General features: G+C 59.8%; 54 protein-coding genes (2 of these 54 only partly in view). 53 read left to right on the top strand and 1 reads right to left on the bottom strand.

The genetic code is table 11. The features are described 5' to 3' along the window. The 50 genes from VGL38_05615 to VGL38_05370 form a co-directional block, all read left to right on the top strand. Positions 1-494, top strand: the final stretch of a protein-coding gene (locus tag VGL38_05615; protein HEY3294894.1) for a carboxyl transferase domain-containing protein. It extends 1117 nt beyond the left edge of the window; the window shows 494 of its 1611 coding nt (coding positions 1118-1611); the start codon falls outside the window, past its left edge; the stop codon is at positions 492-494. 2 nt (positions 495-496) lie between these two features. Continuing rightward, on the top strand, positions 497-982 hold the full coding sequence (locus tag VGL38_05610) for a hypothetical protein (protein ID HEY3294893.1): 486 nt from the start codon (positions 497-499) through the stop codon (positions 980-982). Continuing rightward, a complete protein-coding gene (locus VGL38_05605; protein ID HEY3294892.1) occupies positions 979-1767 on the top strand; it encodes an enoyl-CoA hydratase-related protein in 789 nt (262 codons plus the stop codon). The genes VGL38_05610 and VGL38_05605 overlap by 4 nt, the downstream gene beginning before the upstream one ends. Beyond that, positions 1760-3265 (top strand): acetyl-CoA carboxylase biotin carboxylase subunit, encoded by a 1506-nt coding sequence (locus VGL38_05600; protein HEY3294891.1) that lies wholly within the window; start codon positions 1760-1762, stop codon positions 3263-3265. The genes VGL38_05605 and VGL38_05600 overlap by 8 nt, the downstream gene beginning before the upstream one ends. Then, on the top strand, positions 3262-3762 hold the full coding sequence (locus VGL38_05595; protein ID HEY3294890.1) for a biotin/lipoyl-containing protein: 501 nt from the start codon (positions 3262-3264) through the stop codon (positions 3760-3762). The genes VGL38_05600 and VGL38_05595 overlap by 4 nt, the downstream gene beginning before the upstream one ends. 6 nt (positions 3763-3768) lie before the next feature. Beyond that, positions 3769-4566, top strand: a complete 798-nt coding sequence (locus VGL38_05590; protein ID HEY3294889.1) for a sugar phosphate isomerase/epimerase family protein — start codon at positions 3769-3771, stop codon at positions 4564-4566. After that, the gene (locus VGL38_05585) at positions 4563-4769 is read left to right on the top strand and encodes a hypothetical protein (protein ID HEY3294888.1); all 207 of its coding nucleotides are present in this window, start codon (positions 4563-4565) and stop codon (positions 4767-4769) included. The genes VGL38_05590 and VGL38_05585 overlap by 4 nt, the downstream gene beginning before the upstream one ends. Before the next feature lie 40 nt (positions 4770-4809). Further along, on the top strand, positions 4810-5955 hold the full coding sequence (locus tag VGL38_05580; protein HEY3294887.1) for an acyl-CoA dehydrogenase: 1146 nt from the start codon (positions 4810-4812) through the stop codon (positions 5953-5955). A 9-nt stretch (positions 5956-5964) separates the two neighbouring features. Further along, positions 5965-6816, top strand: a complete 852-nt coding sequence (locus VGL38_05575; GenBank protein HEY3294886.1) for an MBL fold metallo-hydrolase — start codon at positions 5965-5967, stop codon at positions 6814-6816. Between the two features lie 53 nt (positions 6817-6869). Next, positions 6870-8051: a thiolase family protein gene (locus tag VGL38_05570; GenBank protein ID HEY3294885.1), complete on the top strand. Its 1182-nt coding sequence runs from the start codon at positions 6870-6872 to the stop codon at positions 8049-8051. 17 nt (positions 8052-8068) lie between these two features. Beyond that, a complete protein-coding gene (locus VGL38_05565) occupies positions 8069-9151 on the top strand; it encodes a hypothetical protein (protein ID HEY3294884.1) in 1083 nt (360 codons plus the stop codon). A 14-nt stretch (positions 9152-9165) separates the two neighbouring features. Then, complete coding sequence (locus VGL38_05560) at positions 9166-10020, top strand: 3-hydroxybutyryl-CoA dehydrogenase (GenBank protein HEY3294883.1); 855 nt, start codon at positions 9166-9168, stop codon at positions 10018-10020. A 35-nt stretch (positions 10021-10055) separates the two neighbouring features. Next, on the top strand, positions 10056-11198 hold the full coding sequence (locus VGL38_05555) for an acyl-CoA dehydrogenase family protein (GenBank protein ID HEY3294882.1): 1143 nt from the start codon (positions 10056-10058) through the stop codon (positions 11196-11198). Between the two features lie 43 nt (positions 11199-11241). Beyond that, complete coding sequence (locus VGL38_05550) at positions 11242-12171, top strand: branched-chain amino acid transaminase (protein ID HEY3294881.1); 930 nt, start codon at positions 11242-11244, stop codon at positions 12169-12171. A gap of 9 nt (positions 12172-12180) precedes the next feature. Next, complete coding sequence (gene nusB, locus VGL38_05545) at positions 12181-12633, top strand: transcription antitermination factor NusB (GenBank protein HEY3294880.1); 453 nt, start codon at positions 12181-12183, stop codon at positions 12631-12633. Next, entirely contained in the window at positions 12630-13313 is a 684-nt protein-coding gene (locus VGL38_05540; GenBank protein HEY3294879.1) for a metallophosphoesterase family protein, read from the top strand. The genes nusB and VGL38_05540 overlap by 4 nt, the downstream gene beginning before the upstream one ends. Before the next feature lie 59 nt (positions 13314-13372). Next, positions 13373-16393 (top strand): preprotein translocase subunit SecA, encoded by a 3021-nt coding sequence (secA, locus tag VGL38_05535; protein ID HEY3294878.1) that lies wholly within the window; start codon positions 13373-13375, stop codon positions 16391-16393. 152 nt (positions 16394-16545) lie between these two features. Then, the gene (locus VGL38_05530; GenBank protein ID HEY3294877.1) at positions 16546-17022 is read left to right on the top strand and encodes a DUF494 family protein; all 477 of its coding nucleotides are present in this window, start codon (positions 16546-16548) and stop codon (positions 17020-17022) included. A gap of 149 nt (positions 17023-17171) precedes the next feature. Beyond that, positions 17172-19661: a type I DNA topoisomerase gene (gene topA / locus VGL38_05525; protein HEY3294876.1), complete on the top strand. Its 2490-nt coding sequence runs from the start codon at positions 17172-17174 to the stop codon at positions 19659-19661. Further along, on the top strand, positions 19658-20578 hold the full coding sequence (locus VGL38_05520) for a tyrosine recombinase XerC (protein ID HEY3294875.1): 921 nt from the start codon (positions 19658-19660) through the stop codon (positions 20576-20578). Before topA ends, VGL38_05520 begins: the two co-directional genes overlap by 4 nt. A 97-nt stretch (positions 20579-20675) precedes the next feature. After that, positions 20676-21014, top strand: coding sequence for a ribosome-associated translation inhibitor RaiA (gene raiA, locus VGL38_05515; protein HEY3294874.1), 339 nt, complete (start codon positions 20676-20678; stop codon positions 21012-21014). 32 nt (positions 21015-21046) lie between these two features. Next, complete coding sequence (gene hprK, locus VGL38_05510; GenBank protein HEY3294873.1) at positions 21047-22015, top strand: HPr(Ser) kinase/phosphatase; 969 nt, start codon at positions 21047-21049, stop codon at positions 22013-22015. Between the two features lie 11 nt (positions 22016-22026). Further along, on the top strand, positions 22027-22401 hold the full coding sequence (locus VGL38_05505; GenBank protein HEY3294872.1) for a hypothetical protein: 375 nt from the start codon (positions 22027-22029) through the stop codon (positions 22399-22401). Continuing rightward, the gene (locus VGL38_05500) at positions 22398-22898 is read left to right on the top strand and encodes a PTS sugar transporter subunit IIB (protein ID HEY3294871.1); all 501 of its coding nucleotides are present in this window, start codon (positions 22398-22400) and stop codon (positions 22896-22898) included. The genes VGL38_05505 and VGL38_05500 overlap by 4 nt, the downstream gene beginning before the upstream one ends. 3 nt (positions 22899-22901) lie before the next feature. After that, positions 22902-23795: an MlaD family protein gene (locus VGL38_05495; GenBank protein HEY3294870.1), complete on the top strand. Its 894-nt coding sequence runs from the start codon at positions 22902-22904 to the stop codon at positions 23793-23795. A gap of 3 nt (positions 23796-23798) precedes the next feature. Continuing rightward, positions 23799-25517 (top strand): adenine deaminase, encoded by a 1719-nt coding sequence (gene ade, locus VGL38_05490; protein HEY3294869.1) that lies wholly within the window; start codon positions 23799-23801, stop codon positions 25515-25517. Between the two features lie 229 nt (positions 25518-25746). Then, the gene (gene hisS, locus VGL38_05485) at positions 25747-27096 is read left to right on the top strand and encodes a histidine--tRNA ligase (GenBank protein HEY3294868.1); all 1350 of its coding nucleotides are present in this window, start codon (positions 25747-25749) and stop codon (positions 27094-27096) included. Then, positions 27083-27775, top strand: a complete 693-nt coding sequence (gene sfsA / locus VGL38_05480; protein HEY3294867.1) for a DNA/RNA nuclease SfsA — start codon at positions 27083-27085, stop codon at positions 27773-27775. The genes hisS and sfsA overlap by 14 nt, the downstream gene beginning before the upstream one ends. Before the next feature lie 97 nt (positions 27776-27872). Further along, on the top strand, positions 27873-29273 hold the full coding sequence (miaB, locus tag VGL38_05475) for a tRNA (N6-isopentenyl adenosine(37)-C2)-methylthiotransferase MiaB (protein ID HEY3294866.1): 1401 nt from the start codon (positions 27873-27875) through the stop codon (positions 29271-29273). Between the two features lie 58 nt (positions 29274-29331). Beyond that, complete coding sequence (locus VGL38_05470) at positions 29332-29676, top strand: LapA family protein (GenBank protein HEY3294865.1); 345 nt, start codon at positions 29332-29334, stop codon at positions 29674-29676. Then, complete coding sequence (locus VGL38_05465; GenBank protein HEY3294864.1) at positions 29673-30809, top strand: tetratricopeptide repeat protein; 1137 nt, start codon at positions 29673-29675, stop codon at positions 30807-30809. The genes VGL38_05470 and VGL38_05465 overlap by 4 nt, the downstream gene beginning before the upstream one ends. Next, positions 30802-31734: an SPOR domain-containing protein gene (locus VGL38_05460; protein HEY3294863.1), complete on the top strand. Its 933-nt coding sequence runs from the start codon at positions 30802-30804 to the stop codon at positions 31732-31734. Before VGL38_05465 ends, VGL38_05460 begins: the two co-directional genes overlap by 8 nt. Positions 31735-31910: 176 nt before the next feature. Beyond that, on the top strand, positions 31911-34526 hold the full coding sequence (mutS, locus tag VGL38_05455; protein ID HEY3294862.1) for a DNA mismatch repair protein MutS: 2616 nt from the start codon (positions 31911-31913) through the stop codon (positions 34524-34526). A gap of 234 nt (positions 34527-34760) precedes the next feature. Next, positions 34761-35744: a PorV/PorQ family protein gene (locus VGL38_05450; GenBank protein ID HEY3294861.1), complete on the top strand. Its 984-nt coding sequence runs from the start codon at positions 34761-34763 to the stop codon at positions 35742-35744. A gap of 50 nt (positions 35745-35794) precedes the next feature. Continuing rightward, positions 35795-36664 (top strand): YicC/YloC family endoribonuclease, encoded by an 870-nt coding sequence (locus VGL38_05445; protein ID HEY3294860.1) that lies wholly within the window; start codon positions 35795-35797, stop codon positions 36662-36664. Next, positions 36657-37244, top strand: coding sequence for a guanylate kinase (gene gmk, locus VGL38_05440; GenBank protein HEY3294859.1), 588 nt, complete (start codon positions 36657-36659; stop codon positions 37242-37244). The genes VGL38_05445 and gmk overlap by 8 nt, the downstream gene beginning before the upstream one ends. A 22-nt stretch (positions 37245-37266) precedes the next feature. Beyond that, entirely contained in the window at positions 37267-37578 is a 312-nt protein-coding gene (locus VGL38_05435) for a hypothetical protein (protein ID HEY3294858.1), read from the top strand. Next, the gene (gene coaBC, locus VGL38_05430; protein HEY3294857.1) at positions 37556-39967 is read left to right on the top strand and encodes a bifunctional phosphopantothenoylcysteine decarboxylase/phosphopantothenate--cysteine ligase CoaBC; all 2412 of its coding nucleotides are present in this window, start codon (positions 37556-37558) and stop codon (positions 39965-39967) included. The genes VGL38_05435 and coaBC overlap by 23 nt, the downstream gene beginning before the upstream one ends. A 7-nt stretch (positions 39968-39974) precedes the next feature. Continuing rightward, a complete protein-coding gene (locus tag VGL38_05425; GenBank protein ID HEY3294856.1) occupies positions 39975-40694 on the top strand; it encodes a uracil-DNA glycosylase in 720 nt (239 codons plus the stop codon). 75 nt (positions 40695-40769) lie between these two features. Continuing rightward, positions 40770-42194, top strand: a complete 1425-nt coding sequence (dnaB, locus tag VGL38_05420) for a replicative DNA helicase (GenBank protein ID HEY3294855.1) — start codon at positions 40770-40772, stop codon at positions 42192-42194. Positions 42195-42281: 87 nt separating this feature from the next. Further along, the gene (locus VGL38_05415) at positions 42282-44525 is read left to right on the top strand and encodes a bifunctional (p)ppGpp synthetase/guanosine-3',5'-bis(diphosphate) 3'-pyrophosphohydrolase (GenBank protein ID HEY3294854.1); all 2244 of its coding nucleotides are present in this window, start codon (positions 42282-42284) and stop codon (positions 44523-44525) included. A gap of 52 nt (positions 44526-44577) precedes the next feature. Continuing rightward, positions 44578-44889 (top strand): HU family DNA-binding protein, encoded by a 312-nt coding sequence (locus tag VGL38_05410; GenBank protein HEY3294853.1) that lies wholly within the window; start codon positions 44578-44580, stop codon positions 44887-44889. 7 nt (positions 44890-44896) lie between these two features. Continuing rightward, positions 44897-45325, top strand: a complete 429-nt coding sequence (gene ruvX, locus VGL38_05405) for a Holliday junction resolvase RuvX (GenBank protein HEY3294852.1) — start codon at positions 44897-44899, stop codon at positions 45323-45325. Continuing rightward, a complete protein-coding gene (locus tag VGL38_05400) occupies positions 45315-46340 on the top strand; it encodes a Gfo/Idh/MocA family oxidoreductase (GenBank protein ID HEY3294851.1) in 1026 nt (341 codons plus the stop codon). The genes ruvX and VGL38_05400 overlap by 11 nt, the downstream gene beginning before the upstream one ends. A gap of 5 nt (positions 46341-46345) precedes the next feature. After that, positions 46346-47860 (top strand): apolipoprotein N-acyltransferase, encoded by a 1515-nt coding sequence (gene lnt, locus VGL38_05395; GenBank protein ID HEY3294850.1) that lies wholly within the window; start codon positions 46346-46348, stop codon positions 47858-47860. Beyond that, positions 47857-48876: a hypothetical protein gene (locus VGL38_05390; GenBank protein HEY3294849.1), complete on the top strand. Its 1020-nt coding sequence runs from the start codon at positions 47857-47859 to the stop codon at positions 48874-48876. The genes lnt and VGL38_05390 overlap by 4 nt, the downstream gene beginning before the upstream one ends. Then, positions 48876-49136, top strand: a complete 261-nt coding sequence (locus tag VGL38_05385; protein HEY3294848.1) for a hypothetical protein — start codon at positions 48876-48878, stop codon at positions 49134-49136. The genes VGL38_05390 and VGL38_05385 overlap by 1 nt, the downstream gene beginning before the upstream one ends. A 58-nt stretch (positions 49137-49194) precedes the next feature. After that, positions 49195-50001: an outer membrane protein assembly factor BamD gene (gene bamD, locus VGL38_05380; protein HEY3294847.1), complete on the top strand. Its 807-nt coding sequence runs from the start codon at positions 49195-49197 to the stop codon at positions 49999-50001. Continuing rightward, the gene (gene nadD, locus VGL38_05375; protein HEY3294846.1) at positions 49998-50588 is read left to right on the top strand and encodes a nicotinate (nicotinamide) nucleotide adenylyltransferase; all 591 of its coding nucleotides are present in this window, start codon (positions 49998-50000) and stop codon (positions 50586-50588) included. Before bamD ends, nadD begins: the two co-directional genes overlap by 4 nt. 244 nt (positions 50589-50832) lie before the next feature. Beyond that, on the top strand, positions 50833-52887 hold the full coding sequence (locus VGL38_05370) for a T9SS type A sorting domain-containing protein (protein HEY3294845.1): 2055 nt from the start codon (positions 50833-50835) through the stop codon (positions 52885-52887). Positions 52888-53152: 265 nt separating this feature from the next. Here VGL38_05370 and VGL38_05365 read toward each other — a convergent pair whose 3' ends face one another. After that, complete coding sequence (locus tag VGL38_05365) at positions 53153-54925, bottom strand: M14 family metallopeptidase (protein HEY3294844.1); 1773 nt, start codon at positions 54923-54925, stop codon at positions 53153-53155. Between the two features lie 205 nt (positions 54926-55130). Between VGL38_05365 and VGL38_05360 the strand changes: the two genes are divergently transcribed. The 3 genes from VGL38_05360 to metH all read left to right on the top strand — a co-directional run. Beyond that, positions 55131-55586, top strand: a complete 456-nt coding sequence (locus tag VGL38_05360) for a MarR family transcriptional regulator (protein HEY3294843.1) — start codon at positions 55131-55133, stop codon at positions 55584-55586. Between the two features lie 54 nt (positions 55587-55640). Next, entirely contained in the window at positions 55641-56207 is a 567-nt protein-coding gene (locus tag VGL38_05355; GenBank protein ID HEY3294842.1) for a YceI family protein, read from the top strand. A 235-nt stretch (positions 56208-56442) separates the two neighbouring features. Continuing rightward, positions 56443-57671, top strand: the beginning of a protein-coding gene (gene metH / locus VGL38_05350) for a methionine synthase (protein HEY3294841.1). 2233 nt of this gene lie beyond the right edge of the window; the window shows 1229 of its 3462 coding nt (coding positions 1-1229); the start codon lies at positions 56443-56445; the stop codon falls past the right edge of the window.

Here is a 57671-nt window from a genome sequence, read left to right as displayed (position 1 = left end):
TCCTGCAGAACATCACCGGCTTTATGGTGGGCAAGCAGTATGAGCATGGGGCCATTGCCTCGGACGGCGCGAAGATGGTGCATGCCGTGGCCTGCGCCGACGTGCCGAAGTACACGGTGATGGTGGGCGGATCGTACGGCGCGGGAAATTATGCCATGTGCGGGCGCGGGTATCTGCCCCGGCTGTTGTGGATGTGGCCCAACGCGCGGATCAGCGTGATGGGCGGCGAGCAGGCAGCAGGCGTCTTAGTGCAGGTGAAAGAGGAGCAACTGCGCGCCAAGGGCAAGGAATTAACGGCCACAGAGGCGGAGGCGATTCGCCGTCCCGTTCTGGAGAAATACGAATTCGAAGGCAACCCCTATTATTCCACGGCGCGGCTGTGGGATGACGGGATTCTGGATCCGGTGGATACGCGACAAGCCCTCGCCCTGGGAATTGCGATGGCGTCCAACAAGCCCGTGCCCGATTACCGGCCGGGCGTCTACAGGATGTAACTATGGAAACCACACTTCCCGGCACGACGGTTTATGAAGAGCATCAGTCCTTCTGGCTGCTCAATGTCATTGCGTTGGTAGTGGCGGTGGGGCTGGTGGCAACGGCGTTGCTGTCCGGAGTCGACCCCTCGAAAAGCAGGCCCGAAGACCTTGCAAGCATCGCGGCCGCTTTGGTACTCGCGATAGGAGCGATGTGGGGATTTTCGCGGCTGAACATTGCAGTGACGACGACGGACTTCCGGTTTGGCTTTCTGATCTGGCACCGGAGAGTTCCGGCGGACAGAGTGCAGGTCGGCGAGATCGCGCACATTCCCATGTGGTACGGCATCGGGCTGCACTTCGTGGGGGGACAGTGGGTGTATAACGCCAAACTGGGGCGGGGTGTGCAGGTAGTGATCAACGGACGCCGCTATCTGATCGGCAGCGATAACCCTGAGCGGTTGCAGGCTGCGCTGCTGCAGGTGGCCCCGCGCCGGAGCAAGGCGTGAGTTTCAATCTGGTGAAGATCGACGGCACGGCGGCGGCGCGACGGCTGACGCTGGCGCGGCCGGAAATCCGCAATGCCTTCAATGCGGAACTGATTGCCGAGATTACCCGCGCGCTGCAAGAGTTGGCGGCGGAGACGGAAATCCGCACGTTGATTGTTGCGGCGGAAGGGCAGACGTTTTGCGCGGGAGCCGATTTTCACTGGATGGGTGGATTGAAGGACGCGGGGCTGGAAGCCAATCTCGAAGACTCACGGCGGCTGTTTGACATGTTTCATGCGCTGTATGCGTTTCCCTGTCCGACCATTGTGCGGGTGCAGGGAGGGGCATTCGGCGGTGGGGCGGGACTTGTAGCCTGCGGGGATTTTGTGGTGATGGCGGATGATGCGGTGCTGTCCTTCAGCGAAGTGCGGATCGGCCTGGTACCGGCGACGATTTCGCCGTTTGTGATTCGCAAGATCGGCGAAGGGCGCGCGCGGGAAGTGTTCCTCACCGGAATGCAGGTGACCGCGCCGCGAGCGCTGGAGATTGGGCTGGCGAATCGGGTGGTTGAGGTGGCGGCTTTAGATGAGGCGGTGAGCGAATACACGGAGCAGTTTGGACGCTGCGGCTCGCAGGCGCTGCGCGTCACCAAAGAGCTGCTGCATGCGGTGCCGGGAATGCCGCTGGATTTGGCTAAAGAGTTTACGGCGAGGCGGATTGCCACGCAGCGGATGTCGGAGGAGGGGCAGGAAGGCATGGCGGCGTTCCTCGAGAAGCGGAAACCAACCTGGGTAACGCATGTTTAAGAAGGTCCTCATAGCGAACCGTGGCGAGATCGCCGTGCGCGTCATCCGCACCTGCCGCGAGATGGGCATTCGCACCGTGGCGGTGTATAGTGACGTGGACAGTCGCGCGCGCCACGTGGAGCTGGCCGACGAAGCCGTACTGATCGGCGCACCGCCGCCCGGTGAAAGCTATCTGAATAGCGAACGCATTATCGCGGCGGCGAAACAGACGGGTGCCGAGGCGATTCATCCCGGGTACGGTTTCCTTTCCGAAAATCCCAAGTTTTCCGAGGCCGTCACGAAGGCGGGACTGGTGTTTATCGGTCCTCCGGCACAGGCGATGGCGCTGCTGGGAAACAAGATCGAATCGCGCGTGCTGGCGGTGCAGCACAAGGTGCCGGTGACTCCGGGGGCGACGTTTGATACTCCCGAGCCGAAAATTGTTTTGCAGAAGGCGGAGGAGATCGGCTATCCGGTGCTGATCAAAGCGGCGGCGGGCGGCGGCGGCAAAGGTATGCGCGTGGTGCACAACCCAGCGGACTTGCCGATGGCGCTGGAAGCGGCGCAGCGTGAGGCGGGCTCGGCCTTCGGCGACAGCACGGTGTATCTTGAAAAATACATTGCGCGCCCGCGCCACATCGAGTTTCAGATCTTCTGCGACACGCACGGCAACGCGGTGCACCTTGGAGAGCGCGAATGCTCGGTGCAGCGGCGGCATCAGAAGATCATCGAAGAGTCGCCATCGCCGATCCTGACTCCCGAATTGCGGCAACGCATGGGCGACGCGGCTGTGAAGGTGGTGAAGGCCGCGGGATATGTTAATGCCGGGACGGTGGAGTTCTTGTTTGACCGCGGCAACTTTTACTTTCTGGAAGTGAACGCCCGCTTGCAGGTGGAGCATCCGGTAACGGAAATGGTAACGGGCGAGGATCTGGTGGAGTGGCAATTGCGCGTGGCGGCAGGCGAGCCGCTGCCTAAGACGCAGCAGCAGATTCAGGCGCGCGGCCATGCGGTGGAATGCCGTATCTACGCCGAAGACCCGGCGCGCAATTTTCTGCCGTCTTCGGGGACGATTCTGGCGCTGGAGGAACCGCATATTCCCGGCGTGCGCATAGACTCGGGCATTCGTGAAGGCGCGGAAGTATCGGTGTACTACGATCCGATTCTGTCGAAGGTGATTTCCTACAGCGACACGCGCGACGTGGCGATCCGCAAGATGTGCGAGGCGCTGAACCAGTATGCGCTGTTGGGTGTGGCCACGGCGATGGAATTGCTGCGCGACGTGCTGAAGCATCAGGAATTTGCCGTGGGGAATTTGAGTACGCATTTTCTGGACGAGTATTTTCCCAACTGGAAGCCTTCGCCGCCGAGCGCATCGGAACTGGCGGGCGCACTGCTCGCTGCGACCAGAATAACGTCCCGGCGGGTGGCAGCCGCAGAAGAAGGTAAGCAGGGAATCCCCTCTCCCTGGGCCAGTCTGGGACCGTGGCAGATTGCAAGCGGAAGGGCCGGCGCATGACCCGAGAATTGCTGTTCAACGGCGACGCCGTGTCGTTCAAAGTAGAGAATTCCGCCGCAGGTGCGTCGATTTCCCTTGACGGATCCGAGCACGAGTTTACGGTTGAAGAATTGTCGCCGGGGCGTCTGCTGCTGAGAAATTCACGCGGCCAGCAGGTGGTGCGGGGAGCGCGCGCGAAAGACCGGATCTGGATTTGGATGGCGGGCAAGACCTTCGAATTCACGGTTCCTTCCGATGAACGCGCCGCCGGAGCCCACGGTGGCGCGGCATCCCATGACGTGCGGGCGCCCATGCCCGGAACACTGGTGAAACTGCTGGTGGCCAAGGGCGATGCGGTGGAAGAGGGGCAGATTATTGCGGTAGTGGAGGCTATGAAGATGGAGCATCCGCTGCGTGCGCCGCGGGCGGGAGTCGTCGAGGCGACGTCCGGCACACCGGGCGCGATTGTGGATGCCGATGCGGTAATCATATCCTTAGTGCGGGAAGAACAAGGCTGACCTTTTATGTTTGGACAGCGTTACGTTTATTGTGAACATTCACAGGTCGCCGCGCAACTGCCCCGGATCGCCGATCTCGGGCTGGGTGTGGAGATTCTGTTTGAGACCACCGAGGATCTCTGGCCGCAGGTGCGGTGGGAGAACCTGCTGGATCTGGCGGATGCCGTGGCGGATGCGGGGGTGGAAGCGTCCGTGCATGGTCCGTTCCACAACCTAAGTTTAGGTTCCCGCGACGCGCACATCCGCAATTACACGCTGGACGTGTTGACTGTGGCGATGGAGACGGCGCGGGCGGTGCACTCCCCGCACGTGGTGTTTCACACGGGTTTTCTGCCGCAGTACACGGCCAAATCGCGCGCCCGCTGGCTGGAGACGTTCTCCGCCGGGCTGGAGCAGCTCATCATTCGCGCGACGGACCTCGAAGTGCGGCTGGCGATGGAAAACACCTATGAGCCGGACACATCGCTGTTCGAGGAGATTTTCGAACGTTTTCCGACTCCGGCGCTGGGCATGTGCCTGGACACGGCGCATGCCACGTGTTTCGGGCAGGTGGATCCGGCGCAATGGTCGCGCCGCTTCTGCGACCGCATCGTGCACGTGCACTGCTCGGATAATGACGGCCACAGCGATCTGCATATGGCGCTGGGCACGGGTGCGGTGAATTTCCGTACGCTGCTGGATCCGCTGGCGCGCATCGGCCGCCAGGCGAGCATCACCTTCGAAGTGAGTCCCGACGACGCCGAAACGAGTCGCGACTATTTTGATTCTTTGGCAAAAACGTTGTCATGGCAGGAGATCGCATGACTGACACAGACCCCACATCCCCCAAGCCGGTCCGTAAACTGTCTCCCAAATTGCAGAAGGTCCGCAACAACCTCGACCGCGTGCTGTCCGATTACGATCTGTCGCAGCAGGAGTACAGCTCCCTGATGGACGACATGAAGAAGCGGCGTAAGCGGATTGAAGGCGCCGGGGACAACATGCTCGATACTATCAGCGACGACTAACTGCGCACGCGCGCCATAACCTCTTAACAGCCCCAAACCGATGCAGCTCACCGAAGAACAGAAAATGCTCCGTGACATGGTCCGGGATTTTGCCCAGAACCGGATCAAGCCCATCGCGGCCGAGATTGATGAGCACGAACGCTTTCCTGAAGAGATCATCGCCGAGATGGCCGAACTCGGATTGATGGGCATTCCGTACCCGGAAAATTACGGCGGGGCTGGCATGGACTATGTGTCCTATGCGTTGGCCGTGGAAGAGGTGGCGAAGGTTTGCGGCAGCACGGCGCTGACGTTGGCCGCGCACATCTCGCTGGGGTGCGGGCCGATCTACACGTTCGGCAATGAAGATCAGAAGATGAAATACCTGCCCGATCTGTGCAGCGGCGCGGCGCTGGGCGCGTTCGGCCTTACCGAACCGCAAGCGGGCAGCGACGCCGGCGCGACGCAGACGACGGCGGTGGATGCGGGCGACTATTTTCTGATCAACGGTTCGAAGCAATTTTGTACCAACGGCACCTATGCCAAAACCTTCACCATCAGCGCGGTGACCGACCGTTCCAAGGGGACCAAGGGCATCAGCAGCTTCCTGCTGGAGAAGGGCATGGAAGGCTTCAGCGTCGGCAAGAAGGAGCGCAAGCTGGGCGTGCGCGGTTCAGACACCGTGTTTCTGCACTTCACCGATCTGAAGGTGCCGAAGGAGAATCTGTTGGGCAAGCCGGGCGACGGTTTCAAGCAGATGCTCACCACGCTGGACGCGGGCCGCATTTCCATCGCCTCCATGTCCCTTGGGCTCGCCGAAGGCGCGTATGAGGCGACGCTGAGCTATGTGAAGGAGCGCAAAGCGTTCGGGCAGTACGTGGCGGACTTCCAGGCGACTCAATTCAAGATCGCCGACATGTACACACAGATCGAAGCGGCGCGGCATCTGATTTTCGAAGCGGCGCAGCGCAAGGACGCGGGGCAGCCCTACATGCGCGAAGCGGCAATGGCCAAGCTGTTCGCCAGTGAAATGGCGCAGCGCGTGACGTCGCAGGCGATTCAGCTTCACGGCGGCTACGGCTACGTGCGGGAGTATCCGGTCGAGCGCATGTTCCGCGACAACAAGCTGTGTGAGATCGGCGAAGGCACGTCGGAGATCCAGCGGCTGGTGATTGCCCGCACGCTGCTGTCCGAGTCCAACCACTAAGCGGAAACCATGATCGAGCTTGGCCCGTTCCGCCTCGATCTGATCAGCGACGGCTACTTCGAAGACGAAGCGGACACGTTTGTGCGCCGTTGTGCGGAAATTCACAGCGCGCCTCGGCTCAACGTCCGCAGCAAATCACGGGTCCGTGTGGGGTTCAATTCGCTGCTGATTCGCGGCAATGGCCGCACGGTGGTAGTGGATCCCGGAACCGGCGACAAGCCGCGACCGGACAAGGTCAGCGCCTACACGTTGCAGTGGCCGCGGCAGTTCTTTCCGGCTCTGGCGAGCCTGAAGGTGCGGCCCGAGGACGTGGACCTGGTGATCCTGACGCATTTGCACTGGGATCATGCCGGGGCCTGCACACGGCTGGATGCTCACGCCGACATTGTGCCGTCCTTTCCGAACGCACGGTACGTGGTGCAGGAGCGCGAGGTGACGGCGGCACGGCAGGACATTGCGGCGGGAGATCTCGGCAGCTACATGCCGGATGATTTCGAGCCGCTGCTGGGCATGGGACGGCTTGAACTGCTGAACGGCGACGCCCATTTGCTGCCGGGGATTTCCGTCCGCTGGGTAAACGGGCATTGCGCTGGGTTGCAGACGGTGCAGATCGCTGAAGCGGGATCCGCGGGGGCGATTTACCTGAGTGATCTGATTCCCACGTCGGCGCAAATTCCGCTGGATTGCTACCTTTCCTATGATCATGACATCGCGCACCTGACCGCCGAAAAGGAGCGCGCCCTGGCTGAGGCTGCCCGCCGCCGTGATCTGCTGCTGTTTGTGCATGCGCCGCGGCTGCGCGCCGGGTATTTGCTTCCCCGTGCGGATGGCAGCTATGGGCTGGATTCCGTAACGATCTGATTGTTCTTTCCATTATCGCCGGCTGAACGCAAACGAAAAGGACGACAAACGCAATGAACCCCACGACTCCCGTGATCACTTCCGGAGTGCGCACACCCATCGGCTCATTCAACGGCTCGCTCGCCCAACTCTCCGCTCCGCTGCTCGCGGCCATGACCATCAAGGAAAACCTCAAGCGTTCCAAACTGGAACCGGGCGAGGTGGATGAAGTGATTCTCGGGGAGGTTCTGCAGGCGGGCGTCGGCCAGGCTCCGGCGCGTCAAGCGGCGATTTTCGCGGGCATTCCCGCCAGTGTTTCGGCGTGGACGGTGAACAAGGTCTGTTCCTCGGGGTTGCGGGCGGTGATGTCGGCGGCGCAGACTATTCAGCTCGGCGACGCCAAGGTGATGATCGCCGGCGGCATGGAGAGCATGTCACAGGCTCCCTATTACCTCGAAAGCGCCCGCAACGGCTACCGTCTCGGCAACGGCACGGTGGTAGACGGGCTGGTGAAGGACGGCTTGTGGGATCCGTATAAGAATCAGCATATGGGAAGCTGCGGCGAACTGTGCGCCCGCGAGCATAAGATTACGCGCGAGCAGCAGGATGAGTTCACGGCGGAATCGTACACCCGCGCGCTGGCCGCTCAAAAGGCGGGCAAGTTCGCCCATGAAATCGTGCCGGTGCTGATCAAGAGCAAGAAGGGAGAGAGCACGGTGGACACGGATGAAGAGCCGGGCAAGGGCGACATCCAGAAACTGTCCGCGCTGCGGCCCGCGTTTGAGAAGGAAGGGACGATCACCGCGGCTAACGCGTCGAAACTCGATGACGGCGCGTCCACGATGACCATCATGTCGTATGAAGAAGCGGCGCGGCGCGGCGTCAAGCCCCTCGCGCGCATTGTCGGCTATACCACGTACAGTCAGGAGCCGGAATGGTTTACCACGGCTCCCGCAGGCGCGATCGAAAAGCTCCTGCGCCGGATCGGCTGGAAGAAGACGGATGTGGATCTGTTCGAACTGAATGAAGCGTTTGCCGTGGTCGGGATTGTCAATACCCAGCTCCTCGGTGTGGATCCGAAAAAGGTCAATATTTACGGCGGTGCGGTTGCCCTCGGGCATCCCATCGGCATGTCCGGCTGCCGTATTGTGGTGACGCTGCTCAGCGCCCTGAAGGATACGGGCGGCAAGCGCGGCATCGTCGGCATCTGCAACGGCGGCGGTGAGGCGACGGCTATGGCGGTGGAGGTGCTCTGATCCGGTCACTTGTTCGGGTGGCGTTTTTTCTTATCGCGGCTTCGCCGCTGCTCGCTGAAACGCCGTTCCGAATCTGCATCTACGGGGATAATCGCGGGGCCAACCGTGTGCACCGCACGATCCTCAAACAGGCGAAGAAACTGCATCCGCGCCTGTTCGTGATTGACGGCGACGTCGTCAAATATGATTATGGCCGCGCCGGGACTCCGGAGGCCGTGCTGAATGATTACCGCAGCGTGTTTGCGGCGCCCGACCATCCCCTGGACTTCTGGCCCAATGCTCCGGGCCCGGCGGTGTTCACCACCCCCGGCGGGGATGATGAACAATATTTCCTCGACCCGGAAACCGCTCACCGCGCGGACCAGGTTCCGGGCAAGCGCTGCGCCTACGAAGGCACCAATGAACTTGGCGTGCAGCTCTACGAAATGTTCGACCTCGATGCGATGCGGATCCGTGTGCAACCGCTCACGGAAATCGACAAGCCGCTGCCGATGTCGGACTACGGCGACTATCTGCTGATTGTGGGCTCGGGCTCACGGCGGGACTGCGCGCTGCTGATGCTGTACCGCAGCGACCGCTGGGCGTTTCGCGAAGATCAGATTAGGTGGGTGGATTCCACGCTGACGGCCTTGCGCAAAGCATCGCCGGCGCTGCCGCTGATTGCCGTGGCTCACGACTGGACGTGGTTCTTTCCGGACACGCTGGACAACGGCCATATCGATGGCGCGGAGAACGGCGTACGCGGCGGTTCCGCCGAGGAAGATCAGAAGCAGAGGCGGCGGCTGGCCGAGGCCCTGCACACGTTCCGGGTGGATGTGGCGGTCAGTTCCGACCGTCATGCGTATTGGGCGGGGAAGGACGGTTCCCTGCTGCGGATCAACTGTGCGGCGGCGATCTGCGCTGATCCGCGTGGAGAGCGCGTGGCGGTGGACAATCTCTGGCTGGAATATTCCCAGACGCCGTCGACGATCAAAGTCGTTGTCCATCCGGTGGATCCGCCGGGAGGCTGCGGCATCACTTCCGCCTCGTCGTCCGCGTACGGCCTGGCCTTCGAAAAAGACCGCGCCGCAGGATCCGCGTGGCGCTCCACCCAACCCTGAGGGACGAGGTAAACATGACCATTCAGAAAGTTGCTGTGATCGGCGGCGGCACGATGGGGAACGGCATTGCCCACGTGTGCGCGCAAAGTGGCTATGACGTTTACCTGATCGAGGTGTCCGATCCGCTGCTGCAGCGGGCGGTCTCCACTATCGAGAAGAACCTCGCCCGGCAGGTGGAAAAGGGCCGGTTGCAGGAAGCCGACAAGCAGGCGACGATGGGCCGGCTGCATGGCACGCTCTCGCTGAATGACGCCGCCAAGGCGGACATCGTGATTGAGGCGGTGATCGAGAACCTCGACGCCAAGGTCAAAATTTTCTCCGAACTCGACAGGATTTGCAAGCCGGAAACGATTCTGGCGTCCAACACCTCAACGATTTCCATCACGCAGATTGCCGCGGCCACCAAGCGTCCGGGCAACGTGATCGGCATGCACTTCATGAACCCCGTGCCGATGATGGCGCTGGTGGAGATGATTCGCGGCCTGGCCACCAGCGACGCGACGCACGCCGACGTGGTGGAATTCGCCAAGGCGCTGGGCAAGACGCCGATCACGGTCAACGATTTTCCGGGGTTCATCTCCAACCGCGTGCTGATGCCGATGATCAACGAAGCGGTGTACTGCCTGATGGAAGGCGTGGCCGACAAGGAGGCGATTGACGGCGTGATGAAGCTGGGCATGGCCCATCCGATGGGACCGCTCACGCTGGCGGATCTGATCGGCCTCGACGTCTGCCTGGCGATCATGGAGGTTCTGCACCGTGATCTCGGCGATTCCAAGTACCGTCCCTGTCCGCTGCTGCGCAAGTATGTCGCGGCGGGCTATCTTGGCCGCAAATCGGGGCGCGGCTTTTACGACTACGCGAAGTAAGCGAATCCGGACCGACACACTCACGGAGTTCATTCATGGATCACCTGCTCACAGAGCAGCAGCTCGAAGTCAAGCAAGCCATCCGCGAGTTCGCGGAGCACGAGATCAGACCATCGGTCGCGGCCCGCGATGAGTCCGGCGAATTTCCCAAGGCGATTTGCGACAAGCTCGGCGAACTGGGCTTTATGGGAGTGAACACCCCCGAGCGTTTCGGCGGCGCGGGGATGGATGCGGTTACCTATGCGATGGTGATCGAGGAGCTGTCCCGCGTGGATCCCTCCGTGGGCGTGGTGGTCTCGGTCAACAATTCGCTGGTCTGCTATCCGCTGGAGAAGTTCGGCAACGCCGCACAGCAGGAAAAGTGGCTGCGGCCGCTGGCTGAAGGCAAACTGCTGGGCGCGTTCTGCCTGACAGAGCCGGCCTCCGGTTCGGACGCCGCTGCGCTGGAGGCCACTGCCGAGCGCAAGGGTGACGAGTATATTCTGAACGGCACCAAGGCCTTCATTACCAACGGCAAGAGCGCGCAGGTGCACATTATCTTCGCGCGCACCGACAAGAACGTGGAGAAGTCGCGCGGCATTTCGGCCTTTATCGTGCCCGCCGATTCCAAGGGATTGCATCTTGGCCCCAACGAGAAGAAGATGGGCATTCGCTCCTCCGATTGCGTGCCGGTGATCATGGAAGACCTGCACATCCCCGCCGCCAATTTGCTGGGCAAAGAGAACGAAGGCTTCAAGATTGCGATGAGCGCGCTGGATTCGGGCCGCATCGGCATCGCGTCGCAGGCGGTGGGACTGGCGCAGGGCGCGCTGGAAGAGGCGGTGAAGTATGCCAAGCAGCGCGTGCAGTTCGGGCATCCGATTGCCGATTTCGAGGCGATTCAGTTTAAGCTGGCCGACATGGAGATGTCCACCATGGCGGCCCGCATGTTGATTTACAGCGCGGCGCGCAAGAAAGACGCGGGGCTGCGCTACACGACCGAGGCCGCGGCGGCGAAGCTGTACGCGTCCGATATGGTTATGAAAGTTACCAATGACGCGCTGCAGATTCACGGGGGGAATGGCTACACCATGGACTACCCCGTGGAGCGCATGCTGCGCGACGCGAAAGTTACCGAGATCTATGAGGGAACCTCGGAGATCCAGCGTTTCATCCTTGCACGAAGTTTGCTTTCCTGATAGGTTTTCCTATTCCTCTTCATTCACAATTTGGTACACAACCGTGGCCGCTTCAAAATTTGACGAAACTCTGAAAATCTGGATGAACGGCAAGATGGTGAACTGGAACGACGCCACCGTTCACATCGCTGTTCATGCACTGCATTACGGATCCTCGGTGTTCGAGGGCATCCGGTGCTACAAGACTCCCGACGGCTCGATTATTTTCGGGCTTAAGCAGCATATCCGCCGCCTGTTCGATTCCGCGAAGATCTATCGCATGGAACCGACGTGGACGCGCGAAGATATCGAGAAGGCCTGCATTCAGGTCTGCCGGGACAACAATCTCGACGCCTGCTATCTGCGTCCGCTGCTGTATCGCGGGTACTATTCTCTCGGCGTCTTCCCCGATGCCTGCCCGATTGACGCGGTGGTCATGCCGCTGCGCTGGGGCAAGTATCTGGGCGCGGAAGCTCTGGAAAAGGGGATTGAAGTCTGTGTCTCTTCGTGGACGCGCATTGCGCCCAACACGCTGCCCGCGCTGGCCAAGGCGGGCGCCAATTACATGAATTCCCAGCTCATCAAAATCGACGCCATGGCGCTGGGATTCGACGAGGGCATCGCCCTGGACAAGAACGGTTTTGTCTCCGAAGGCTCGGGCGAGAACATCTTCCTGGTGCGGGACGGCATTCTCTGGACGCCGCCGCTGTGCGGGTCGATCCTGCCGGGCATCACCCGCCAGGCGCTGCTGACGCTGGCCCGCGAGTTGAATATCCCCACGATCATCGAAGTGATTCCGCGCGAGATGCTGTACATCGCCGATGAAGTTTTCTTCACGGGAACGGCGGCGGAATTGACTCCGATCCGGTCGGTGGACAAGGTCACCGTCGGCAGCGGCAAACCGGGACCGATTACGTTGCGTCTGCAGGAAGCTCTCTTCGATCTGATCGAAGGCCGCCGTCCCGATCCGCACGGACTGCGCGTTCACGTTTAACAGGACACCATGAGATCTCGCCGTGCCGCCCGTGAGTGGGCGCTTCGTATTCTGTATGCGCATCAATTGTCCGGCAATCCGGTCGAGCAGGTTTTCAAGGAAGTGCTCGATTCGGTTGCGGACGACTCCAATGTCCGTTTCTGCCGCGAATTATGCCGCCGTGTGACCGAACAGGGCGGGTCGATTGATACCCTGATCGAACAGTCCGTTCAGAAATGGGATCTCAACCGCATCGCGGTGCTCGACCACATCATTCTCCGGGCCGCTATCGCGGAGTTTCTCTACTTCGACGATATCCCGTTCAAGGTGACGATCAACGAGGCGATTGAACTGGCCAAACGCTATTCCACGGCGCAGAGTGGCCGCTTCGTTAACGGGATCCTGGACGCGATCAGCACGGAGCTGAAGAAGAAGATGTCCAAGCCCGAAGAGGACATCTCGGAAGGAGTTTCCACCCCGTGAAGATTGGCATCATTTCCGACATTCATTCCAACCTCGAGGCGCTCGAGGTGGTGCTCCGCAAGCTCGAGAGCGAAAAGGTGGAGCGTATTTACTGCCTTGGCGATATCGTCGGCTATGGGGCGAACCCCAATGAATGCGTGGAAAAGGTGCGATCCCTCTGTCATGCCTGTGTGATCGGTAATCACGATGATGCGCTTACCGGTCGCACAGGCATCCAGTATTTCAACAGCTATGCCCGCGCCGCGATCGAGTGGACGGGCCGGATTCTGACGGAAGAAAATCTCGCCTATTTGCAGGCGCTTCCCCTCACGCACGAGGACGAGCATCTGCTGATGGTGCATGCCACGCCGATTGAACCGGGCGCATGGAACTACATCCTGCGCCCGGAAGACGCGGCGGCGGATTTCGAAGCCATGCGCGACGACACCACGGCTTTTATCGGCCATTCCCATATTCCCGTGCGTTTTGATGACCCCGCCGACGGCAAGGTGATTGTCAATGTCGGCTCGGTCGGCCAGCCTCGAGACCGCGATCCCCGGGCCTCCTGTGGGCTATATGATACAGATTCGGGAACTTTCTCGTGGATTCGTGAGTCTTATCCTATTCAAGAGGCGGCAAGAAAGATCAGGCAAGCCAATTTGCCGGAGTTTCTGGCGGCCCGACTTTTCATCGGGATGTAAGGAATTTTTCCCGCATGCCGGTGTCATCCCTGTGAACATAGCGTTTTCATACATAAACCATGCTCAATAAATTCCTCGCCAAGATCTTTGGTACCAAACATGAGCGCGCATCCCGTGGGCTGTGGCCCATTGTGGCGCAGATCAATGAGATCGAGCAGGAGTACCAGAAACTCTCCGATGACGAACTGCGCGCCAAGACGGACGAATTCCGCGCGCGGCTGAAAGACGGCGAGACCCTCGACGACATCATGCCGGAGGCCTTTGCGGCGGTGAAGAATGCCTGCCGCCGTCTGGTCGGTACCAAATATGAAGTGCGCGGCCATCCCATGACGTGGGACATGGTGCCCTATGATGAGCAGCTCATCGGCGGCATCGTACTTCACCAGGGGAAGATCGCGGAAATGGCCACGGGCGAAGGCAAGACCCTTGTGGCCACGCTGCCGCTGTACCTGAACGCGCTGGAAGGCGAAGGCGCGTGGCTGGTGACGGTCAACGATTACCTCGCCCACCGCGACTCGGAGTGGATGGGCCAGATTTACAAGTTTCTCGGCTTGACCGTCGGGGTGATCATCTCCGACATGCCGCCGCCCGTGCGCCGCGAGCAGTATGCCTGCGACATTACCTACGGCACCAACAACGAGTTCGGCTTCGATTATCTGCGCGACAACATGGCAATTGACATGAGCGAAGTCGTGCAGCGCGCGCATCATTTTGCCATCGTGGACGAAGTCGACAGCGTGCTGATCGACGAAGCCCGGACGCCGCTGATTATTTCCGGACCCGTGGCGCATTCCACGCAGAAGTTCGACGAGATGAAATCGTCCGTCGAGCAGATCGTGAAACTGCAAAACCAGTTTGTCACCGCGCTGGCCGATGAGATCGAAAAGGATATCGAGACGCCGGGCACGGACGAATGGCAGATCGGCCGTAAACTGCTGCTGGGGTCGCGCGGACTGCCCAAGCACAAGCGGATCATGAAGCTCTTTCAGGAGCCGTCGAACACGCGCATGAAGCAGCGCGTCGAAAACGATCTGATGCGCGACAAGAAAATTACCGAGCTGGATGAAGAGCTGTTCTTCGCGATCGATGAACGCTCCCATCAGGTAGACTTGACGGACAAGGGCCGCCGGCAGTTGACCAAATATCACGGCGGCGATCCCGACCTGTTTATTCTGCCGGATCTGGCGGATGAGTTTACGCGGATCGACGCCGACACGGCGCTTGCGTCCGAGGCAAAAGCCGCGGCCAAGGCCAAGTTCCAGGACGTGTACGCGCACCGCAGCGAGCGGGTGCAGAACGTCTCGCAGCTTTTGCGGGCCTATGCGCTCTATGAGAAGGACGTGGAGTACGTGATTCAGGACGGCAAGGTGCTCATCGTGGACGAGTTCACGGGACGTATTCTGGCCGGACGCCGCTATTCCGACGGTCTGCATCAGGCGATTGAAGCCAAGGAAGGCGTGAAGATCGAGCGCGAGACTCAAACCATCGCCACGATTACGCTGCAAAATTTCTTCCGCCTGTTCAAGAAGCTGGCCGGCATGACCGGTACCGCCGAGACCGAAGAGGCGGAATTCTTCGACATCTACAAGCTCGAAGTGGTGGTCATTCCCACTCACGAGCCGGTGCGCCGCGACGACATGAACGATCTGGTGTACCGTACGCGCCGTGAAAAATTCAATGCGGCAATCGAACAGATTGCCGAACTGCACGGGCGCCGCCAGCCGGTGCTGGTGGGCACGGTGTCGGTGGAGACGTCGGAAATTATCTCGCGGATGCTGAAGCGCAAGGGCATCCCGCACAATGTGCTCAATGCCAAGCACCACGAACGCGAAGCGGAAATCGTCATGCAGGCGGGTCAGCCGGGTCAGGTGACCATTGCCACCAACATGGCAGGCCGTGGCACCGATATCAAACTCGGCGCGGGCGTTGTGGAATGGGAAGGCGACGCGGGTGACAAGACCAAGGCCAAAGGCGGTCTGTTTATTCTGGGCACCGAGCGCCACGAATCGCGGCGGATTGACCGCCAGCTCCGTGGCCGTGCGGGCCGCCAAGGTGATCCGGGCAGCAGCCAGTTTTTCCTGTCGCTCGAAGACGATCTGATGCGTCTGTTCGGTTCGGAGCGCATTGCCCGCGTGATGGACCGGCTGGGTGTGGAAGAGGGAGAGGTCATCACCCATCCGCTGATTACCAGCGCCATTTCCCGCGCACAGCAGAAGGTGGAAGCCTACAACTTCTCCATTCGCAAGCACCTGCTGGAGTATGACGACGTCATGAACCAGCAGCGTACGGTTGTGTACACGCGGCGCAATATTGCCCTGCGCGGCGAGGATCCGACGACGCTTGTGACGGAAATGATCGAAGATGCGGCGGATTATCTGATTGAGAAGCATCAGACCGGAGAAGGTCGTAGCGCGGAATTGAATCATGACGCGCTGGCGGATGATCTGATGCGCACCTTCCTCGTGGACGTCACCGGAGACCAGGGGTTCGTGGGCCTCACGGGGGATCTGTTGCGCTCGTACATGCTCGAACGGATCGAGGAGGCACGGGCGTTACGCCTCTCTTTGCTGGGGGAGGATCTTTTCAAAAGCCTCCAGCGTTACGCGATTCTGCGGGTCATCGACGAAAAGTGGCGCGATCATCTGTACGCCATGGATAATCTGAAGGAAGGCGTGGGTCTGCGTGCTTATGGTCAGAAAGACCCGTTAATTGAATACAAAAAGGAAGGTTTTGAACTTTTCCAGGCAATGTTAGACGAGGTCAACAGTGACGCGCTGCGCATCACCTTCCGTGCCCAGCCGTTGACCGAAACCGCTCCCGCGCCGCGGCCGATGCCTGTGACGCGGACGCCTGCATTGACCTACTCTCATGCGGATTCTGCCGGGATGGGCTTTACGGCGCCGGTGCAGGCTGACGGTGGCGACCCGGACCTGGCTCCGCTCGAATCGGCGGCATCTCCCGCCGGAAAGACTCAACCCGTGCGTGTTGCGCCTCATGTGGGCCGTAATGATCCCTGTCCCTGTGGTAGCGGCAAGAAATATAAGAAATGTCATGGCGCATTGGCAGATAATCCAAGCTGACTTTTCACTTGCCTTTCGTGAATTTTTTGGTTACTTTCTCTTCGTCGGAACTGTTGCCCGCGCGATGGCCGGCATTTCACTCGAAAAAATTGTCGCGGCGACTATGAATGGATGAAGGGTTCTTGACAGGGCGGCTAACATGAGGGCTGCACATGGACCAACGGATAGTAGAGATTTTGATGTACGTTATCGGTGAGATTCAATCTCACCGGATCAAGGCTGAAGAGATCGAAGGAATTTCAGACGAACTGGTGCAGCGCGGGTTTTCCCAGCGCGAAGTGGCGGCCGCCATTTCCCTGTTCGCCGACCGCCTTGCAGGAGAGTCCAGACGAACGCAGGTAGGCAATCCCTCCAGCGTTCATGCACATCGTGTGCTGCACGACGTGGAGCGCCAGTATGTCGCCCCCGAGGCCTATGGGTATCTGATTCAGATGCTGCATCTGGGCATTTTGGATTTGTGCGACGTGGAAGAACTCATCGAGCGGTGCATGCTTCTCGGAAACTTGAACGTCGGCGATGACGAAATGAAGGTGTTGGTGGCTACTCACCTTCTGGAAAAAGATCCCCGTCAAACCGATTCCGCCTACGCTATAAGTCCTTATCGCCCCTGGCCGGAGCACGTTCATTAGCCGTCCGTTTCCGCGAATAATGACGTTTCTTCCGACGGTGCTAAACCTTGAGATAACAAGGCGTTAATGTGCGTCGTGAACCTGTCACAGTTTTCGCAGTTAAAAAGCTTTGAGCGCCCGCTTAAAGCTTTTTCCTCTCTGATAATCCAATGTCAAAAACTACCGATATAACGTCTAAGACGTCCAAGAGCGGCACCACTAAGAAGCGTGCAGCCGCCGAGAAAACCACCGCGTCCAAGCCGGCACGGACTTCCAAACCGGCAGCCGCAAAGAAGACAGCCACGCGTACGCCGCGTGCAGGCAAGACCGCCACAGGCGGGAAAGCCGCGCCGTCTTCCGGTCGCAAGTTCGCGGCTCCGCGTGCCGTGGATGCGACAGGCAAGAACCTTGTCATCGTCGAATCACCGGCCAAGGCGCGTACGCTGACCGGATATCTTGGCAGCGATTACGTTGTGCAGGCGACGGTGGGGCATCTGATCGATTTGCCGCCGAAGCGTCTGGGTGTGGATCTCGAAAACGAGTTCGAGCCCGAATACGTGGTGATCGAAGGCAAGGAGAGCGTGCTCTCCGCGCTGAAGAAATCCGCCCGCGACGCGCGCGAAGTGTTCATCGCGACTGACCCTGACCGTGAAGGGGAAGCGATTGCTTTTCACGTGGCCCGCGAACTGCGCAACGGACACAACCGGAAACTGCACCGGGTGCTGTTCAATGAGATTACGCGCAGCGGCGTATTAAAAGCCATGTCCATCCCCGGCGATATTTCGATGCCGAAAGTGGATGCCCAGCAGGCGCGGCGCGTGCTCGACCGCCTGGTGGGGTATCTCGTCTCGCCCTTGCTGCAGAAGATCGTCGCGCGCGGACTTTCCGCGGGGCGCGTGCAGTCGGTGGCGCTGCGCCTGATTTGCGAACGCGAGGAAGAGATTCGCGCGTTTGTCAAGGAAGAGTACTGGACGGTGGAAGCGTATCTGCGCACCGCCAGGAAGGAACTCTTTTTGGCGCGGCTGGTGAAGATCAAAAATGAAAAGCCGGATATCAAGGATGAGACGACGGCCAAGGCGGCGGTAGAGGATATTCAGAAGCATCCTTTCAACCTGACCGATCTGAAAGTCAAGCCGGCGTCGTCGCGGCCTTATGCTCCCTATACCACCTCAACCTTGCAGCAGGACGCGTCGCGCCGTTTGGGTTTCTCCAACGACCGCACGATGGCCGTGGCCCAGGCGCTGTATGAAGGGGTGAACGCCGGCAAGGATGGCCTCGTCGGTCTGATCACCTACATGCGTACCGACTCCACGCGTCTGGCTCCCGAAGCGGTAGCCGCCGCGCGCGATTACATTGCCGACAAGTTCGGAACGGACTATCTGCCGGACACGGCGCGGGTGTATGTCACCAAGAAGTCGGCGCAGGATGCCCACGAAGCCATTCGTCCTACGGGTGTGCAGCGCGATCCGGCGGCGATGAAGAAATATCTGAACCCCGAGCAGTTCCGGCTCTACGAAATGATCTGGCAGCGCTTTGTGGCGTGCCAGATGGCCGACGCGCGCTTCGAAGTCACCACGGCGACGCTGATGGCGGGACCGTATGAATTCCGCGCCTCGGGCCGCCGCCTGCTGTTCCCCGGCCATCTGGCCGTGCTGGGAGCGGTTGCCGAAGAAAAGCGGCAGACCAAAGAGAGCGAGAACGAGGAAGACGACGACATCACGCGGGATCTGCCCAAGCTCGAAGTGGGCAAGACCTACGCGGTGGACAAGATCACTCCCACCCAGCACTTCACCGAGCCGCCCCCGCGCTTCAATGCGGGCTCGCTGGTCAAGGCGCTGGACGAACTGGGCATTGGCCGCCCGTCCACCTATGCGTCCATCGTCTCCGTGCTGGTCAAGCGCCGCTATGTGGAACTGAAAGAGCGCCGCTTCCATCCCACGACGCTGGGCGAGACCGTGAACAAGGTGCTCGTGGATCAATTCCCCGATATTTTCAACGTGGACTTCACGGCGAAGATGGAAGGGGAGCTGGACCTTGTGGAGAGCGAAGAGTACGGCTGGCGGGAGGTCATCAAGGACTTCTACACGCCGTTCTCCAAGCGGCTCTCCAAGGTGGAAAAGAACCGCATCGCCCTGAAGGAAGCTCAAGAAGAGGTCACGGACAAGATGTGTCCGGATTGCGGCAGCCCGCTGATCATGAAGTGGGGGCGCAGCGGCCAGTTCCTGGGCTGTTCCAACTACCCGGAGTGTCGCCATACCGAGCCTCTCGAACACGAGAAGCCGCCGGAAGTGGCCGAGACGACCTGTCCAAACTGTGGCAAGCCCATGGCTCCCAAGAAGAGCCGGTTCGGTTGGTTCCTTGGTTGTACGGGTTATCCCGACTGTAAGACGACAATGCCGCTGAATAACAGCGAAAGCGTGCCATGCCCGAATCCCGGCTGTACGGGAATGATCACTCAGAAGCGGTCCCGCCGCGGGGCCTTCTGGGGCTGCTCACGCTATCCCGACTGCGACTTTATCTCAAGCTACAAGCCGGTAGCCGAGCCTTGTCCCAATTGCGGCAGTCCGTACATGGAAGATAAGGAACTGAAGAGCGGACATTTTCACCAGTGTCCGAAGTGTAAACATAAAGTGGACGTCGGCGCCGGAGTGAAAGTGTGAGCCATCCCGCGCTAAGTGAACTCCTGCCGGATTTCCTGCGCGACACGGATGCCCGCCGCAAACGGTCGGGACACACCGTGGCGGCGTACGGAAGGGATGTGCGGCAGTTCATCGAGCGGTTTGCACAGGACAACGGAGCCGAGCCGACGGTTGAGGATTTCAAACCGGCGGCGTTGCGGGCGTATCTGCATCACATGACGGCGGACGGGTTTGCCCGGTCGTCGATGGAACGCAAACGGGCCGCGCTTTCCAGCTTCGCCAAGTTTCTCATGCGACAGGGTCAGTTGACCGCCAATCCGCTGGCGGGCCTGCGGCAGCCGCGCGGCCACAAGCCCCTGCCTACGGTTTATCCGGAAAAGGACGTCGTCGCCCAGTTGGACAAGCCTCGCACGGGCACGTTTACAGACCTGCGGGATCATGCCCTGCTGGAGATGCTCTACGGGGCGGGATTGCGGATCTCCGAACTGCTGGGTCTGCGCCGGGCGGAAATCGATTTGTCGCGCTCCACGGTGCGCGTGATGGGCAAGGGATCCAGGCAGCGGCTGGTTCCGGTGTCGCGCAAAGCGGCACAGGCACTCGAAGAATATTTGAAAGCCCGGCGCGAGTTTTTGCAGGCGGAGGAGCTGGCCGATCCGGGCGAGTTGTGGCTCAGCGACCGCGGCAAAAAGCTTTCGCGGTTTCGCGCCTACCAGATTGTCCGCCGCGAACTGGCGGCGTTGCACGGCGAGAAGCTTTCGCCGCACGTGCTGCGTCACTGTTTCGCAACACACCTGTTGGATCATGGCGCCGGCCTGCGTTCGGTACAGGAATTGCTTGGTCACCGTTCGCTGGCCACGACGGAGAAATATACTCACGTGACCGCTCAGCGTTTGAAGGAGGCGTATCGACAGGCGCATCCGCACGCGGAAAAAAAATAGTTGTATTATCGGCTGTGTTCCCTTCAGGGAATGCGAAAGTATGCGCGGCGGGTGTGGTTGTCGAGCCCCCGTGCGAACCGTTTAGAAAGGATAACCGATGAGAACGAAGATTTCCTCGATCCACTTTAAGGCTGCCGATTCCCTCAAAGAGTTTGCCGAAGAAGAAGCGCGGCGACTCGAAAAATTTTCCGATGAGATCCTCAATTGCGAAATCGAGTTTTCCTATACCAAGACTGAGAAAGACGTTCACATGCACGTCAACGTCAACGGGTCGGTGCTGGATGCGACCGGGACGTCGGACGATTTCAAGCGTTCGGTGGTGGCGGCGGTGGACAAGATTGAGCAGCAGCTCAAGAAGTTGAAAGGCAAGCAGCAGACGCGGCGGGCCGCGGGGGCGCCGGATGCGGCGGCGGCGGAAGCCACGGACGAAGAGTAAACCTGCGGCCCTTGCGGCCCGAAGGACGGCTTATGCAGAAACTGCAAGTCGGCGCTTTTTTTCAGGACATGCAGGACCGGCTGTCTTTGAAGCTCGTCAATACTCCGAAAGGCCTGGTACGGGAGATTCGTCAGAAGGATCTTCACCGGCCAGGCCTCGCTCTGGCAGGCTTCATCGATCTGTTCACCTTTGACCGGGTTCAGGTGCTGGGCAACACCGAAATCCGGTATCTGAATTCCCTCTCGCCGGATGCCCAGCGGCAGTCGCTGGAGCGGATCTTCCGCTTCGACATCCCCTGCCTGATCGTTACGAATCTGAATCCCATCCCCGCTGATCTGCCGCGCTTCGCCGATCTGGCCGACGTCTCGATCTTTTCGTCACCGCTGACGACGACCGAGCTGACGCACCTTCTTTCCGATTACCTCGATCATAAGTTCGCGCCGACGCTGACCGTCCACGGATCCCTTGTGGACGTGTACGGCACGGGTCTGCTCTTCACGGGGCGCAGCGGCATCGGCAAGTCCGAAGTGGCGCTGGATCTGGTGGAACGCGGCCACCGCCTGGTTTCCGATGACGTGGTGACGGTGACGCGCACCGCGGACAACGTGATCATGGGCCACGGCTCGGAACTGCTCAAGCACTTCATGGAGATCCGCGGCATCGGCATCATCGACGTGGGCCGGATGTTCGGCGTGCGCGCGGTTCGCCTGCAGAAGCGGGTGGAAACCGAAGTGGAACTGGTGGACTGGAGCGGGGAGCAGGACTACGACCGCACCGGGATTGACGACGAGTTCAAGGAATATCTCGGAGTCAAAATCCCTTACGTACGTCTGCCGATCTTTCCCGGCAAGAACATTACGGTGCTGGCGGAAACGATTGCCCTCAATCTGCATCTGAAAGTCTACGGGTTTCATCCGGCCAAGCAATTCGGCGAAGCCCTGACCGATGCGATGCGTGTGAAAACCCAGCTTGAATCCTATCTGGAAAAAGACTTCGAGTAGGAGGAACGCGCATGGTTCGTGCGGTTATTCTGACGCACGGTACGCTGGGCGCGGTACTCCTGGCGACCGTGCAGGGCGTGCTCGGGCCGCAGGCGGACGTGCAAGTCCTGTCCAATGAGGGTCTTTCCCTCGATCAAATCATCCACGCCGTTCAATCGACTCTGAGCGGCGGCCCCCTCATTTTCTTTGTCGATTTCTGTGGTGGCTCACCTTACGTCGCGTGCAAAACGCTTCAGCAGGTTCATCCGGAATGCGCGATCATTTCGGGAGTGAACATGCCGATGCTGTTTTCCTTTTTTACCAAGCGCGAACAGCTCGCCTTTAGCGAACTGGTGACTATGGTGGAATCGGACGCCCATCGCGGAATTCAACGGATTTCTTCATGAGCTTAAATCTTCTTCGGAGGAAAGACAAGTTAGTTTTTCCTCTTGTGCGTATCGATGACCGCCTGCTGCATGGACAGGTCATCGTTGGCTGGGGACAGACGCTGCAACTCTGTCCCGTTTTGCTCGTTTCCGACCGTGTCAGCCGCGACCGGACCCTGTCGCAGACCTTCCGCCTGCTCATTCCCGAAGAGCAGCGTGGCGACGTGATTTCCCTGGCCGACGCGGCGCAGCGCTGGCAGCGCGGAGATTTCAAAAATACGCGGGCGATGCTGGTGCTGGAAACTCCGGTGGACGCGCTGAAACTGGTGCGTCTGGGTGTACCTCTTAGAGAGCTTATTCTGGGCGGCCTGCATTTCCGCGAAGGGCGGGAAGAGGTGCTGTCTTACATTTATTTATCGGAGTGGGATCGTACGACGCTGCAGGAACTTCGCCACCTCGGGGTGAAGATCAAATGCCAGGATCTGCCCGCGACGAAACCCATACCCTACGAGGAGTAGAGCATGGATCCAAGAAAAAATGAGATTCGTGTCGGTATTGCCGTCATCATTTCCATCGTCTTTCTGATCGGCGGGATTATGTGGGGCAAGGGCTACCGCCTGCGGTCCTCCCGCTATCACATTCAAGTCGTGTTCGATAACGTGGGCGGCCTCGAAAACGGCGCCAACGTGCTGGCCAACGGCGTGGTAAAGGGTAAGGTCACGCGCATCAGCCTGTCCGGCGGCAAAGTGTTTGTGGATGCCGCCATAGACAAGAGCGTCACGCTGTTTTCGGACTATCACGTTACGGTCGAGTCCCCGACGGTCATGGCGGGCAAGGCGCTGTCGCTGCTGCCGGGATCCAAACTTCCGCCGGCGGATATCACCATGCCCCTGAACGGCGACAATCCTGTGGGCATGACCGAAGCGGTGCACGTGTTTCAGGACATTGCCAACGACGTGCAGACGTCGCTGCGTGACTTGGATACCTTGCTGGTGAACCTGAATCGTGTGGCGGCGGACACCGTGACGCGCAAGGGTGTGACCACGCTGGTGAACAATGCGAGTGAAATTGCGCGTACGTCCAACGAGTGGCTGATGCAGAATCGCGAGCGTCTGACCAACACCGTGACACAAGCGGAAAGCACGCTGGTCGCGGTCAAGTCACTCTCGCAGAATGCCGCCGCCCGTCTGAACGGAACTCTCGGCGGTGTGGATTCCGTTACGGCGCAGATGGCGCATCTGACTCAGTCCGCGACGCAGACGTTGCGCCTGTTGAACGAGGGTCAAGGCACCCTCGGCAAGGTGCTTACCGACAGTTCTCTGTACGTGCGGTTGAACCGGACGCTGGAGCAGATTGACTCTCTGGCCGTCTCCATCCGGACCAAAGGTATGAAACAGCGGATCGTTCTTTTTTAGACTATGAATATTCCGCGTCTGCAATCACTTTTGGCCGTTGCGCGGGGAGACCGGCCGGCGGACCTCCTGCTGATCAATGGCCGCGTGGTGAACACGCTGTCCTATGAGATTGAGGAGCGCAGCGTGGCCGTCTTCGACGGCCTGATCGCAGGTATCGGCGACTATGAGGCCCGCGAGATCATCGATCTTGAGGGCCTTTTTCTTGCGCCGTCGCTGATCGACGGTCATATTCACATTGAGTCCAGCCTGCTCTCACCGTCCGAATTCACCCGCGCCGTAGTCCCACGGGGGACCGGCGCGGTGGTGTGCGACCCGCATGAAATCGCTAACGTGTGCGGCGAAGCGGGTATCCGCTACATGCTGGACGCGACCGATTCTGTGCCGCTGGATGTGTTCGTGATGCTGCCCTCCTGTGTTCCGGCGACGCATATGGAGACGTCGGGCGCGGATCTGGATGCCGAGCGGCTGCGGCCGTTTCTCTCCCATCCCCGTGTGCTTGGACTTGCTGAAGTGATGAATTTCCCCGGCGTGGTGTTCGGCGCCGAGGCGGTGCTGCGCAAGATCGCTCTGGCCGATGGCCGTCCGGTGGATGGGCATGCTCCCGCGGTGAGCGGCAAATGGTTGAACGCTTATGCGGCCGCGGGGATCGGAACCGATCATGAGAGCACGACCTTCGCGGAAGCTCAGGAGAAGTTGCGGCGCGGCATCGCGGTGTTCATCCGCGAAGGCTCCACGGCGCGCAATCTCGAAGCGTTGCTGCCGCTGGTCACTCCCGCCAATGCGCACCGCTTCGCGTTTGTTTCCGATGACCGCCACGCGGACGATCTGGTCAGTGAAGGCCACATGAATGCCACGCTGGCGAAGGCGGTGGCGCAGGGGCTTGATCCGGTTCTTGCATTGGCGATGGCGACGTCGCACACGGCGGCGATTTTCGGATTGAAAGCGATCGGGGCCATCACACCGGGCCGCCGCGCGAATCTTGCGGCCTTCGAAGATCTGGTATCTTTCCGCGCCGCGAAAGTATGGCGCGATGGAAAATTGATTGCGTCAAATGGCGCGCTGCTTGCCGATGTTCCGGTTGCCGATGCGAGTGCGGTGCTGGGCACGGTGAGGCTGCCGTCGCTGTCCGGCGCTGATTTGGCCGTTCCTTCGCAGGAAGGGCAGACGAATATCATTGACATTATTCCGGATCAGATCGTCACCGGACGTTCTGCGGCGCTGCTTCCCGTACGCAATGGGCAATGGCAGGCGGATGTGGGACAAGATATTGCCAAGTTGGTGGTGATCGAGCGTCACCGCCGCACCGGAAACATCGGCAAAGGATTTGTGCGCGGTCTGGGGCTGAAGCATGGCGCGCTGGCCTCGACGGTGGCGCACGATTCTCATAATCTGATTTGCGCGGGTATGAGCGATGCGGATATGCTCTGTGCCGCGCAGGTGCTGGGCGAGCAGGGGGGGGGCTGGGTGGTGGTTGCAGGAGAAAAGGTGCTGGCCCATTTGCCTTTGCCGCTGGCAGGATTGATGTCGGACCAGAGTGCGCCGGATGTGGTTCAGGCCGTGGAAAATCTGCACCGCGCCGCGCGGGAATTGGGATGTTCGCTCTCCGCGCCATTCATGGCGCTGTCGTTTCTTGCCCTGCCTGTAATCCCCCATCTCAAGCTCACCGACCTTGGTCTGATCGACGTGGACGCCTTCGCGCCGATTGATCTGGCAGTCTCCTGACCTTCAGGCGGCAGAGCGGACTGCCGTTCGGCACTACGGCAGATGTTTCAACGCCAGCGCCGCGAAGCGGACCCGGGTGCAGTGGTTACCCCTGCCTGCCTTGCATTTGCGTCTCAAATTTCGCATAATATAAAGTTAAGCCCATTTCTGTGGTTGGTGCCGCTCCGGTCTCCGTATCGGCTGGCGGCGCGTGGCTCTAATTTTGTTAACTCATTAATTTAAAAGAACTTTGCCGTTAATCACCCCCCGGACCTTTCGTGGAACCCGCGATTTCCTGCCATCGGAACTGCTGGGTCGCCGCCGCATACTGGAAGTTATAGAGGAGGCGTACCGCCGCTACGGTTTTCAGCCTCTCGAAACACCCGCCATCGAATATCTTGACATTCTCACGGGAAAAAGCGAGGAGAATGACAAGCTCATCTATGAAATCAAACGGGCGCGCGGTGACGAAGAGGAGACCGCCGAGTCCGCCATCGCGCTGCGCTATGATCTGACCGTGCCCTTGGCGCGGGTTGTGGCGCAGTATGCCGGCGAGCTTCCGAGGCCGTTCAAGCGGTATCAGATCCAACCGGTCTGGCGTGCCGACCGCCCGCAGCCGCGGCAAGGCCGTTTCCGCGAGTTCGTGCAATGCGATGCCGACATTGTCGGCACCGAATCGCTGCTGGCCGACGCGGAGATCGTGGCGCTGACCTATGAAGTGCTGCGGGATTTGGGGTTTGAGCAGTTCCATATCCGGCTTTCATCGCGCAAATTCCTGAAGGGGCTCGTGGTTGCCGCCACCGGTGATCCGGAAAAATTCTCATCCTTTTGCCGCGCGATTGACAAACTGGACAAAATTGGCTGGGACGGCGTGGCCGCAGAACTGGAGCAATCCGGTATTCCCGCCGCGACGGCGCAGGAAGTTTTGCGCAAGGTCGAGGCCGCTTTTGCAGCGTCCGACTTTGCGGAAGCCTTGGGATACCTGCAGGGCAATGCGGATGGCGAAGCAGGCGTGAAGGAGATCGAAGCCGTCTTTCATCAGGCGATCAATCTCGGCGTGCCACAGACCTTCATCAAATGTGATCCGTTTCTGGCGCGTGGTTTGGATTACTACACCGGTCCGATTTTCGAGAGCGTCTCGACGGAACTGCCGCATTTAGGATCTCTCTCCGGTGGCGGGCGGTATGATGGATTGGTGGGGACCTTCTCCAAAGAGAATTTCCCGGCGGTGGGAACGACGATTGGGCTGGATCGGATCCAGACGGCGCTGACGCAGCTAAATAAGTTCAAGACGCAGCCGTCCACCACGCAGGTGCTGGTATCGCGGTTCGATGCCGACGGCGTGTCCGAAGGCTTGAAGATCGCGGCGGAGTTGCGGCAGGCTGGGGTACGCGTGGAAATCTGGTACGACAATGACAAGATGAAGAAGCAGTTTGCCTTTGCCGACAAGCAGGGCATTCCGCTGGTGATCATCGCCGGACCTGATGAGCGCGCCGAGAACATGGCGGCCGTCAAAAACCTGAAGACGACCGAGCAGAAGAAAGTCGCTCGCGCGGCGCTGGTGGAAACCGTTCAGGCTTTGCTGCGTGATCTTCAGTGAACCGTTGATTCCCGGTACGCTGCTTCGACGCCACAAACGCTTCTTGGCGGAAGTGAAACTGGCGAGCGGCGAAATCGTGTGGGCGCACTGCCCGAATTCGGGGAGCATGAAGGGCTGCAATATTCCCGGCAACCCGGTGCTGATCAGCCATCATCCCAGCGACAAGCGCGTGCTGCAATACACGTGGGAAATGATCTCGATTGATAACGGCTGGGTGGGCGTCAACACCATGATCCCCAACCGCATCGCCGCCGAAGCATTCGAATCCGGTTTGATCCCCGCCTTCCGCCGCTATGCCGAATACCGCAGTGAAGTCAAGATCTCGGAAGACTCGCGGATTGATTTTGTGCTGGGCAAGCGCGGCCAGTGCATGGTGGAAGTCAAGAACGTCACGCTGGTAGAAAACGGCGTGGCACGATTTCCCGATTGCGTGAGCACCCGCGCCGCCAAGCATGTGCGCCACCTGATAGCCCACGTCGAAGCCGGCAATACCGCCGCCGTGCTATTTGTGATCCAGCACCACGCCGCCCGAGTATTTACTCCTGCCGATGATCTCGATCCCGAATTCGGCCGCATCCTGCGCGTGGCCGCCAAGACCGGTGTGAAGATCGAAGCCTGGAAGGCGGAGGTTTCACCGAAGGGGATTTGGTTGAAGGAAAGGGTGAAGGTGAATTTGTAAGGCCGGGGGGATGGGGGTCTGTTGGCACATACAAAGGTAAATAGCGTCTGCCTGACCAATGATGAACAAGCAAACAATGATAACTCACTGATCTACGATGCACGGTCCCATTAAACTTAATCTTGATCTTACCGGCGAACCGCAGCCGGAGCGCATCCCCACGGATGAGCAGACGCGCGGGCCGAAGGTATATATACGAACTTATGGCTGCCAGATGAACGTCGCGGATTCGCAGACCATCGAATCGCTGCTCGATGAAGCGGGGTTCCGGTTTGTAGACGCGGCGGAGAATGCGGATATTATTCTGGTCAACACCTGCATGGTCAGAGACAGCGCGGAGACGCGGGCGCTGGGGCAACTCGGCGATCTGGCGCGGCTCAAAAAGAAGAATCCGTGCGTGGTGATCGGCATCCTCGGCTGCGTGGCGCAGGCGCGAAAAAAAGAGATCCTCGACGAGAAACCGTTCGTGGATCTCGTGGTTGGGCCCGATGCTTACCGCAAGTTGCCGGTGCTGCTGGAAGAGAGGTTGATCTCACCACCGGGAACGCCGGGACTTTTGGAAGCCACGCTGCTGCGCGAAGAGCTGTACGACGATATTCTGCCCAAGCATCGCGGCGGCGTGACGGCCTTCGTGACGGTGATTCGCGGCTGCGACAAGTTCTGCACCTTCTGCATCGTTCCGCGCACGCGTGGCCGCGAACGCTCCCGCCCGCTGCCGTCCGTGCTGCGTGAAGTGGAAACGCTGGTGGAGCAGGGGGCAAAGGACATCATGCTGCTCGGGCAGAACGTGGATTCTTACCGCTGGGAAGGGCGCGGTTTTGCGCAGTGCCTGACCGCCGTGGCAGGAGTGCCCGGCCTGGAGCGCGTACGGTTCATGACGTCCCATCCGGCGGATATTTCGGATGAACTGCTCGACACGATGGCTGTGCACGAGAAGATCTGCCCGTTTCTGCATCTGCCGGTACAGGCGGGAAACAACCGCATCCTGCAGATGATGAACCGGCCTTACACGCGCGAGCGGTACCTCGAAATTATTGCTTCCGCGCGCAAGCGCATGCCGTATCTTGCGCTCTCCACGGATATTATCGTCGGCTTTCCCACCGAGACGGAAGCGGAATTCGAAGAGACGCTGGACATCGTGCGCGATGTGCGCTATGATACCGCGTTCACGTTCAAGTATTCTCCACGTCCCGGCACCCGGGCAGACAAGCTTGAGGACGATGTTCCCGAACCGGTGAAGGTGGCACGGCTGACGCGGCTGATCGAACTGCAGCAACAAATTGCCCACGAGCGCAATCAGGAACAGCTTGGCAGAGAGACCCGGATCCTGATTGAAGGACCGGCGCCCAAGGACGCGGCCATGTGGACAGGCCGCACACCCGATTACCGGCCCGTGGTGATCTCGCGCAACGGGGAGACCGTGGGAGACGTGATTGCCGTGCGCCTGACCGAACTGGTGGGGTTCACCTTCCGCGCCGAGCGCGTGGTCGTATCGTAGCGTCGCAAGACGCACCCGATTTTTCTTATCGCACTTTATACCCTTTGAGGAAAACCCTATGTGGATCCTCCGTTGGCTACTGCTCATCCTGGTCATGTTTTTTCTGGTTGGCTTCCTGTCGGAGAATGCCGATCAGATTGTGACCGTTAAGTTGCTGGGCAAGCCGTTTCCCGACGCGCCGCTTTCGTACGCGCTCTTCTTTGCCGGCCTGGCCGGGTATGTGTTGTGCTTGATTGTCGCGTTGATCAATCAGCTCCGGCTGCGCGGACAGATCGGCACGTTGCGCCGCAAGAACCGTGAACTGCAAATCGAACTGGACCGGCTGCGGAATTTCGCTCTCGAAGGCGACATTCCCGGCACATCCGTTGAACCGGAACCGGCCGACGGGGAGGACCTGCCATGACGGAATCCCTGCTGCTGCTGCTCATCGTGATTTTCGCGGCGGGCGGAGCTTTTTACTATCTGCAGCGCCGCGACCGCAACAAACCCACGCCGGTTACTCCGTATGCCGAGGGCTTGCGGGCCATGCTGGACGGCGACAATCCGCGCGCCATTCAGAAATTCCGCGACGTTGTGGCGCAGGATACGTCCAACGTGGATGCCTATCTGCGGCTTGGAGCGCTTTTTGCAAATTCTGGTGATGTCCCCCGAGCTATCAAGATTCACAAGTCCTTGACCTTCCGCGGGGATCTGATGGTCGCGCAAAAGGTCGAAATTTACCGCGCTCTGGCCAATGATTATCTGAAGGTTGGGGATCCGCAACGTGCCTTGGAAGCGATTGAACAGATTCTCTCGCTGGCCAAAAAGGACCGCTGGGGGCTGGACAAGAAGTCGGAGTTGCTGATTGCTCAGCAGGACTGGGCCGGAGCGTTCGACGCTGCGCACAAGCTTGCATACCAGGACGGCAAGGTGCCGTCGCGGCTGCTGGCGGTGCTGAAGGTGCAGGAAGGCATCAAGCTCTGCCAGTCCAAGAAAGAGCGCGATGGCCGCATTCAGTTCCGCGACGCCATCAAGTTCGACAACACGCTGATCGCGCCCTATCTGTATTGGGGCGATTCGTATATTCGCGAAGAGCGCACCGAAGACGCCGTGCGTATCTGGCGGCGGCTGCTCAGCGTCAATCCGGCACGCGCCCATCTGGTGTTCGACCGGCTCGAGTCGCACCTGTTTGATCTGGGCCGCTTCTCGGAAATCGAACAGATCTATCGCGCGTTGATTCGCAGCTACCCGCAGAATGTCCACGCGTATGCCGCGCTCGCGCGGTTCCTCGAAAAGCGCGGGGACGTGTCCGATGCGGTCGCCGTGCTGCAGGATGGTTTGCACCACAATCCCGACAGCCTATGGCTGCGCCGTCTGCTGGTTCAGGCCTACGGCGACGTCAATGACATGGGACACGTGATGGAACTGGCGCGGGATATTCTAAGCCGCGTGATGAAGACGCAATACGAGTTTTCCTGCTCAAATTGCGGGCATGTCGCCACGGAGCCTCTGTGGCTCTGTCCGCGCTGCAATAAACTGGATACCTTCAATGCGTAATCTGCGATGGGCCGTGGTTCTCCTGGCCTTTGCACTCCCGTTGTTCGCCGCCAAGTCCGCGCTCGATCTGATGCTCGAAGGCCGGTTTGGCGAAGCCCGGCAACTGATCGAGAAATCCAATCTCAGCCCGCGCTACGAGCTGCTGTATTTTGCCATGACCGAGGCCGATGCCGCGCGGGCGTGCTCGCTCTATCAGGTGATTGCCATCCGCTACCCCGGCAGCGATTGTGACAGCGTCTCCCGCGAGCGTCTGGATCAGGCGCGCACCATGGGTTTTACCGTGGTTCCCATTGCCGAATGGGCGCAAGCCCCAGCCGCCGCCACGCCACTCTTCTCGCAAAGAGCAGCCGTTGCCGAACCGGTGACACCCGCCACGCCGGGTAATGTTGCGCCACCTTCGCCGGTGGTCGCCGCGCCGGAACCCGTCAAACGGGATTCGGTTCCCGAGCCCAAGGCTCCTGAAGTTGCCGAAGTCAAGACTCCTGAAGCCGCCGAAGTCAAGCCGCCGGAACAGGCAGCGACTCCTGCGGCCAAAGAGGAAGCCCCTGCCACCGAGCAGGTTCCAGTGGTGTCCGATCAGCCGGCGCCCGTTTCCGCGCCAGTGCCGGTGCCGGAGCGGGAGACAATTGCTTCCACAAGCGTTCAACCCTTGAAGGAAAATTTGCAGCCGCACGATAAGCCCGTGGAGCCCGCGGCGGGCCACTGGTTTGTGCAGGTCGGCGCGTTTGCCAATTTCGACAACGCGCACAAGCTTTCGCTTGCCTTGCAGCAGGCGGGGTATTCGGTAAAGCTGGTGCCTCTTGAGGGCAAGACGAAACTGTTGCAAGTGCGCGTGGGGGGATACATGAAGCGCGCCGAGTTGAAGGCGGTCATGGCGCAGCTCAAACAGCAATTCAGCGTTCCCACAGCGGTGGTCAACGAATGACGGTCTCCTGACAGTCCGGATCGCCTTTCGATGCCGTCTCGTGCGCGAGGCGGCGTTTGGCGTTTTTGAAGACAAGGATGAAGGCGGAAGGATGACGGCGCGCTCGTTTCCTTTGCCTTCCGCTTCCTGCACTCGATTTCCTTCCTATTTCCAATTTCTAATTTTGAGTCTCCCCCATGTCCACTCCTATGCTGAAACAGTACCATGAGGTCAAAGCGTCCTATCCGGGTGCGGTGCTTTTTTTTCGTATGGGAGATTTCTTCGAAACGTTTTTTGAAGACGCCAAACTGGTTTCCGAAGTGCTCGGGCTGACTCTCACCCGCCGTAATCACGGCAAGGACGGCGATGTGCCGTTGGCCGGGTTTCCGCACCATCAACTCGAAAACTATCTGACTAAGATGACGCGCGCCGGCTACCGCGTAGCGGTGTGCGAGCAGGTGGAAGACCCGCGACACGCAACGGGCATCGTCAAGCGCGCGGTGACCGAAGTGGTTTCGGCGGGTACGACGTTTTCCGAAGCGGCGCTGGATGAAGCGCGCAACAACTATCTCGTTTCGGTCGTGCTCGACGGCGAGTTCGCCGGTCTGGCGTATGCGGACGTGACTACCGGAGAGTTTTTTACGGGTGTGCTGCCGCTGAGTGAACTGGCGGCGCGACTGTTTGCGCTGGAGCCTTCGGAAATTCTCTGCGCCGGAGATCAGCAGAGCGAATTGAAACCCAGCTTCGAGCGCACTAAGGCGGCCATCACGGTTCTGCCGCACTGGCAGTTCACCCCCGAAGCGTCGTCCCGCACGCTGACTGAGCACTTCGGAGTCTCCACGCTGCGGGGATTCGGCCTGTCCGGGCTTGATCTGGCGGTAGGCGCGGCGGGCGCGCTGGTGCATTACCTGCGCTCGAGCCTCGTCGACAGGCCGCCGGTGCTGCCCGATTTGCAGGTGTTCAGCACCACGCAGGAACTGGTGCTCGATCCGGCCACGCGGCGCAATCTGGAACTGGTGGAATCTCTGGCCGGAGAAGCCCGCGCCACGTTGTTCTCAGTGATGAACCGCTGCTGCACCGGCCCCGGTGCGCGGCTGCTCAGGCGCTGGCTGCTTTCGCCGCTGACGCATGTCGAGAGTATTCTCGAACGCCAGGCACGCGTGGCCTACCTGTATGAGCATCCGCTGCTCATCGGCTCGCTCGCCGATTGGCTGACCGGAACGGCGGACTTGCAGCGGTTACTGTCACGGTTGTCCACGCAGCGCTCTTCGCCGCGCGATGCCCTGGCGATGCGCAACGTGCTCGAAAAGCTGCCGCGCCTGCATGAGATTTTCAGCGAGCACCGGGACTCCCCGCTCGCGCCGCTGCTCGAGCCGCTGAAGCCGCAGGCGGATCTGGTGGAATTCCTGCGCAGTGTGCTCAGTGAGGAGCCGCCGCTTATGGTCGGAGATGGCCGCACGGTTCGCGCGGGCTATTCAACCGAACTGGATGAGCTGCGCGACATCAAGAAAAACGCCAGCCGCTGGATTCTCGATCACCAGATGGACGAGCGCGGCCGCACGGGCATTTCCTCGCTCAAGGTCGGCTACAACAAGGTGTTCGGCTATTACATCGAGATCACCAACCCGCACAAGGATAAAATCCCGGCCAATTACATCCGCAAGCAGACGCTGATCAACGCTGAGCGCTACGTCACTCCCGAACTGAAGGCGTGGGAGGAGAAGGTCCTCACCGCCGAAGAAAAGATCACCACGCTGGAAACGGAAATCTGGCAGCGCGTGCGCGAGGAGATTGTGTCACGCGCCGAAACCCTGTCGCGCATTGCCCGCGCCATTGCCGAATTGGATTCCACCCTCAGCCTGGCCCGCATTGCCCGCGAGCAGAACTACGTGCGGCCCGAAATCAACACCGGCAACCGGCTGAAGATTCTTCAGGGCCGCCATCCTGTGGTCGAATCGCTGTTGCCGGCGGGAACCGGTTTTGTGCCCAATGATCTCGATATCGGTGCGGAAAATTTTCAGATCATGATCCTCACCGGCCCGAACATGGCCGGAAAGTCCACCTTCCTGCGGCAGGCGGCGCTGATTGTGATCATGGCTCAAACCGGATCGTTCGTCCCGGCGCAGTCCGCCGAGATCGGCATCGTCGACCGCATCTTCACGCGCATCGGAGCGGGAGATAATCTGGCCTCCGGCGAGTCCACTTTCCTTGTGGAGATGACCGAGGTCGCCAATATTCTGCGCAATGCCACGCCCCGCTCGCTGGTGATCCTTGATGAAGTCGGTCGAGGCACCTCCACGTACGATGGTCTGTCTCTCGCTTGGGCGATAACGGAATATCTGCACGAAACGTCTGCGGTTTCGGCCAAAACCCTCTTTGCCACGCACTACCATGAGCTGAACCTGCTGGCCAGCCAGCTCCCCCGGGTGAACAATTATCGCGTCGAGGTAGAGGAGTGGGGAGATCGCGTCGTCTTTTTGCACCGCATTTCATCGGGCGAAACGGATCGCTCTTACGGTGTGGAAGTGGCTCGTCTGGCAGGACTTCCCACAAAAGTCGTGGAACGGGCACGAACGCTGCTGCCAACGTGGGAAGGTCAACAAAATAGTGCGCAATCGGCTCCGCCCGCTCCGGCTTACGAGAATGGCGCGATTCAGCTAACTCTATTTGAATCCGATACTCAGAAAGCCGCCGATGCCCTCCTTGCCCTGGACATGGAGCACTTAAGTCCTCGGGATGCGCTTAATAAACTATTCGAAATTAGAGAGATACTCATCGAAAATGGGATGCGCAAGACCCGAAAAAGACCTTGACTATCCCCTTGCTTTTCCTTATTTTTACAAGAACTAACGTCTTAGCGTGAAGGCTTTTTGCATGCCCCTTGCTGCGGCGGATCGCCGTCCGTCGGAAATTCTTTTGTAGCATCTTGATTTGGTACCCGAAATCGCTTCACACTGTGGAATGCGGATGGCTGTCTTTTTTCGATCCGCAGTACTCTGCCGGTCGTCTTTGACGATCTGGTGAAGCTCTTCTGCAAGGAGGGACATGTGACTTCACGGCGCGCTATCGTCCTCATGCTGATCCTTCTGGCGGCCACGTGGTCCTGCCGGACGGCATCCGCTCAGTTGGTGATCGGTCGTTACTCCGGAGAGTTTCTCTCTCTGGGCGCGGGAGCACGTGCCCTGGCGATGGGTGGTGCCGCGGTCGCCGCTCCGACGGCTTCCTCCGCTTCGTATTACAATCCTTCGGCCTTGGCCGGGATTCAGAAGCGGTATCTCGAGTTCATGCACGCGTCGCAGTTCGACAATCTTTACACGTACGATTATCTGTCCTTCGCCAAGCCCATGTCCAACGGCATGGCCGGCGCGCTGACCGCCATGTACACGCGGGTGGGAGACATTCCGGTTACCAAGCTGAATGATCCCAGTCAACCGCTGAGCGATAACAATCGCGTGCTGGTGGATCACAAGACCGGGGACAATGAACTGGCGTTGATGGCAGGCGTGGGACGGACCATCGGGTCCGGATGGCGCGCGGGCGCCAATGCCAAAGTGCTTTTCAAAAATGTTGCGGGAGAATCCGCGGGCGGTCTGGGTTTCGACGTCGGTTTTGGCCGCACGCTGCTGCCCGGCTTCGATGCCGGTCTGGCCGTTCATGATCTGACCACCAGCATTCTGGCCTGGAGCACCGGACGCACGGAGGCGATTCTTCCCTCGGCGGTGCTCGGCGGAGCGTATGCGGCGGACCTCAAGTCCGTCAATGCCAAGCTGACGCTGGCCGGAGACCTCGAAAGCCATTTCGAATCGCGCGGCGAAGCGGAAAAGATCAGCGCCGGACCACTCACGGTGCAGCCGCACGTCGGCGCGGAATATCTGATTTCCAATACCGTCGCCCTGCGCGGCGGCTACAACGGCGATGCGATTACCTATGGCGCGGGCATCCGCTTTTCCTGGCTGAATGTCAACGCCGCTTTTCAGAATCACAATGATCTCGGTTTCTCGCACCGCATTTCAGTCGGTATTGTCTGGTAGAATCTTTTGAACCCTATAGCACATCCAAATCCCGTCCCATGATCTATTCCATGACAGGTTACGGGCGGGGAGAAGCGTCCGCCGAAGGCTTCCGCATTATCGCCGAAGCGCGCACGCTCAATAACCGCTTTTTCGATTTCAGTCTCCGTGCTTCCCGCAGTTTGCAGAACTTCGAAGGCGACGTGCGCGAACTGTGCCGCGGCAGAATTCAGCGCGGCAAGCTCAATCTGAATCTCACCGAGATCCGCACCGCCGATGCGCCGTCCGCCGCCAGGCTCGACTTCGCCGCCGCTCAGAAACTCGCCGGTGAACTGAACAAGCTCACGGACAACCTGAAACTCATCGGCGGCGTCACGCTGGAGCATCTCCTGCACTTCCCCGAACTGCTCGTGCAGGTGGAAGACCCGCAGGTCAGCGAACTGCTGCTGAAACTTTCCAAGGAAGCCACCGATGCGGCGATGACCGATCTGATGCGCATGCGGGAACTGGAAGGCCGGAACCTGGCCGCGGACATGATCGAGCGGGTGGGCGAAATCGAAAAGGCGCTGCTGGAGATCGAGAAGATCCAGACCGACGTCCCGAGCCGTGCGCATGAAAAACTGCGTGAACGGATCAAGAAACTGACTCTGCCGCAGGCCTATGATGAGTACCGGCTGGAGATGGAAATGGCGATTCTCGCCGACCGTCTCGACATCACCGAAGAGTGCGTGCGCCTGAAGGGCCACATCGAAGCGTTTCGCCGCACCCTGCGCTCCCCCGAGGGAGTGGCCGGCAAACGGCTGGAGTTCCTGCTGCAGGAAATGCACCGCGAAGCCAACACCATCGGTTCCAAAACGTCGAGTCTTGAAATCTCTCATCTGGGCGTGCGCATGCGCGAGGAGATCGAACGCCTGCGCGAGCAGGTGCAGAACCTTGAGTAAGGGCCGTCTGATCGTCTTTGCCGCTCCCGCGGGCGGGGGCAAGAGCACCGTCATTGGCCGCCTGCGTACGGCCCATCCGGATTGGGGATTTTCCATCAGCGCCACCACGCGCCGGCCCCGGCCCGGAGAAACGGACGGCAAGGAATATTATTTTTTGACCCGCGAGGAATTCCTGCGGCGCGTGGCGGCAGACGAATTTCTCGAGCATGAAGATGTGCACGGCGAGCTGTACGGCACGCTGATCGCTCCGACCCGCGAGCGCCTGAACCGGGGCGAGACCGTGATCTTCGATCTCGACGTCAAAGGCGCACTGAACCTGAAGGCGCACTTTCCTGAAGCGCTGAGCATTTTCCTCCTGCCGCCCTCCCGTGAGGTGCTGCGGCAGAGGCTGGTAGCCCGCAAGACCGAAACCCCGGAGCTGGTGGAGCGCCGTCTGGCTCGCGCCGATATGGAACTGGCCCTCGCCCCGCGTTTCGACGTGAGTATCGTCAACGATCAGCTTGACCGGACCGTCACCGACACTGAGCAGGCCATTGTTCGCTACTTCGCGCCGGATGCGCGTCCCGAAACCTTGAATTGAACAAACCACAATAGAAATGACCATGAGAGCAGAAGAGTACTTTCCCGAAGATTTCCTTGAAGGCGCCCTTAACATTTATGAAGCGGTGCTGGTAATCGCTAAGCGTGGACGCCAGGTCGGCGAGTTGCAGAAGCGCCTGATTGACCGCCACCTTGGGCAGACGGAAATGCTGGAGCAGGCTGCGGCCCGAGCGCGCGCGGAAGAATCCGACGACGCCGCTCCGCCCGAACCCGTGGAGCACATCAACCGTCCCGTGCCCAAGTTCGTCAAGCCGGTCGTGCTCTCTATGGCTGAAATGAAAGAGAAGAAAATTGAATTCTACTATGAAGGGTAATCCCCCTTCGCGCCCGGGCGTGAAGCCGGGACCGGAACTGAACGGCCGAAAGATATTGCTGGGCGTATGCGGGGGCATCGCCGCCTATAAGGCGGTCGAACTGACCCGGATGTTTGTCAAACAGGGTGCGCGGGTACAGGTTGTCATGACCTCCGCCGCCGAGAAGTTTGTCGCGCCGCTGACCTTCGAAACGATCACCGGACGGCACGTCTTTATCGAGATGTTTCCCGATCACGGCGACTTCTCGCCGTGGCATACGGAGATGGCCACGTGGCCGGATCTGGCCGTCATCGCTCCCGCCACCGCCAATCACATGGCGCGCCTGGCGGCGGGCTTTGCCGACGATCTGCTCACCACCATTATGCTCACGCTGGATCGTCCGCGCCTGCTCTGCCCGGCGATGAACCATCGCATGTGGGCAAACCCGGCCACGCAGGATAATCTGGCGGTGCTCAAGCGCCGTGGGTTCCGCTTCGTAATGCCCGAAGAGGGCCAGATGGCCCGGCCCGGCGAAGAAGACGGCATTGGCCGCCTCGCCGATCTCGACTCCATTTTCCGCGAAGTGAGTCACATGCTCTCCGCTCCGCAGGACCTGCGCGGCGTGCGTGTGCTCGTGACCGGCGGACGCACCGAAGAATCGTGGGATCCCGTCCGCGTGCTCACCAATCGCTCCACCGGTCGCATGGGCTTTGCCCTGGCCGAAGAAGCCCGTGAACGCGGCGCCGACGTGGTGCTGATTCACGGCCCGACCGACGTCATTCCGCCCACCGGAGTACGGCTGCGCCGCGTGACCACCGCCGCCGAAATGGCCAGCGCGGTCAAACAGGAATATGCGCAGTCCAAGGTGGTGCTGATGGCCGCCGCCGTCGCCGATTATACCTTTGCCAAGACGGCCGAGCACAAGATCAAGAAGGGCGAGCCTTCGCCTGAGATCCAGCTCGTTGCCACGGAAGACATTCTCAAAAGTCTGGCCGAGAAGAAGAACGACCGCATCGTGGTGGGATTTGCCCTCGAGACCGAAAATCTGCTGGAAAACGCGCTGAAGAAGCTACGTGACAAGCATCTCGATATCGTGGTGGCCAACAATCCACTCGCTCAGGGCAGCGGGTTTGCGGTCGAGACCAATCAGGTCCTGATTATTCACCGCACGGGACGTGTCACCGAATTGCCGCTGCAATCGAAACGGGAAGCCGCGCGCGACATCCTGAATGCGGTCATCGAAATTTACCGCAACCCCGAGCCTGAACCCGAACCGGAAGAAGTGCTGCTGCTCGATGAGGAAGAGGATCTGGGTGGTCTGAATCTCGATGGTCTGGAGATCGACGAAGACGCCGCGCTCGAGGAGCGTTTCTCCCCGCAGCAGCCCGCGCCCGCTCACGGTCAGCCGTCCGGCCAGCCGTTCCCGCAGGGGGATCGCAACAGCCGCCGGCACAAAAAGCATCGTGATCGCGACCGTGATCGCGACCGCAACAAGCCGCACGGTCCTGTGCCTCAACCCGCACCGCGTCCGCAGGAAACCGTCGCCGCGCATGCGCCTGCTCCGGTTGTGGAGCATGCTCCCGTACCCGAGTCGCAGCCTGTACGTCCGCCTGTTCGCCCGCCGGTTCCCACACCCGTCCGCCAGAATGTTCCCGAGCGTGTGGCGCCGCCGGTTGCTGCCGAGAGTGCTCGCGTTTCGGTTGCCGAAACCGCCACGGATCTTCCGGGTTCAAGTATAGATAGCCCGGCGGAACTGCCGTTCCCCAACAGCGGAACTCCCATTCCGGGAGCGCCCGGCACAAAGAAGTCCCGTGGCCGTCGCGGAGGCCGCCGCGCTCAGCGCGCCCGTGCCAAGCGTCAGGCGGCAGTGGGTGGAGAACAGCCTGTGAATGAGTCTGGCGCCGTTCAGGAATCGCCGGTCATAGCTGCTCCCCAGCCCGTCGCTGTGGCTCCTGAGCCGCCGGTTCGTACGCCTGCGCCTGCTCGCCCGCCGGTACCTGCTCGCAAGCCCGCGCCTGCACCGAGGCCACCAGCCGCACGCAGGCCGGAACCTGCGCGTACACCTGAACCCATTCGGGGTGCGGAACCTGCGCGTGAACCGGAACCTGTTCACACGCCCGAGCCGACTCGCGCTATCGAGCCCGCACCGGTAATGGCACCGCCTCCTGCGCCGGCAGTAAGGCCGGAACAACCGTCACAGCCCGTTGCAGTTGCCGAAGCCGCTCCCGTAGCAAAAGCAAAGCCGAAACGGGCGAAACGCACTCCTGCTGCAGCTCCCGCTCCGGCAGACCCAGCGGCCGCTCCCGCTCCTGTTCCCCGCCGTAAACCTGCCGCCAAGAAAGTGGCGAAGGTGAAGGTACGGGTCGCGGCGGAGAATCCCGATAACGAAATTATTCCGGACGACGAGTAGCCCGACCGTGTCGGACCATCCGCCGAAATCCGGGGCGCGTTATCTGGCGCGTGAGTATTTCAAGACCCTTGAACTCTTTGAGGACAGCGTCTACTTGCCACCTTCCGCCAAAAAGACTTCGCGTGCGCGCCGCGCTCTGCCCGGAAGCCTCGAGCCTCTGCCAAAGAATCTCGAGACGTTCCGCGAGAGCATTGTCAACTGCGCGAACTGCCCGCTCGGAAAAGCGCGCGAGCATATTGTCTTCGGCGACGGCAATCCCAAGGCGCGCATTGTCTTTGTCGGCGAAGCGCCCGGCGCGGAAGAAGACAAACAGGGCAAACCGTTTGTCGGAGCCGCGGGGCGCCTGCTGAACCAGCTTCTCGAAGGCGTCGGCTTTATGCGCGAGCAGGATGTCTATATCTGCAACGTGCTCAAGTGCCGCCCGCCCAACAACCGCGAACCGCTCCCGGCGGAAGTGGAAACCTGCAGCCCGTATCTGATGGCGCAGCTTTCCCTGATTAACCCGGACATTATCGTCTGCCTCGGCAAGCATGCGGCCCATGCACTGCTCGGCGTGGATTCGGCGATGAAGGAATTGCGGGGCCGCGTCCTTCCGTGGGAAGGATTCGAGGTGCTGGTGACGTACCATCCGGCGTATTACCTGCGCAACATGGGAAATCTCCACTTCGGAGAGGAAGATTTTCAACTGCTGCGCCGCCTGTATGATGATCGCACCAAGAAATCATGATGGAACCGTTTTTTCGAATAGATGCCAAGTATTCCAAGAAGTATATCTCAGTCCACGGACGCTCAGACGAACGGCTTGCGCACGCCGCCGCAGTCGCAGGAAAGCGAACAGGCCCTTTTAGGCGCGCTGCTCCTTGATGCGTCCGCGTTCAGCCGCGTGGCCGATCTGCTGGATGACAAGTCCTTTTACCGCCCCGCGCACGCGCTGGTTTACACCGCCATGCACGAGTTGGACGCTCACCATGAGCCCATTGACCTCATTACGGTCACCGAACAGCTTCGGCGCATGGGCAAACTGGAGGAGATCGGCGGTCCGGTTTTCCTGACCGAACTGGCGGAAGTCGTTCCTTCCGCCGCCAACGTCGAACATTACGCGCGCATGGTTCACGAAAAGGCCATGCTGCGCCGCATGATCTCGGTCAGCAACGAAGCGGCCATGCAGGCGTATGACAGCGCCGCCCGCGCCGATTCGGTCTTTGAAACCCTTCAGAAAAAGCTGGTGGAACTGCTGCGCGAACGCCGTGGCCGCCATGCGATGAAGGTGGATGATGTGCTCCATGATACGATGGAGTATATCAGCCAGATGAAGCTCAGCCGCGAATATGTGACCGGTGTGCCCAGCGGCTTCCGCAAGCTGGACGATCTCACCACCGGCTTCAACGCCGGCGAACTTGTGATTGTCGCCGCCCGTCCGTCCATGGGTAAGACCTCGCTGGCCATGAACATGGCCGTCGCCGCCGCCGAGCACAAGAATACTCCGGTAGCGGTCTTCTCGCTGGAAATGGAAACGCGGCAGCTCCTGCTGCGTATGCTTTCCGGCGAAGCCAATATCTTTTTGCAGAAGCTGCGCACCACCGCCAAGCTGCGCGACGAAGAGTGGACGCGGCTTGTGGCCGCGGCGGGCCGGCTGGCCCAACTTCCCATGTACTTCGATGACACCGCCGGGTTGGGCATCGAGTCACTGCGCACCCGCGCGCGGCAGCTCTGGATGGATCACAAGATCGGCTTGGTTGTTATCGATTACCTGCAGCTCATCCAGCCGCCCAAGATGGCGGACAACCAGCAGCAGTGGGTGGCCTTCGTCAGTTCGTCCCTTAAGGCTCTGGCCAAGGAACTGAGCATTCCGGTGATCTGCCTGTCGCAGCTCTCCCGTGCCCCCGAAACCCGTGGCGGCGACCGCAAGCCTATGCTTTCCGATCTTCGTGACTCGGGCGCCATCGAGCAGGACGCGGATATGGTGATGTTCATTTACCGTCCGTGGGTCTACCGCGACCAGACGAAGGTCAAGAAATACGAAATCGCCAACGTTCAGTACGACATCACTGAACACTTGGCCGAAGTGATCGTCGCCAAGAACCGTAACGGTCCCACCGGCAGCGTGCCCATGTCCTTCATCGGCGAATACACCAAGTTTGCCGATATGACCGGCGAAACCCCGCCGCCTGTGGCCGAAGGCGAAGAGGCCTACAGCGAGCCTGAAGAAGAAGGCGCGGGCTTCTAAGCATTTGCTGCACATTGGACCGTCCGAGACTGTGTTCACCCGCACGTTGGCTTTTTGGATTTTAGGTTTTTTGGCTTTTGAAAGAAAATGGACGCCGCCATTCCAGAACAGAAACCGCCACTTCCCGCGCTCACCGATCCACTCTACGATGAGATGGATCCCGAACATGTGCGGGAGTTTGAAGCCATCCGCGCGGCGGTGGACAAAGCGTCTTCCGACGCCGATCTGGATATGCTCGAGCGGTCGTTCTGTTTTTCCTATAAAGCGCATCTCGGACAGCGCCGCATCTCCGGCGAGCCCTACATCATCCACAGCATCGCCGTCGCCAAGATCATCGCCGATCTGCATCTGGGCGACGTCGCCGTGGCGGCGGGATTCCTGCACGATGTGGTGGAAGATACCGATATCACCGTCGAAACGCTGCGCAAGGAGTTCGGCGATTCCGTAGCGGCGCTGGTGGACGGCGTGACCAAGATCCCGGAACTCAAGTATGAGTCCCAGGAAAAGAAGCAGGCCGAAAATTTCCACAAGATGCTGCTGTCGATGTCGCAGGATCTGCGGGTCATTCTTATCAAGTTCGCCGACCGCCTGCACAACATGCGGACCATCGGCTACCTGCCGCGCAAGACGCAGGAACGCATCGCCCACGAGACTCTCGACGTCTACGCGCCGCTGGCTCACCGCCTCGGCGTCCACCAGATCAAGTGGGAACTGGAAGACCTCGCCTTTAAGGTACTCGAACCGCGCACCTACAAGGAACTGGCCGAAAAAGTCCAGATGAAGCGCGGCGAGCGCGAGCGCATGGTCAAGGACGTGCGTGAGCGCATCGAAGGCGAACTGCAGCGCGCGGGCATTCCCGCCCGGGTGCATGGACGCGCCAAGCATCTCTATTCGATCTACGGCAAGATCCAGCATCGCGGCTATTCCTTCGAAGAGATTCTCGATCTGATCGCCGTGCGCGTAGTGGTTCCAAGGATTGAGGACTGCTACCATGCACTGGGGGTGATTCACTCCCTGTACACGCCGATTGAAGGCAAGTTCGCCGACTTTGTAGCCACGCCCAAATCGAACATGTACCAGTCGCTGCACACCAAGGTCTTCGGGCCGGAAGGCCGCAAGATCGAAGTGCAGATCCGCACCGAGGAGATGAACCGCACCGCCGAAATCGGCATCGCGGCCCACTGGCGCTACAAGGAAGGCGGCGCCACGCGCGAGGAGATGGACCGGCAGATGGAGTGGCTGCGCGGCCTGATCGAATCCCGCAACGAGGACACCACCTCCAGCGAGTTTCTGCAAAGCCTGAAGATCAATCTTTTTCAGGAAGAAATCTTCGTCTTTACGCCCCGTGGCCGCGTGATTCCCCTGCCGCGCGGCGCAACGCCCGTCGACTTCGCCTTCGCCGTGCATACTGACATCGGGCTGCATGCCATGGCCGCCAAGGTCAATGGGCAGATTACGCCGCTGAAGAGCGAATTGCAATCGGGCGACGTGGTCGAAATCATCGTCTCGCCTACGCAGCGTCCGAACCTCGACTGGCTGCAGTTTGTCCGCACCACCCGCGCCTCGAGCAAGATCAAGAAGTGGCTGAAAGAGCAGCACTACGACGAGTCGGTGAAGCTCGGCCACGAAATTCTCACGCGCGAGTTCTCCAAGTATCATATCAAGAAGACCGACGCGCAGCTCACCGAAATCGCGCTGCTCTTCGGTCATGCCGAGACCAACAGTTTTCTGGCCGCGGTCGGCGCGGGTGACATCACCGCCCAGGCCGTGCTGCGCAAGGTGCTGCCTGCCGAGGAGCCGGCGGAGCAGGGCTGGGGATCGATCCTCTCCAAAGTTATCCGCCGCGTCAAGGGCTCCGATTCTGCCGTCCGCATTCACGGCATGACCAACGTGGCCATCACCTTTGGCCGCTGCTGTCAGCCGCTTCCGGGTGACCGCATCACCGGATTCATCACCACAGGCCACGGCGTTTCGGTCCATCGCGTCGACTGCAAAAACATCCCCGTGCTCATGCAGCGCCCCGAGCGCAACATCAGCGTCGAATGGGACGTGGACCGCGAAGCCACTTTCAACGTGCGCGTGCGCGTCATCGCCAAGGAGCGGCAGAAGCTCTTAAGCGAACTGACCAATGCCATGGCCAAGGAAGAAGTTAATATTCTGTATCTGGAAATGAAGCGCGAAGATGCGTTTGCCGTGGGGCAGCTTACTCTTGAAGTTAAATCCCTTCCGCACCTCACCCGCGTGTTCAAGCGCATGAAGTCCATCAAAGACGTGATTCATGTGGAACGCGTGGACGAAGCAAATCCCGCTACGGGAGACGGCTCTCGATGAACATTTCAACTCTCTATACCCCCTCACCCGCAGAACGTGCCAAGGAGGCCGAATGAGGACTTTTATTAAGAAGGATGTGGTCGAACGGGTTTGTCAGCGTAGCCAGGAGCGTCCGGACACCGTGGCCAAGGTCGTCAACGACACATTTACCGTGTTGCGCGAGATTATGTCGGGCAACGATTCCGAACTGCGGATTGAAGTCCGGGATTTCGGCGTCTTCGAAGTCAAGAAGACCAAGCCGAAACCCAAGGCGCGCAATCCCAAGACGAATGAGATCATTTACGTGGCTGCCCGCCGGAAGACCCACTTCAAGCCCGGCAAGCTTCTCAAAGAAGCGCTGAAGAAACCCCTCGATCAGATCTGATCCTCGCTTGTCCCGGCTCTTAGGCCTTGATTGGGGCGAGAAACGCATTGGGGTGGCGGTCACCGATGACCGCGGCCTCTTTGCCGTCGGCTATGCCGTATGGCCGACGGCGGAACTGTTCCCCCGACTGGCCGTTACCGTCAGGGAAGAGGAGATCGGCCGCATTGTGGTCGGCTATCCTCTGACGTTGCGCGGCGAGGTCGGACCCAAGGCTCGCGAAGTGGACCGCTTCATCGCCCGGCTTGTGGCGGCGGGCTACGATGTGTGCCGCTGGGACGAACGCTACACCACCCAGGACGCCAGCCGCAATCTCTCGCGGCTCGGCATTTCACAGCGAAAACAACGGGGCAAGATAGATATGTCTGCCGCTATTCTTATGCTGCAGGCCTATCTGGACTCTATGCACGCTGAAGGAAAGGAACACGGTGGCGGATAAATTGCGGATCGGGATCATTGGCGCGGGCGGAATTTCCCAACTCGTGCATGTTCCCATCGTCAAGAAACATCCCAATGCGGAACTGGTGGCAATCGCCGACCTCGATCTGCCCAAGGCCGCTTCGGTCGCGGAAAAATTCAAGATTCCCAACTTCTACCGCGATCCGGAAAAACTGCTCGCCCGCGACGATATCGACGCGGTGCACGTGAACACGCCCACCAACTCGCACCTTGCCGTGACGCTGGCAGCCCTCTCCGCCGGCAAACACGTGCTGGTGGAAAAGCCCATCGCCCGCAAAGCCGAGGAGGCTTATCGTATGGTGGAAGCCGCCCGGGAAGCGGACCGCACCCTGATGGTGGCGATGAACCTGCGCTTTCGTCCCGATTCGATGACCCTCCGCAAGTTCGTGGAAGGTGGCGAACTTGGGCACATCAGCGCGTCCCGTGCCCGCTGGCTGAAGAAGAAAGATCGCTGGTCCCGCAGTCCGTGGCTTTCCAACTCCCGGATTTCCGGTGGCGGTGTGTTCATGGATCTCGGGATTCAGATGCTCGATGTCTGTCTGTGGGTGCTCGGCAATCCGCAGGTCAAACGGGTGTCCGCCCATGCCACGCGGGACCGTCTCGGCTTCCGCGTCGAAGACACCATGATTGCCTTCTACATGCTGGATGGCAACGCGTCGTTGTATCTGAACGTCACTTGGGCCTTTATGGCCGATGAGAGCGACGCGCAGACGATTTTCAGCGGCACCAAGGGCACGGCCATCCTGAATCCCCTGAAGATCACCAAGGAGGTTCAAGGCAGCCTGGTCAATGTCACTCCCGCCGGCAAACCGATGCGCGCTCAGGATCTCTACCGCAAGTCGTTCGAACTGGAGATCGACCATTTCTACCAGTCGCTGCTGAATGGCACCGTTCCGATCTCCACGGGCGCCGAAGCGGCCGCGGTGATGGAACTGGTCGAAGCCACCTATCGCGCCACCGGCGAAAGCCGGGAAGTGGTTATCGGAGAATCCTGATCTCCGTGTCAGCACCTCTGGGATTTCTGCTCTCTGCCGTCTTAGGCATTCTCAGTTTTCCGCCCGTCGGGATTTGGCCCCTCTCCTATGTCGCGCTGATTCCCTTTCTTGCATCCTGCGTTGCCCTGCCGCCTAAACGCGCGCGCCGGTGGGCTTATCTCGGTGGATTCGTGTTTTTCGCCGGTCTGCTCTACTGGCTTGGCCTGAATAGCGGCGCTCCACCGATGCTATCCGCGGCGTCTGTGGTGGTGGTTGTGCTGATTCTCTCCACGGTTTGGAGCATCACGGCTGGCGCAGTCTCGTTGGCCGCCCGCCGTTTTGGTCTGGTGACGGCGATGATCCTCTTCGTCGTGCTTTATCTGTTCTTTGAAGTTTTCTGGGGAACGGGGGAATTGGGGTTCCCGTGGGCGCTCTGGGGGCTGACGCAAATCGGCTTCCTTCCCGCCGCGCAGCTCGCCGATCTGGGCGATGTTTACGGCCTGTCCCTCTGGGTGGTCAGCCTCAACGCGCTGCTCTTTCTCTTATGGAAAATTCCGGCGCGGCGGAAACAAATCGGCTTGATTACCGCTCTCACCTTTGTCGTCCCGCTTCTCTACGGAATCATCCGCCTTTCAACCTTCAGCTTCGGCCCACCTGTTCAAGTGGCGGCGGTGCAGGCCAACACCCCGGTCGAGGAGAAGTGGGAAATGTCTGCCGAAGACATCGCCCAAAGCTATCTGAAGACCTCCGCGCCGCTGGTCGGCACCGGCACACGCCTCGTGGTCTGGCCGGAAACGGCTACACCGACGCCGTTGCGCTACCGCCAATGGTTAAGCGACGAGCTGCACACCTTCTGCGATGGCAGCAACATGACGCTGCTGACCGGGGCAACCGATTATGAACAGGATTCCGTGCGCGGCATGGTGCCGTTAAACTCGGCCTTTCTGATTCGCCCCGGTACGCGTGAACTGCTGAGTTCCGCCAAGATTCATCTGGTGCCTTTCGGCGAGCGTATCCCCGCGCAGAAGATATTTCCCTTTCTGCACCGTCTCCATCTTGGGCAGGCGGAATGGGAGCCCGGCAAGTCGGTAGTGGTCTTTCCTCCGAATAACGGTATTCCCGCATCCGGCTGCCTGATCTGTTTTGAAGTGGTCTTTCCTGACCTCGCTGCCGATATGACCCGGGGCGGTGCCAGGCTTCTGACTACCATCACCAATGACGGATGGTACGGCAACTCATCCGGTCCGTACCAGCACCTCGATCTGGCCCGCTTGCGCGCTATCGCCGTGCGCCGCAGCATTGTGCGTTCCGCCAATACTGGCATCAGTGCCTTGATTCTTCCCACGGGTGCGATGTCCAAAACCCTCGGATATAATCGCGCGGGCGAAATTCACGGCACGGTGCCTGAGCAGACCGAAATTACTCTGGCCGCGTGGCTCGCGCATATCTGGCTGCCGTTTTACGGCGCAATCCTTCTGCTTACCTTAGTGGTCCTGTGGATAAAAGTCCGGCACCCGCGCACGTCCCGTCCGGTTCTGTGAAAAGCAGAACCGCGGTCTGGTTTCTGTGCGTGGCGGCGCTGCTGCTTTTTGTCCGGGGTTCCGATGCGTTGGCGTTCGAATGGATCGCCGTCGCGCCCAATCCGGCGTACAGTCGCGATCTGGCGATGGGCGCCAGCACCCTGGCGATGTCCTTTGCGCCGCAATCGCAGAGCATCAACCCAGCGGGACTGACGCTCTTCAGTCCGCGTGATGATTTTCACGCCACGGTCTTTCTCAATCCCGGCGGGCTCTGGCAACTGAAGAACTACGCCGACCGCGAGGCCGGCAGCCGGCCGTCTCTGGCAAGGGCGGGAGACGGCGCCCGCTTGCTTTTGCATGGCGCGGCGCTTCAATCTCATATCATCACACTGGCGGCGTTTGTTTCCCAGCCCGTGATGGCCCGGGACGACACCGCGCGCTACCACCGCTTTGAGCAGCGCTCGTCACTCGACTATCACCAGAACAGCCTCTCCATGTCCCTTGCGCTGCATCCGCGCGTATCGGTGGGGGGTAGGGTGGACCGTTACTATCGATATGACCGTCCCGAGGGCGAGAGCTACAGTTACGGTGTGATCCTCAGGCCGCGCGGTATGAACGTCGGTGTTCAATATCAGCGCTTCCCCGCGTCCGGCGCGCGCGTCTGGCATCCCCTCGACCGTCGCAGCGATCAGTCCACCTCCGCCGGTGTGGCCGTCGTCCGGGAAACCTTTACGGTCAGCGCGCAGGTGATGAACCTTACTCAGTCGGATCAGCCCGCTTTTCTTGAACCCCACGCGGGTTTTGAATGGCGGCCCGTGCGGGCGCTGGCGATTCGCGCCGGCGGCGTGCAATTCTCCCGCAGCGCAGACTGGGCCTGGACCTCGGGCATCGGACTCCTGGACGCCAACTGGCTGCGCAGCAAAGTCGCGCGGCTGCTGGTCCCCGATGACGTCTTGCAAGTAGCGGTGGCGGTGGTCTATCATCGCCGCACTCCCCGCCTCGGAATTGGCTCTCTGACCTGTGCCTGGAGATTGTGATGCGCCCCTTCAGGGCCGTTGCGCTCGTCATCCTTTGTGCCGCCGGTATCGCTGCCGCTCAGGTGGGCGATTCGCTGAAGACGGCCGATTCGCTGCATGTGGCCGCACAGCAGATGCCCCTTTGGAGCGACTCCACCTTTGCCCATAGCGACTCCCTCGGCGGCGGCAAACGAACCGTAGACCGCTGGCTGATTCCCTTAGGCGTCATTGTTCTGACCGGCACGGCGGTGTGGCTGCTCTTCAGCACACGGTCCCGCTGAGTGCCCATCGGTGCCATCTCTCGTTAAGAAACTCTCAAAAACCGGAACGCGTACCCTGTTGAACAAAATCCGTTCGGCTATCCTGCATGGTTTCGTACTGGCCCTGATCATCGCGGCGGTCGTTCTCGCCGGATGCGGCAAGCAATCCTCCGGCGAACAGGTGCTGGGGCCGGAAGTCGCGTGGCAAAAAGCCAAGGATCTCTTCGCCCGCGAGAAATATCTCAAGGCTCAGCAGGTCCTCAAGGACATCACCCTGAACTATCCCGGCGCGGCGATTATCGACTCCGTGCAGTTTCTGCTGGGCCGCACCCATTACGAGGTAGGAGAATACCTCACTGCGGCCGACCAGTTCCACAAAATGGTGGAGCAGTATCCGCAAAGCAACCTCGGGGGTGACGCCCAGTATTGGGAAGCCCGCTGCTATTACGAGCAGGCTCCGCAGTATCAGCTTGATCAGCAGTACACCACCAAGGCCGTGCAGGGTTTTCAGCGGTTCCTCGAAGAGCACGCGCAGCACTCCCTGACCGACAGTGCCTACAAATATCTCGGGTTCTGCCGCGACAAGCTTGCCCACAAGGAATACGCGGCCGCCAAGCTCTACTACGATCTTGGCGAATTCGCCTCCGCCGTGCTTTATACTGACGTGGTGCTGGCCAACTACTACGATACGTCGTGGGCCGCTCCGTCGCAGTTCTTGAAAGGCCGCTCCTTCTATGATCTGGAGGATTGGGGCCGCGCACAGAAGGAATTGCAGACGTATCTGGACAAATTCCCCGGCGGGCAATTTGCTTTGCGCGCCAAGGAGATGCTGACCGTTGCGGATAAGCATCTGAACACGGCTACCCGCCCCACGACGCAGCCATGATCAAACTGGGGCTCTTCGGCGGGACCTTTGACCCCGTGCACTACGGCCATCTAAAGACCATCGACAGTGCGCGCCGCGAACTGGACCTGCCGCGAGTGCTTATCCTTCCTAATCCGCAGCCGCCGCACAAGCTCGCCTATCCGCTTACTCCGTATGTGCATCGCAAGGAGATGTTGCGGCTGGCGCTTCAGGAATTCCCCGCGCTGGAAATGGCGGACTTTGAGGAACAGGCCATTGGCCCTGCGTATACTACAGACACCGTGCGCCGTGTGATCGCCTCGCTGCCTCCCGAAGAACAACGCGAGTTGTGGCTGATTGTCGGCATGGACTCGATGATCGAACTGCCCCGCTGGAAAGATCCCGAAGCGCTCTTCCGGGATGCGAATGTGGCGGTGCTGCCGCGGCCGGGATTTGATATCGGCAAGGTGGATCCTCATTACCTCGCCCGCGTTCGTGTTCTGAAAACTCCCATGCTCAGCATTTCCGCCACTGAAATTCGCGAGCGCTTGCACCGTGGACAATCGGTCGCAGGACTGATAGCGGACCCGGTCCGCAACTACATTTTCGCTCACCAACTCTACCAATAGACGGGCAAACAATGCGTCTGTCCGTGCAAGATTTGCGCTCTTTCTACCCTGCGTGACGGCTCCTTCCTTTTAAGAAGCATATTGTCAGCATGTTAGCAACGGCTCTTGCAGGCATGAGAGTTGCAAACATTTTCATACTCGTTAATCCCAAGCCGCTTCAGTCTGTCTGTTTTGCGGCACCATCCCTTGGAAGAAACCATTCTTTTTGATAACGCTATCCACATCAAACATTTGAGGTCGGGCCATGTTTTTTAGAACGTGTTTGCTCCTGTGCCTGTTGATGTTGGCCGCATTTGCATTTGCGGGCAACTTTGACACTCAGCAGGTAATTCTCTCGCCGTCCGGGCGCATCGGGAATTCGTTGGACAATCCCGAACCGGATACCCTGCAGTATGACGACAACCTGACGCAGAGCTACTATTTCAACGCTCTCACCAATTTCTGGTCGTACGTCCGTTTCACCCCGCCCGCCGCCTTCGATCTGCGCAGCATCTACGTTGCACTGTCGAATACGTCCGGCAATACCACGCCCTGCTCACTGTTCGTTTATACCGCAAACGGTACCCTGCCCGGAACGCTGCTGTCCCGCACGGCGATTGCGCCCCAGACGGGATCCTTCTGGTATGACGCTACGCTGCCCGACACGGTGCACCTTGACGCTGCTGAAGATTTCCTGATCGTGTTTGGCCGCGCGGTTGGCCCCAACGGCTGGACTCCGCTGCTTGACGGCGCGACGTCCGTGAACCGTTCGTTTGTCACCAACGCCAATGCCTCCCGCATGACCGGCCCCTACCAGAGCGTAGCGGTGGACTTGCGCGTACGCGTCGGCGGCAGCATTGCCACTTTCGTGGATATGTCTGCGGAACAGTGCTACAATCAGGTGGACGGTGGCCGCGGTCTGTTCTTCATGCCGGCGGGTTCATCCGTCCTCATGAAGGGCCAGGCGAAGAATCTCTCCAGCGCCGCCATTGATGCTTTCACCATGGCATGGTCCGTCCGCAATCCCAGCGGCACCGAAGTCTTCTCGGAAGAAGTCGTGGGCACCACGATTGCTCCGCAGGCGACCCAGATCCTGAGCGCCACCGCCCCGTTTACGGTGACCACGCCGGGCGAGTATATGGCCCGTTGCGTCGTGCTTGCCGACAATGATGCCGATACGCAGAACGATACCACCTATCAGCGTTTCTTCGTGGGCGGCTACCCGCGCTGGTATCGTTATGATGATAACGGCGACTCGGAAGGCTCCACCTATTTTGGCGAAGGGTCCGCCACCGGCGTTTCCTATCGTCCCGCTGTCTATCCGACCCGTATCGACACCGTCCGCGTGAACGTCAGCGGCGATGATCAGGGCCAGGTCAAGATTTACCTCAATGACGCTCAGGGACGTCCCACGGGCGAGCCCGTATGGAGTTCCCCCGCAGGCGTCCTCACCGGCTGGAATGACATCGCCGTGACGCCGGTCGTCAATATCTTCGGCGGTCAGACCTTCACCGTCGCCTATTTCTACAGCACCACGGCAGGTTTGGGCAAAGACAACAATCCGCCCAACGAAGCCAGCATCACGCTCATGGACACCATCGCCTGGCAGGGTGACGGCAGCACGTGGGAAGGCGATGCCATCGGCAACTGGATGATTCAGGCTCACCTCGACACGACCAGCGCGACCCCGAACTATTCGCTGATCTCCACCAGTTTGGACACGCTGGCGTTCGGTCCTGTGGACACCACCGGCAGCACCAGTGCACAGATTACCTTCTGGGTATACAACCTCGGCGGCGTGGACCTGCGTGTCGACTCGATGCGCTTCAAGCCCGCCAGCATCGCCGCGGTCTGCACCGTGAACCCGACGTCCCTCGTCATCGCTGCCGGCGATTCCGCCAGCGCCGTGGCGACCTTCAATCCGTCGCGTATTCAGGCCTATGCCGGCGGCTTCGTGCTGTTCAATAACTCGAACAACAACCGCCGTGACTCCCTGATCGTTCGTGGCTCGGGCGTTCGTCCCGCAGCCGCCGGTGATCATGAGAGCGTTCTGCCCTCGCAGTTCTCGCTGACGCAGAACTTCCCGAACCCGTTCAACCCGAGCACGGACATTCAGTTCTCCCTGCCGGTGCAGTCGCATGTTCGCTTGACCGTGTACGATGTGCTCGGTCAGGAAGTCACCACGCTGGTCAACAGCACGCTGCCCGCGGGCGTCCACACCAGCATGTTCGACGCGTCCCGCCTGCCCACGGGAATCTACTTCTACCGTCTCGAAGCCGGCTCCTTCACCGACATCAAGAAGATGATGCTGATGAAATGACCCTTCAGGGTCATCCTGACGCTCGTCTTCGGGCGGAAGGATCTCAAACGGTACAATCACAAAAAACAGGGCGACCCGCATGGGTCGCCCTGTTTCTATTCCATCAACGCCATCGGCCTCTTCAATAAGCTTCGCGGCGGCATCCCCACCCTTCGCGGCGGCAGGGCTCTTGTGGCTTGGCCTTGCCCCGCTTGGCGATAGTGTTGCCATGGATCAGCGGGCACAATCAAATAATTCTCACGTCTCCAGTCTCAGGTCTTATGCCTCATCTCTCAATCTTCCCCATCAGCCTTCGCATCACGGCAAAGTCATTCGGGTCCGTGATCCGCGCAATGGGATATACATCCTTGCGCGCGTCCCAGTAGGGAGAATGTTCATAAAAGAATTGCAGCCGCGCCTGCGGGTCTTTGGCAAACGTGGAATCGGCCAGTCGGCTCATAAATTCCGCGGCCAGCGGTGGGGATTCCTTCAGCATCCGCGTTGCCAGAGTGTCCATGATGTAGGCTTCGGCGTATTCCTTCTGCTCGAAGATCTGATTCAAAAACCCCCAGTGCACAAAGGAGTCCGGCCCGCTGGGTTCCAGCAGGTGGATCGTAATCTGCGCCCGGGGATAATCCAGAAACACCACACCGCTTCCCGTCGGAAAGGTCGCCGTCTGCCGGATCGGTGTGCTCTGGTAACTGGCCCGGAACCGCCCTTCATAGGGCTTCTTCCCAAACTCTACCTTGTTGAAGCGGTAGGTCTCATACGCCAGTTCCATCGGCCTTGTAGTGCGCGTCAGCGGAATGTTATGCAGCTTCAGCAGATCCTCCACGAGGGGCAGCCAGGCGGGCGGAATAATGTACGCATAGGGCACGACCACGCTGTCGGTCGGCGCGCTCTTCTCGAACAGCGGAATGCGGTAGGTATGCGGCGTCCCCAGCCAGCGGACCACCGAATCCCCCAGCGTCGGCGAATACTCCCGCCTGTAATCCACTCCGAGAAAATCCACCATCGTCGAGTCGTTCGTGTTGTCCCAGCTTACGTAGTATTTCTTGCCCGCCAGGTTCGAGGTCTGCACATTGCTGCGGTGGATGGAGTTCTTCAGCAGGCCTCCCTGCACACTCACCGTCTGAATCACCGCTTTCAATAATTCGTACGTTGCCGTCACCCGTGTGTGATAGTCCTTCAGACTGTGAGTCTCGATGAGCAGGGAGGGGCGGTTAATCACCGTGCCGTAGCCTGTCGAGAAGCGCGGTTCGAACACCGGGCTTACCCAGCCGCTCTCGATGTGCTCGCCATCCTTGAAGAAAACTTGCGGCACAAAGTCGTATCCCGCGCTCTTCAGCGTCCGTTTGACCTCCGGCAGAAACTGCTCATGCGTGTATTTACGCAACGGCTCGGGAGAGTCTTCGTGGTCGTTCATCGAGTAGGTGAGCACATACTGGTAATCCGCGCCGTCGGTCACATGAATATCCAGCAGGAAATCCGGCTTCAGCGCGGTCATCTGCTTCAGTAGCGCGCGCGTTTCCGGAGCATCCGTCTTCAAAAAATCGCGGTTCATGTTCAGATTCTGCGCCGTCGTCCGCCAGCCCATCTCCTTCGGTCCGCGCTGATTCATCCGGTTGAAGGCCGACCACCGCTCGTGCCCGTCCACATTCAAAATCGGTATGAACGCAATCCGCACTCCGCTCAACAACTGCGGATACTGTCCCAGCACCAGCGCATCCCGCAGCAGCATCAGCCCCGCGTCCTTGCCGTCAATCTCGCCTGAGTGAATTCCCGCCCAGATCAGCAACAGCGGCTTGGAGGTATCCGATTCGTAGTTCACCAGCAGCATCGGCAAATCCCGTCCTTCGGGGCTCTTGCCAAACACGCGGTACTCCGCTTTCCCCCGGCTGGCAATTGCCAGCCGCTTGCAGAATTCCACCGTCTGATCATAGCGGGAGGTCTGCACAAAACCGCTCTGCTCGTACACCGTTTGCCAATCCGCCGGTACAGCGGCCGCAGCACTCATCGCAAGGCAAAGCACAGCCAATACATGGGATATAAACCGCATGGACTCTCCAGACTGGGTCAAGTTAGATAAGCTTCCAATTTACGAAGCTTCGCGGCAAAAGCAAGTGCCCGCGCGTAGCCGCTCTGATTTCGGAACAAAACATCCTATGCTAAAAATAACAACAGTTAACGTCATTCGCCAGTGCTTCCCTACTCAAGGAACTTCCGTGCTTGTTCGACGTATAATACTTAAACATCGAAGGAATATGTCTACACGACACAAAGGTAATCCCGAGCAGGTTCGGGCACTCGACGCCTACATTAAGCTGGCTCGTGCCGCCGATTCGGTCTCACTGACGATCTCCCGCAGCCTGGCGCAATCCGGGCTGACCGAGAGCCAGTTCGGTGTGCTGGAGGCTTTGATGCACATCGGCCCGATGCGGCCCTGTGAACTGGCGTCCAAGTTGCTCACCAGCGGCGCCAACATGACCACCGTGGCGGACAACCTCGAAAAACGCGGGCTGATCTCGCGGGAGAAGATCCCCGAGGACCGCCGCAGTTTCACCATTCGCCTGACAGAGGAAGGTAAGCAGCTCATCACCGGTATTTTTCCCCGTCACGCGGAATTCATTACAGTGCAGATGTCCGCCCTTGAGCCCTCGGAGCAGGAAGCCCTCGGTGCTCTCTGCCGCAAACTTGGCAAGGCGGTCAATCCCAAATAGGCTACCCTTCGGATTTATAGATCGTTCTAAACATACAAACGCAGGCGGTATACTATGGAAACCCGTACCCCAGTTCAAGCTCCGGCGAAAGAAATGATATGGACGGTGGATTCCTCGCACTCGGAAATCGGATTCACGGCCAAGCATATGCTCATTACCACCGTGCGCGGCCGCTTCACTCGCTATGATGCGACCATCGATTTCAATCCGAAGTCGCCCGAAACCACCAAAGTGGAAGCCCATATCGAGGCCGCCTCTATTGACACCCGTGAACCCAAGCGCGATGAGCATCTGCGCAGCGCGGATTTCTTTGATGCCGAGCAGTACCCGCAGATCACTTTCCGGTCGAAGAATCTCCAGCGCCTCGCGGATGACCGCTGGAAGTTGACAGGAGACCTTACGATTCGCGGGATCAGTAAAGAAATTACTCTGGATATGGAAGGCTTCACCGAGGAAATCAAGGACCCGTGGGGCAACTTCCGCGTCGGCGGCACGGCGACTGCTTCTCTTAACCGCTTTGATTATGGCTTGAAGTGGAATGCGGCCATCGAAACCGGTGGTCTCATCGTCGGCGAAAAAATTCAGATCAAACTCGATCTCTCGCTGGTGCGTAAAGCCTGACAGCAACTCTCCTCCTGAAAAGCAAGAAGGCTGGCGCAAGTCAGCCTTCTTGTTAGCATCGAGGAGGGAAAGCCCGGAGCGTCGCGGCGCAGGCTTGGGGATTTGGGCCTGCCCCGCTTGGCGATACTGTAGGACGCTAAGGTCCTCACCCCACTTTAGGAGTTGCATTTCCTTCTGAATATGATTATATTTGTAAACTTTACCCTCGACCACAGGAAAGATCAAGCAAATCGGCATGGCATTCCCTTCCGGAGATGAACTGACCCGCGAACTCCGCAGCGAACTATCGCAGCGGATTCTGGTGCTCGACGGTGCAACCGGCACGGGCCTTGAAGCACTCGCCCCCACAGCCAAGGACTTCGGCGGTGATGCGCTGTTCGGCTGCAATGAGGCCTTGAACCTCTTCGCGCCGGATTTCGTGCTCCGCCTGCACAAGGGCTATCTGGATGCCGGCGCCGATATTCTCGAGACCAATACGTTTAACGGCTCGACCATTGTTCTTTCCGAATACGGTCTGCAGGACCGGACTCTCGAAACCAATCGCCGCGCCGCAGAGTTAGCCCGCGAAGCCGCGCAGACCTTCGCGGCCCAGCGCCGCGTGTTTGTCGCCGGGTCTATGGGGCCCACCAATAAGTCCATTTCGATTACCGGCGGCGTGACCTTCGAGCAGCTCGCGCGCTCCTACGCCATTCAGGCAGAAGGTCTGATTCTCGGCGGCGCGGACTATCTGCTGCTGGAAACGCAGCAGGACACCGTCACCATCAAGGCCGCCCTCATCGGCATTGATGAGGCCATGAGAAGGGCGGGGAGGACCGTTCCGCTGGCCGTGTCCGTGACCATCGAGACCAATGGCACCATGCTGGCCGGACAGAATATCGAAGCTCTCTACTACACGCTGGCCTCGCGCGATCTTTTGTACCTCGGCATGAACTGTGCCACCGGCCCGTCGCAGATGACCGATCATCTGCGGACTCTCGCGGGACTTTCCCATGTGCCGGTGTCCTGTGTGCCTAATGCGGGCCTGCCCAATACCGAAGGTAAGTATGATGAGGGCCCGGAGCACTTCCGCGATCATTTTGAGCGCTTCTGTTCCGAAGGCTTCATCAACCTCGTCGGTGGCTGCTGCGGCACCACGGCGGACCATGTCCGGGCGCTGCGCAAGGTGGCCGATCATCACTCGCCCCGCAAGCCGCAGACAAAAGCTATTCGCCGCGCTCTGGCCGGAAATGAACCGCTGAAGATCGATGAATTCATTCGCCCGGTGTTTGTCGGCGAGCGGACCAATGTCATCGGCTCGCGTAAGTTCAAGCGGCTGATCGAAGCGGAGAAGTTCGAACTCGCCGCCGAAGTGGGCCGCGAACAGGTTGCCAAAGGCGCGCACCTCGTGGACGTCTGCCTCGCCAATCCTGACCGCAACGAGTTGAGTGACACCCTCGCCACGCTGAGGCCGCTGCTGCGTAAGGT

The organism is bacterium, from assembly GCA_036504735.1.
In the GTDB taxonomy this organism is placed as follows: domain Bacteria; phylum Electryoneota; class RPQS01; order RPQS01; family RPQS01; genus DASXUQ01.
This window is presented reverse-complemented; position numbering and strand designations above follow the sequence as displayed.

Excerpts from the sequence above, each read along its gene's own strand:
- VGL38_05465 (HEY3294864.1), top strand. The coding sequence starts at position 29,673 with ATGACGGAATCCCTGCTGCTGCTGCTCATCGTGATTTTCGCGGCGGGC.
- VGL38_05470 (HEY3294865.1), top strand. The coding sequence starts at position 29,332 with ATGTGGATCCTCCGTTGGCTACTGCTCATCCTGGTCATGTTTTTTCTG.
- VGL38_05610 (HEY3294893.1), top strand. The coding sequence starts at position 497 with ATGGAAACCACACTTCCCGGCACGACGGTTTATGAAGAGCATCAGTCC.
- VGL38_05435 (HEY3294858.1), top strand. The coding sequence starts at position 37,267 with ATGAGAGCAGAAGAGTACTTTCCCGAAGATTTCCTTGAAGGCGCCCTT.
- VGL38_05530 (HEY3294877.1), top strand. The coding sequence starts at position 16,546 with ATGGACCAACGGATAGTAGAGATTTTGATGTACGTTATCGGTGAGATT.
- VGL38_05585 (HEY3294888.1), top strand. The coding sequence starts at position 4,563 with ATGACTGACACAGACCCCACATCCCCCAAGCCGGTCCGTAAACTGTCT.
- nusB (HEY3294880.1), top strand. The coding sequence starts at position 12,181 with ATGAGATCTCGCCGTGCCGCCCGTGAGTGGGCGCTTCGTATTCTGTAT.
- VGL38_05555 (HEY3294882.1), top strand. The coding sequence starts at position 10,056 with ATGGATCACCTGCTCACAGAGCAGCAGCTCGAAGTCAAGCAAGCCATC.
- VGL38_05410 (HEY3294853.1), top strand. The coding sequence starts at position 44,578 with ATGAGGACTTTTATTAAGAAGGATGTGGTCGAACGGGTTTGTCAGCGT.
- VGL38_05580 (HEY3294887.1), top strand. The coding sequence starts at position 4,810 with ATGCAGCTCACCGAAGAACAGAAAATGCTCCGTGACATGGTCCGGGAT.
- VGL38_05495 (HEY3294870.1), top strand. The coding sequence starts at position 22,902 with ATGGATCCAAGAAAAAATGAGATTCGTGTCGGTATTGCCGTCATCATT.
- VGL38_05590 (HEY3294889.1), top strand. The coding sequence starts at position 3,769 with ATGTTTGGACAGCGTTACGTTTATTGTGAACATTCACAGGTCGCCGCG.
- nadD (HEY3294846.1), top strand. The coding sequence starts at position 49,998 with ATGATCAAACTGGGGCTCTTCGGCGGGACCTTTGACCCCGTGCACTAC.
- VGL38_05560 (HEY3294883.1), top strand. The coding sequence starts at position 9,166 with ATGACCATTCAGAAAGTTGCTGTGATCGGCGGCGGCACGATGGGGAAC.
- ade (HEY3294869.1), top strand. The coding sequence starts at position 23,799 with ATGAATATTCCGCGTCTGCAATCACTTTTGGCCGTTGCGCGGGGAGAC.
- VGL38_05415 (HEY3294854.1), top strand. The coding sequence starts at position 42,282 with ATGGACGCCGCCATTCCAGAACAGAAACCGCCACTTCCCGCGCTCACC.
- VGL38_05360 (HEY3294843.1), top strand. The coding sequence starts at position 55,131 with ATGTCTACACGACACAAAGGTAATCCCGAGCAGGTTCGGGCACTCGAC.
- VGL38_05370 (HEY3294845.1), top strand. The coding sequence starts at position 50,833 with ATGTTTTTTAGAACGTGTTTGCTCCTGTGCCTGTTGATGTTGGCCGCA.
- VGL38_05355 (HEY3294842.1), top strand. The coding sequence starts at position 55,641 with ATGGAAACCCGTACCCCAGTTCAAGCTCCGGCGAAAGAAATGATATGG.
- VGL38_05595 (HEY3294890.1), top strand. The coding sequence starts at position 3,262 with ATGACCCGAGAATTGCTGTTCAACGGCGACGCCGTGTCGTTCAAAGTA.
- VGL38_05500 (HEY3294871.1), top strand. The coding sequence starts at position 22,398 with ATGAGCTTAAATCTTCTTCGGAGGAAAGACAAGTTAGTTTTTCCTCTT.
- topA (HEY3294876.1), top strand. The coding sequence starts at position 17,172 with ATGTCAAAAACTACCGATATAACGTCTAAGACGTCCAAGAGCGGCACC.
- VGL38_05505 (HEY3294872.1), top strand. The coding sequence starts at position 22,027 with ATGGTTCGTGCGGTTATTCTGACGCACGGTACGCTGGGCGCGGTACTC.
- hprK (HEY3294873.1), top strand. The coding sequence starts at position 21,047 with ATGCAGAAACTGCAAGTCGGCGCTTTTTTTCAGGACATGCAGGACCGG.
- VGL38_05365 (HEY3294844.1), bottom strand. The coding sequence starts at position 54,925 with ATGCGGTTTATATCCCATGTATTGGCTGTGCTTTGCCTTGCGATGAGT.
- VGL38_05385 (HEY3294848.1), top strand. The coding sequence starts at position 48,876 with ATGCGCCCCTTCAGGGCCGTTGCGCTCGTCATCCTTTGTGCCGCCGGT.
- VGL38_05460 (HEY3294863.1), top strand. The coding sequence starts at position 30,802 with ATGCGTAATCTGCGATGGGCCGTGGTTCTCCTGGCCTTTGCACTCCCG.
- miaB (HEY3294866.1), top strand. The coding sequence starts at position 27,873 with ATGCACGGTCCCATTAAACTTAATCTTGATCTTACCGGCGAACCGCAG.
- raiA (HEY3294874.1), top strand. The coding sequence starts at position 20,676 with ATGAGAACGAAGATTTCCTCGATCCACTTTAAGGCTGCCGATTCCCTC.
- secA (HEY3294878.1), top strand. The coding sequence starts at position 13,373 with ATGCTCAATAAATTCCTCGCCAAGATCTTTGGTACCAAACATGAGCGC.
- VGL38_05570 (HEY3294885.1), top strand. The coding sequence starts at position 6,870 with ATGAACCCCACGACTCCCGTGATCACTTCCGGAGTGCGCACACCCATC.
- VGL38_05445 (HEY3294860.1), top strand. The coding sequence starts at position 35,795 with ATGACAGGTTACGGGCGGGGAGAAGCGTCCGCCGAAGGCTTCCGCATT.
- mutS (HEY3294862.1), top strand. The coding sequence starts at position 31,911 with ATGTCCACTCCTATGCTGAAACAGTACCATGAGGTCAAAGCGTCCTAT.
- VGL38_05600 (HEY3294891.1), top strand. The coding sequence starts at position 1,760 with ATGTTTAAGAAGGTCCTCATAGCGAACCGTGGCGAGATCGCCGTGCGC.
- VGL38_05575 (HEY3294886.1), top strand. The coding sequence starts at position 5,965 with ATGATCGAGCTTGGCCCGTTCCGCCTCGATCTGATCAGCGACGGCTAC.